General features: G+C 62.5%; 48 protein-coding genes (1 of these 48 only partly in view). 12 read left to right on the top strand and 36 right to left on the bottom strand.

Going from position 1 to position 57,671, the window contains the following annotated elements; all coding sequences use genetic code 11:
* The 8 genes in view from RBA41_RS24095 to nosZ are tightly spaced (at most 43 nt apart) and all read right to left on the bottom strand, a layout consistent with a single transcriptional unit that may run on beyond the window.
* Window positions 1-708, bottom strand: the 5' portion of a protein-coding gene (locus tag RBA41_RS24095; protein ID WP_306626772.1) for an FAD:protein FMN transferase. Its footprint begins 336 nt before the window's first position; the window shows 708 of its 1,044 coding nt (coding positions 1-708); it begins with the start codon at window positions 706-708; its stop codon lies beyond the left edge, outside the window.
* Window positions 709-751: 43 nt separating this feature from the next.
* Entirely contained in the window at window positions 752-1,189 is a 438-nt protein-coding gene (locus tag RBA41_RS24090) for a c-type cytochrome (RefSeq protein WP_306626771.1), read from the bottom strand.
* A 32-nt stretch (window positions 1,190-1,221) separates the two neighbouring features.
* Entirely contained in the window at window positions 1,222-1,731 is a 510-nt protein-coding gene (locus tag RBA41_RS24085) for a nitrous oxide reductase accessory protein NosL (protein WP_306626770.1), read from the bottom strand.
* Window positions 1,716-2,552 (bottom strand): ABC transporter permease, encoded by an 837-nt coding sequence (locus RBA41_RS24080; RefSeq protein WP_306626769.1) that lies wholly within the window; start codon window positions 2,550-2,552, stop codon window positions 1,716-1,718. Before RBA41_RS24080 ends, RBA41_RS24085 begins: the two co-directional genes overlap by 16 nt.
* Window positions 2,536-3,447, bottom strand: a complete 912-nt coding sequence (locus tag RBA41_RS24075; RefSeq protein ID WP_306626768.1) for an ABC transporter ATP-binding protein — start codon at window positions 3,445-3,447, stop codon at window positions 2,536-2,538. The genes RBA41_RS24080 and RBA41_RS24075 overlap by 17 nt, the downstream gene beginning before the upstream one ends.
* Window positions 3,437-4,696: a nitrous oxide reductase family maturation protein NosD gene (locus tag RBA41_RS24070; RefSeq protein ID WP_306626785.1), complete on the bottom strand. Its 1,260-nt coding sequence runs from the start codon at window positions 4,694-4,696 to the stop codon at window positions 3,437-3,439. Before RBA41_RS24070 ends, RBA41_RS24075 begins: the two co-directional genes overlap by 11 nt.
* Window positions 4,696-6,888, bottom strand: a complete 2,193-nt coding sequence (locus tag RBA41_RS24065; protein WP_306626767.1) for a 4Fe-4S binding protein — start codon at window positions 6,886-6,888, stop codon at window positions 4,696-4,698. The genes RBA41_RS24070 and RBA41_RS24065 overlap by 1 nt, the downstream gene beginning before the upstream one ends.
* A gap of 12 nt (window positions 6,889-6,900) precedes the next feature.
* Window positions 6,901-8,823 (bottom strand): TAT-dependent nitrous-oxide reductase, encoded by a 1,923-nt coding sequence (gene nosZ / locus RBA41_RS24060; RefSeq protein WP_306626766.1) that lies wholly within the window; start codon window positions 8,821-8,823, stop codon window positions 6,901-6,903.
* Window positions 8,824-10,042: 1,219 nt separating this feature from the next.
* On the opposite strand from nosZ, the gene RBA41_RS24055 reads away from it, so the two are divergent.
* The 3 genes from RBA41_RS24055 (at window position 10,043) to RBA41_RS24045 (ending at window position 13,213) form a co-directional block, all read left to right on the top strand.
* A complete protein-coding gene (locus RBA41_RS24055) occupies window positions 10,043-11,212 on the top strand; it encodes a PIN domain-containing protein (RefSeq protein ID WP_306626765.1) in 1,170 nt (389 codons plus the stop codon).
* A gap of 158 nt (window positions 11,213-11,370) precedes the next feature.
* Window positions 11,371-12,843 carry a caspase family protein gene (locus tag RBA41_RS24050; protein WP_306626764.1) on the top strand — a complete coding sequence of 491 codons (1,473 nt, stop codon included), beginning with the start codon at window positions 11,371-11,373 and terminating at the stop codon, window positions 12,841-12,843.
* A gap of 43 nt (window positions 12,844-12,886) precedes the next feature.
* On the top strand, window positions 12,887-13,213 hold the full coding sequence (locus tag RBA41_RS24045) for a hypothetical protein (RefSeq protein WP_306626763.1): 327 nt from the start codon (window positions 12,887-12,889) through the stop codon (window positions 13,211-13,213).
* A 281-nt stretch (window positions 13,214-13,494) separates the two neighbouring features.
* Here the strand turns inward: RBA41_RS24045 and RBA41_RS24040 are convergent, their stop codons facing one another.
* From RBA41_RS24040 to RBA41_RS23985, 12 genes are all read right to left on the bottom strand, one after another.
* Window positions 13,495-16,371 carry a glycoside hydrolase family 31 protein gene (locus tag RBA41_RS24040; RefSeq protein WP_306626762.1) on the bottom strand — a complete coding sequence of 959 codons (2,877 nt, stop codon included), beginning with the start codon at window positions 16,369-16,371 and terminating at the stop codon, window positions 13,495-13,497.
* A gap of 20 nt (window positions 16,372-16,391) precedes the next feature.
* The gene (locus tag RBA41_RS24035; protein ID WP_306626761.1) at window positions 16,392-18,029 is read right to left on the bottom strand and encodes a GH35 family beta-galactosidase; all 1,638 of its coding nucleotides are present in this window, start codon (window positions 18,027-18,029) and stop codon (window positions 16,392-16,394) included.
* Between the two features lie 11 nt (window positions 18,030-18,040).
* Window positions 18,041-21,061: a TonB-dependent receptor gene (locus RBA41_RS24030; RefSeq protein ID WP_306626760.1), complete on the bottom strand. Its 3,021-nt coding sequence runs from the start codon at window positions 21,059-21,061 to the stop codon at window positions 18,041-18,043.
* A 369-nt stretch (window positions 21,062-21,430) separates the two neighbouring features.
* A complete protein-coding gene (locus RBA41_RS24025) occupies window positions 21,431-23,770 on the bottom strand; it encodes a glycoside hydrolase family 95 protein (protein ID WP_306626759.1) in 2,340 nt (779 codons plus the stop codon).
* Between the two features lie 3 nt (window positions 23,771-23,773).
* Complete coding sequence (locus tag RBA41_RS24020; RefSeq protein ID WP_306626758.1) at window positions 23,774-25,090, bottom strand: GDSL-type esterase/lipase family protein; 1,317 nt, start codon at window positions 25,088-25,090, stop codon at window positions 23,774-23,776.
* Between the two features lie 17 nt (window positions 25,091-25,107).
* Window positions 25,108-26,250 (bottom strand): sugar ABC transporter permease, encoded by a 1,143-nt coding sequence (locus RBA41_RS24015; RefSeq protein ID WP_306626757.1) that lies wholly within the window; start codon window positions 26,248-26,250, stop codon window positions 25,108-25,110.
* 26 nt (window positions 26,251-26,276) lie between these two features.
* A complete protein-coding gene (xylG, locus tag RBA41_RS24010; protein WP_306626756.1) occupies window positions 26,277-27,812 on the bottom strand; it encodes a D-xylose ABC transporter ATP-binding protein in 1,536 nt (511 codons plus the stop codon).
* Window positions 27,813-27,943: 131 nt separating this feature from the next.
* Entirely contained in the window at window positions 27,944-28,948 is a 1,005-nt protein-coding gene (xylF, locus tag RBA41_RS24005) for a D-xylose ABC transporter substrate-binding protein (RefSeq protein ID WP_306626755.1), read from the bottom strand.
* Window positions 28,949-29,075: 127 nt separating this feature from the next.
* Window positions 29,076-30,860: an IlvD/Edd family dehydratase gene (locus tag RBA41_RS24000; RefSeq protein WP_306626754.1), complete on the bottom strand. Its 1,785-nt coding sequence runs from the start codon at window positions 30,858-30,860 to the stop codon at window positions 29,076-29,078.
* Window positions 30,857-31,750, bottom strand: a complete 894-nt coding sequence (locus RBA41_RS23995; protein ID WP_374709595.1) for an SMP-30/gluconolactonase/LRE family protein — start codon at window positions 31,748-31,750, stop codon at window positions 30,857-30,859. The genes RBA41_RS24000 and RBA41_RS23995 overlap by 4 nt, the downstream gene beginning before the upstream one ends.
* Window positions 31,747-32,532 carry a D-xylose 1-dehydrogenase gene (xylB, locus tag RBA41_RS23990; RefSeq protein ID WP_306626752.1) on the bottom strand — a complete coding sequence of 262 codons (786 nt, stop codon included), beginning with the start codon at window positions 32,530-32,532 and terminating at the stop codon, window positions 31,747-31,749. The genes RBA41_RS23995 and xylB overlap by 4 nt, the downstream gene beginning before the upstream one ends.
* Entirely contained in the window at window positions 32,529-33,713 is a 1,185-nt protein-coding gene (locus RBA41_RS23985; protein WP_306626751.1) for a fumarylacetoacetate hydrolase family protein, read from the bottom strand. The genes xylB and RBA41_RS23985 overlap by 4 nt, the downstream gene beginning before the upstream one ends.
* 305 nt (window positions 33,714-34,018) lie before the next feature.
* Between RBA41_RS23985 and RBA41_RS23980 the strand changes: the two genes are divergently transcribed.
* Window positions 34,019-36,010: a methyl-accepting chemotaxis protein gene (locus RBA41_RS23980; protein ID WP_306626750.1), complete on the top strand. Its 1,992-nt coding sequence runs from the start codon at window positions 34,019-34,021 to the stop codon at window positions 36,008-36,010.
* Between the two features lie 20 nt (window positions 36,011-36,030).
* Here RBA41_RS23980 and RBA41_RS23975 read toward each other — a convergent pair whose 3' ends face one another.
* Together RBA41_RS23975 and RBA41_RS23970 are read right to left on the bottom strand one after the other, a co-directional pair.
* Window positions 36,031-36,633 (bottom strand): PEP-CTERM sorting domain-containing protein, encoded by a 603-nt coding sequence (locus tag RBA41_RS23975; RefSeq protein WP_306626749.1) that lies wholly within the window; start codon window positions 36,631-36,633, stop codon window positions 36,031-36,033.
* A 55-nt stretch (window positions 36,634-36,688) separates the two neighbouring features.
* Window positions 36,689-38,134 carry a pectate lyase family protein gene (locus RBA41_RS23970; protein WP_306626748.1) on the bottom strand — a complete coding sequence of 482 codons (1,446 nt, stop codon included), beginning with the start codon at window positions 38,132-38,134 and terminating at the stop codon, window positions 36,689-36,691.
* A gap of 471 nt (window positions 38,135-38,605) precedes the next feature.
* On the opposite strand from RBA41_RS23970, the gene RBA41_RS23965 reads away from it, so the two are divergent.
* On the top strand, window positions 38,606-39,127 hold the full coding sequence (locus RBA41_RS23965; RefSeq protein WP_306626747.1) for a hypothetical protein: 522 nt from the start codon (window positions 38,606-38,608) through the stop codon (window positions 39,125-39,127).
* Between the two features lie 279 nt (window positions 39,128-39,406).
* Here RBA41_RS23965 and RBA41_RS23960 read toward each other — a convergent pair whose 3' ends face one another.
* The 8 genes from RBA41_RS23960 to RBA41_RS23925 all read right to left on the bottom strand — a co-directional run bounded on the left by RBA41_RS23960 (window position 39,407) and on the right by RBA41_RS23925 (window position 46,026).
* Window positions 39,407-39,679, bottom strand: a complete 273-nt coding sequence (locus tag RBA41_RS23960; protein WP_306626746.1) for a hypothetical protein — start codon at window positions 39,677-39,679, stop codon at window positions 39,407-39,409.
* Window positions 39,680-39,809: 130 nt separating this feature from the next.
* On the bottom strand, window positions 39,810-40,178 hold the full coding sequence (locus RBA41_RS23955) for a type II toxin-antitoxin system death-on-curing family toxin (protein ID WP_306626745.1): 369 nt from the start codon (window positions 40,176-40,178) through the stop codon (window positions 39,810-39,812).
* A gap of 11 nt (window positions 40,179-40,189) precedes the next feature.
* The gene (locus RBA41_RS23950) at window positions 40,190-40,360 is read right to left on the bottom strand and encodes a hypothetical protein (RefSeq protein ID WP_306626744.1); all 171 of its coding nucleotides are present in this window, start codon (window positions 40,358-40,360) and stop codon (window positions 40,190-40,192) included.
* 75 nt (window positions 40,361-40,435) lie between these two features.
* Window positions 40,436-40,690, bottom strand: coding sequence for a hypothetical protein (locus RBA41_RS23945; protein ID WP_306626743.1), 255 nt, complete (start codon window positions 40,688-40,690; stop codon window positions 40,436-40,438).
* 494 nt (window positions 40,691-41,184) lie between these two features.
* Window positions 41,185-42,234, bottom strand: coding sequence for an aldose epimerase family protein (locus RBA41_RS23940; RefSeq protein ID WP_306626742.1), 1,050 nt, complete (start codon window positions 42,232-42,234; stop codon window positions 41,185-41,187).
* Window positions 42,234-43,457 carry a XylR family transcriptional regulator gene (locus RBA41_RS23935; protein ID WP_306626741.1) on the bottom strand — a complete coding sequence of 408 codons (1,224 nt, stop codon included), beginning with the start codon at window positions 43,455-43,457 and terminating at the stop codon, window positions 42,234-42,236. The genes RBA41_RS23940 and RBA41_RS23935 overlap by 1 nt, the downstream gene beginning before the upstream one ends.
* A gap of 346 nt (window positions 43,458-43,803) precedes the next feature.
* The gene (locus tag RBA41_RS23930; protein ID WP_306626740.1) at window positions 43,804-45,024 is read right to left on the bottom strand and encodes a hypothetical protein; all 1,221 of its coding nucleotides are present in this window, start codon (window positions 45,022-45,024) and stop codon (window positions 43,804-43,806) included.
* Between the two features lie 87 nt (window positions 45,025-45,111).
* The gene (locus RBA41_RS23925; RefSeq protein WP_306626784.1) at window positions 45,112-46,026 is read right to left on the bottom strand and encodes a LysR family transcriptional regulator; all 915 of its coding nucleotides are present in this window, start codon (window positions 46,024-46,026) and stop codon (window positions 45,112-45,114) included.
* 135 nt (window positions 46,027-46,161) lie between these two features.
* Between RBA41_RS23925 and RBA41_RS23920 the strand changes: the two genes are divergently transcribed.
* Complete coding sequence (locus RBA41_RS23920) at window positions 46,162-47,376, top strand: MFS transporter (protein WP_306626739.1); 1,215 nt, start codon at window positions 46,162-46,164, stop codon at window positions 47,374-47,376.
* 186 nt (window positions 47,377-47,562) lie between these two features.
* Here RBA41_RS23920 and RBA41_RS23915 read toward each other — a convergent pair whose 3' ends face one another.
* On the bottom strand, window positions 47,563-48,552 hold the full coding sequence (locus RBA41_RS23915; protein WP_306626738.1) for an MBL fold metallo-hydrolase: 990 nt from the start codon (window positions 48,550-48,552) through the stop codon (window positions 47,563-47,565).
* 103 nt (window positions 48,553-48,655) lie between these two features.
* Between RBA41_RS23915 and RBA41_RS23910 the strand changes: the two genes are divergently transcribed.
* The 5 genes from RBA41_RS23910 (at window position 48,656) to RBA41_RS23890 (ending at window position 53,766) form a co-directional block, all read left to right on the top strand.
* Window positions 48,656-49,549, top strand: coding sequence for a LysR family transcriptional regulator (locus RBA41_RS23910; protein WP_306626737.1), 894 nt, complete (start codon window positions 48,656-48,658; stop codon window positions 49,547-49,549).
* A gap of 155 nt (window positions 49,550-49,704) precedes the next feature.
* Complete coding sequence (locus RBA41_RS23905; protein ID WP_306626736.1) at window positions 49,705-52,056, top strand: WG repeat-containing protein; 2,352 nt, start codon at window positions 49,705-49,707, stop codon at window positions 52,054-52,056.
* 76 nt (window positions 52,057-52,132) lie between these two features.
* Window positions 52,133-52,549, top strand: a complete 417-nt coding sequence (locus tag RBA41_RS23900; protein ID WP_306626735.1) for a hypothetical protein — start codon at window positions 52,133-52,135, stop codon at window positions 52,547-52,549.
* A 47-nt stretch (window positions 52,550-52,596) separates the two neighbouring features.
* Window positions 52,597-52,812: a hypothetical protein gene (locus RBA41_RS23895; protein WP_306626734.1), complete on the top strand. Its 216-nt coding sequence runs from the start codon at window positions 52,597-52,599 to the stop codon at window positions 52,810-52,812.
* 39 nt (window positions 52,813-52,851) lie between these two features.
* Window positions 52,852-53,766, top strand: a complete 915-nt coding sequence (locus RBA41_RS23890) for a hypothetical protein (RefSeq protein WP_306626733.1) — start codon at window positions 52,852-52,854, stop codon at window positions 53,764-53,766.
* Window positions 53,767-53,785: 19 nt separating this feature from the next.
* On the opposite strand, the gene RBA41_RS23885 is transcribed toward RBA41_RS23890, so the two are convergent.
* A complete protein-coding gene (locus tag RBA41_RS23885; RefSeq protein WP_306626732.1) occupies window positions 53,786-54,106 on the bottom strand; it encodes a hypothetical protein in 321 nt (106 codons plus the stop codon).
* Window positions 54,107-54,376: 270 nt separating this feature from the next.
* Between RBA41_RS23885 and RBA41_RS23880 the strand changes: the two genes are divergently transcribed.
* Complete coding sequence (locus RBA41_RS23880) at window positions 54,377-54,844, top strand: hypothetical protein (protein ID WP_306626731.1); 468 nt, start codon at window positions 54,377-54,379, stop codon at window positions 54,842-54,844.
* A gap of 10 nt (window positions 54,845-54,854) precedes the next feature.
* On the opposite strand, the gene RBA41_RS23875 is transcribed toward RBA41_RS23880, so the two are convergent.
* The 4 genes from RBA41_RS23875 to RBA41_RS23860 form a co-directional block, all read right to left on the bottom strand.
* On the bottom strand, window positions 54,855-55,391 hold the full coding sequence (locus RBA41_RS23875; RefSeq protein WP_306626730.1) for a gluconokinase: 537 nt from the start codon (window positions 55,389-55,391) through the stop codon (window positions 54,855-54,857).
* Window positions 55,392-55,859: 468 nt separating this feature from the next.
* The gene (locus RBA41_RS23870) at window positions 55,860-56,675 is read right to left on the bottom strand and encodes a M48 family metallopeptidase (protein ID WP_306626729.1); all 816 of its coding nucleotides are present in this window, start codon (window positions 56,673-56,675) and stop codon (window positions 55,860-55,862) included.
* Window positions 56,676-56,684: 9 nt separating this feature from the next.
* Complete coding sequence (locus RBA41_RS23865) at window positions 56,685-57,125, bottom strand: YbjQ family protein (RefSeq protein WP_306626728.1); 441 nt, start codon at window positions 57,123-57,125, stop codon at window positions 56,685-56,687.
* A 19-nt stretch (window positions 57,126-57,144) separates the two neighbouring features.
* On the bottom strand, window positions 57,145-57,453 hold the full coding sequence (locus tag RBA41_RS23860; protein ID WP_208640152.1) for a YbjQ family protein: 309 nt from the start codon (window positions 57,451-57,453) through the stop codon (window positions 57,145-57,147).
* Window positions 57,454-57,671 lie beyond the last annotated feature (218 nt).

The raw sequence follows: 57,671 nt of genomic DNA, 5'->3' as shown, positions 1-57,671 counted from the left end.
GTCGCGCAGGGCCACCTGCGCCACGGCGCCGGCCGCGCGCGGGTCCTGGATGCCCACCCGCCACGGGCGCTCCCCCGGCTGGCCGATGGCAAGCACATTGCCGCCCACGTTGACCAGCGCCGCCCTGACCCCGCCCTGGCGCAAAATCTGCGCCGCGCGGTCGAGCGCGTAACCTTTGGCGTAGCCGCCCAGGTCGATCATCACCGCCTTGTTGGTGCTCGAAATCGTGTTGCCCCGGTAGCGCAGGTCCGACATGCGCGGGCGCGCGTCGAGCCAGAACCGGATCTCCTGCGCCGGCGGCGCCTGGGGCGCGATGTCGCTGCTCTGGAAACCCCACAGGCGGATCAGGCGCCCGATGGCCGGGTTGAACAGGTTGCCGGAGCGCTCGGCCACCACGGTCGCCGATTGCAGCAGCGCGACCATCTCGGCATCGGCGGTGAACGGTTCGCCGCGCGCGATGGCTTCGTTGAGCGAGGTGAGCATGCTCGGCTGCCAGGAATGGTATTTGTGGTGCAGCCGGTCGAATTCGTTCAGCACGGCGCCGCTGAGCGCGTCGGCGCGTTCGGGCGAGCCGCCGTGGATGCTGATCTCGACCGCGGTGCCGAACACGTGCCCGCGGGTGCGATGGACCGTGTCGGTGCGCTGGCAGCCCGCCAGCGCCAGCAGGCACAGCGCCGCCGCGATCAGTGTTGCTTGAAATGCGCGCATGGCGTTTTCCCCTGGAGCGGGCGGCAGCGCCGCCCTTCTCTCGTCAGCGTCCCTTGCTGACCATGAAGTCGACCACCGCCTTGATTTCCTCCTCCTTGAGGGCGGCATTGCCGCCGCGCGGCGGCATCAGGTTCAAGCCATTCGTGGCGTTGGCATACAGTACGTCGATGCCCTTGGCGATGCGCGGCGTCCAGGACGGCTTGTCGCCCAGTTTCGGCGCGCCCATGACCGCCGCGCCGTGGCAGGAAACGCAGGAGGCGGTGTAGATTTTTTCGCCGGCGGCCAGCTCGGCCGCGCTCGGGGCTGGCGCCGCGGCCGCCGCAGGCGCGGGTGCCGGCGCGGGTGCCGGCGCAGGTGCCGGTTCGGGTACCGCTGCGGTCGCGCTCGGGCCGGACGCCGCGGCATCGGTGGCGGGCGCCTTCTCGCCGCAGGCCGCCAGCGCGGCAACGATCAACAGGGGTAGCAAGGTCGAGCTTTTCATGATTTTCTTTCAGTGGTGACGAAAACGGACAATCAATGGCGCATGTCGCCGGCGGCGTGGCCCGTGTCGAGCATCGCCACCGTGATCTGGCTGTAGGGCAGCACCTTGCCGCCCTCGGCTTTGGCAAACGCGGCCGCCTGCGCGGCATCCGAGAAGGCGCCGAAGGTCGGCCCCATGGAACCCAACTTCTTGCTGCCGACTACATACAGCGCATCCTTGGCGGCGATCCAGTGCCCGCTCGGCTTGTCCCAGGAAGTCTTGCCCATGTCCTGCACGAATACGCCGGCGATGCGCCGCTTGTGCTCGGGCGCGAGCATCACCGTGAACAGTTCCATGAGGTCGCAGTAATAGTCGGCCTTGCCTTCGGCATAGTGGATCTGCGCCTTGGGGCCGGGGAAATCGAGCAGCACCATGCCGTCGAGCGCACAGGCGGTGTCACTGCCCGGCTCCTGGGCGGCGACGCTCAGGGCTTGCTCGCTGCAGGCGGCCAGCAAGCCGGCGGCGGCGAGCGCCGCCAGCAGGCGGTTTATCTTGAAGGACATTGGAAACTCCAGTTGGCAAGTAAGAAGGGAATGACCACCCACGCGGCCATGATGGCCAGCAGCACCGCCGGATCGGTCAGGCCGCCGGGCATCACGGTGGCCAGGCCATACATGCTTTGCGCCTGCTCCGAGCTGAAGATATTGAGCAGCCGGAACACATCGGCGGGGTTAAGCATGAGCAGTGCCGCGAAGGTGTTGCTGCCCAGGCGGCCCTGGCTCAGCACCAGCGCTCCCATCAGCAACAGGTCGAAAATCAGCACGAAAAAGAACCACAGGCCGATCGCCACGCCGCTGGCGCGCACGCGGTCGAGCGCGAGCACCGATACCAGCATCGAGATGCTCAGGAAAGCCATGCCCATCAGGATGGCGCTGCCGACGAAGCCGGCGTAGTGGTAGCCGTCGCGCACCGTCAGCTCGGCCGCCAGCGGCAGCAGGCCGGCCCCGAAACCGAGTACGGTGGAACTGGCCAGGGCGGCGGCCAGGCCGCAATACTTGCCCAGCAAAATCTCGAAGCGGGTGATCGGCATCGACAGCATCAGTTCGAGCGAGCCGCGCTCGCGCTCGCCGACGATGGCGTCGTAGCCGAGAATGAGCGCGATCAGCGGCACCAGGTAGATCACCAGGCTGACCAGGCTGGCGATGGTGACATCGATGCTGCGAAAGCCGACCTCGCCCTGCTGCGACGCCCCAAAGTAAGCAATCGCCAGCGCGAACAGGGCGAAAATGACAGCCACGGCCACCACCCAGCGGTTGCGGATGCGGTCGCGGAATTCCTTGGCGGCGATCACGCGCACCTGGCCCCACTCAATGCGCGCTTGCATGATGGCCTCCGTAGCCAAGGAACAGGTCTTCCAGCGAGGGTTCGCGGATCGTCACGTCGAGCAGCGTCGTGGCCAGCGCGGCCAGCACCGCTGCCTTTTGCGCGGCCGCGCAGGCGATGCCGGCCCGGTCGCCATCGAGCCTGACGGTCAGGCCCGGCAGATGCGCCAGCGCCGCTGCCACGCCGGCCCCGCAGCCGGGCTGCAGCAGCACGTCGATATGCGACGGCAGCACCTGGCGCGAGCGCAACTCGGCCAGCGTGCCCAGCGCGGCGACCCGTCCGGCATCGAGGATGACGAGGCGGTCGACCCGGTCCTGGATTTCGGCCAGGATGTGCGAGGTAATCACGATGGTGGCGCCGCGCCCCTGCGCCTCGCGCAGGATGCCGTAGAAATCGGCGATGCCTTCCGGATCGAGTCCGTTGGTTGGTTCGTCGAGAAAAATCAGTGTCGGCTCACCCAACAGCACTTGCGCGAATCCGAGACGCTGGCGCATGCCTTTCGAGTAGGTATGCAGGCGCCGCGTGGCGGCATCGGCCAGTCCGACCCGGCGCAGCACGCGGCCGCATTCGGCGCGCGCCACCTGCTTGAGGTCGGCGAACAGATGCAGCACTTCCAGGCCGGAGAGATTGTCGTAGCTGACAAAACTTTCCGGCAGATAGCCGATGCGGCGCCGCACCTGGCGGAACTGCGCGCTGGAAGTGGCCACGCCGCCGACGCGTACAGCCCCGGCGCTGGCCGGCAGCAGGCCGAGCATCAGCTTGAACAGGGTGCTCTTGCCGGCGCCGTTATGCCCGATCAGGCCGAACATCTCGCCCTGTCCGATGTTGAGGGATACATTGCGGATTGCCTCGACCGGGCCGAAGGATTTGCTCACCGCATCAAGTTCAATGGACATGTTTGTCATTCCAGCGCTGCCAGTCAGGATTGTTGGGCCGCATGCGCGGATGCCGGTCGACCACGCTGGGCGCGCGCAGCACCGGAAACTGGCGCGCCACGAAGCGCAAGGTGCTCACGGACGGGCTGGTCAGCAGCAGCTTGACCAGCGGGTATTGCCAGTTGAGGCGGTCGACCAGGTCACTCGCTTCGTAGGGCACATCGCCGGCGCCGTCGCCGCCCTGGTCCCAGCCGTTGTAACCGCTCCAGTAGTTGCCGCGCGTGCGGCCCCATGCGACATCGCGCGCAGCGACGAACTTGACCGCTTCCTCGTTGCCGATGAAGTCGTTGCCGTCCACCGCATTGTTCGAGGAACCGGCCGACAGGTGCACGCCGGTGCGGTTGTTGATGACCACGTTGTTGCGCAGCACGTTGTACTCGGCGTCGTAGATGAAGAAACCGCGCCCGTTGGCCGCCACCACATTGTTTTCGATCACGGAATCCTGGATGGTGCGCAGCATGATGCCGTGATCTTCGTTACCCCAGGCCACGTTGTTGCGCACTACCAGGTTGCGTACTTCCATCAGGGCCAGGCCGCCGCGGTTCTGGTAGGACTCGTTGTTTTCCCAGGTGCTGTGGTTGGTGTTCATATAGTGGGTGCCATAGCGCAGGTGGTGGATCTTGTTGCCGCGAAACAGGGCGTGGCGCGAGAGATCGACGTAGATGCCGTCGCGCGCGTAGCTGATGTTGTTGTCGATCACGTCCACATGGGCGCTGTTGTAGACCTGGATACCGTTGCCGCGCGCCGCCGATTGCAGGTCGCGCTTGCCGGTGATGGTGTTGCCGCTCAGGATGGTGTGGTCCGATTTGTCGAGGAACACGCCGAACAGGGTGTAGCTGACCACGCAGTTGCGCAGCACGAAGCGGTGCGAACCCGGCACCACGTGCACGCCGGCGTTCTGGCGGTCGAGGTCGGTGCCGCTGTCGCTGATGATGAGGCCATCGATGGTGACATCGCTGCTTGTTACCCGGATCACGTCGCCGCTGTTCTGGGCGCTGATGGTCGGGCGCTCCTGGCCGCGCAGGGTGAGCGGCTTGTCGATCAGCAAGCGCTCGTTGTAGTGGCCGCGCGCAATCAACAGGGTATCGCCGGCCGAGGCCGCGCGCACGGCGGCGCCGATCGACTCGCCGGCGCGCACTTGCAGCACGGCCGCGCCGGCCATGCCGGCGCACAGCACCAGCATCAAACCGGCGGCGGCACTGCGGATCATCACGGCTGTTCCCCGGCGCACGAAGCCGCCTTGGCCTTGAGCGCACCGCGCACCGAATCGAGCGAGATGAAATAGCCGGCCGCATTGATGGGTGTAAGCGCATCGCCATTTTTTTCGCGCAGCTTGCGTTCCTTGACCAGCGGCGGGCAGGCATGGTCGTCGTAGTACAGGATCATGCAGTCGAGGCACAGCATGCACTCCATCTGGTCGATGCGGCCGGCGCTGTCGATCGCATGCGAGCCGCAGCCGGCGGCGCAGGCGTGGCAAGTCTGGCACTCGGCCTTGCGCTTGAGCCCGAACAGACGGAACTTGCCGGGAATCGCCAGCCCCGCGCCCAGCGGGCACAGGTACTTGCAATAGGGCCGCTCGCTCAGGAAGGACCAGCCCAGGATGGCGCCGATAAAGACCCAGAACGGCCACGTACGGTTCCATACGCCGACGATGAAGGTGGTCTTGAATGGTTCGACCTCGGCCAGCTGCTCGGCCATCTCCATGGAATAGAACGACACTCCCAGCAGAACGGCGAAGATGACGTACTTGAGCCACCTGAGCTTGTCGTGCAGCGGCTTGGGCAGCAGTTTCTGGAAGCGTTTCAGGCCCACCGCCTTGCCGATGCTCAAGGCCAGCTGCTGCAGCGAGCCGAACGGGCACAGCCAGCCGCAAAAGACGCCCCTGCCCCACACCAGCACGCTGACGATGATGAACCACCAGAACAGGAAAATGAAGGGGTCGGACAGGAACAGTTCCCACTTCCACTGGTGCAGCAGCGAATGGAACCAGGTCAGCACCTGGGTGATGCTGGGCTGGGCCTTGAGGTAAAAGCCGAGGAATACCACGCTGACCAGCCACAGCACATGGCGCGGGCGCGAAATCCATGGCTTGTGCCTGCGCTTCGAGGCGCGCACCAGCTTGTCGCGCTGGGAATACATGAACGCCGTAAAGGCCAGCACCAGCAGGAACAGAACGATCTGGACGGTTTTCGCTTTCCAGATGGCGCGCCAGGCCGCTTCCGGCTGGACGATGTGCGGGCGCCCGCCTTCCAGGTAGCGCGCCGGCAGCCAGTACGGTGCGTTGAAGTGGACAAAGGTCTTGGCGCCGCTCTGCGCATCGGCCTTGTTGGCGAGGAAAGTGAGCTGCCATGGCCAGGCGGGATTGAAGTTGGCCGAGCGCACGATGAACACGGCCGACTCGGTAAACGCCGGCGCGCCGGGCGCATGCAGGCCGTACAGGTTCAGGTAATCGGTATCGCGGAAGGTGAAGCTTTGCGGGTCCTGGCGCACCTGGACGCGGTCGTAGATGCCGCCGCGCACAAAGCCGGAACCCTTGAACGAGGCTTCGCCGTTGGCGATGATGAAAATGGCTTGCTCGTCCGGCTTGAGGTCGGCCATCAGGCGCCGGTACACCGGCTCGCCCAGCAGGCTGATGCCCACCGTGGGCACGTTCAGGTGGCCGAAATACAGGTCGATGTAGGTGGCGCCGCCGGCCAGGCCCACATCCTTGCGCTGCAGCTGGAAGCGCGCCACGCTGCCTTCGTCCAGCAGTTGCTGCCAGCTCAGGCGCTCGTTGAGCGCCGTGTAGCGTGGCGCCGGACGCACCTCGGTCTTGAAGATGCCAACCTGGCGCCCGATGTCGTAGGCGCTGCGCGAAATGACCTGGTTTTCGGCGATCACGGTGACGGTGGCGCCGCTGATGGCGTCCAGCCCGACCGTGCCGCTGGCCTCGTCGCCATGGCCGATTTCCAGCTTGGCGTCGCCGGACTTGCCGATGTACTGGTCGATAAATTTGAGCAGGGTCGATTCGTCGATCCCCGCCAGCAGAATGGGTTCGGAGTGCTTCAGTACGCGCACGCCGGTGATGATGCCGCGCGTATCCATGCCGATCAGGGTGATGATGGGCTTGCCCGAATACGCGGGAATGTCGACCACGTCGGTCGACAGGAAGACATAGCCGACCACGCGCTCGGCCTTGTCCGGCCCCACGGCAATGGCCTCGACATAGCTCGGCCGGCCCTTGCGCAGGGAAAACTTGGTAGCCTGCGGCATGACGTCGCGGCAAGGCGCCTCGGCGCACAGGTCGGGGCCATGCAGCAGTTGCTGCGACAGCTCGGCCGAGTAGACCGATGCGCGCGCCGGGCCCGTCGCCAGCAACAGCAGCAGGGCGAACAGGCGCAGGAGGACGTTCACGGCGCGCATCGGTGATGTGGCTTAGGCTTCGACCAGCAGGCGGCTGCGCATTTCCAGGTGCAGCGCGTGGCAGAAGTGGGTGCAGTAGATCCAGTAGGCACCGGCACGGTCGGCCTTGAAGGTGACCGACTTGGTTTCCTGCGGGTTGACGATAAAGTTGATGTTATGCGTAGGAATGGCGCAACCGTGCGTCAAATCTTCCACCTTGTCGTAGTTGGTCAGCGTCAGCGTGACCTCGTCGCCCACCTTGACTTTAATCACCGGCATGCTGAACGACGGCGCCTGCGACATCAAGCGCACCTGCACCTTGTTGCCCTTGCGTTCGATGCCCGCGGTTTCCGGCGTGACCGCGTTCGGGAAGTCGGCCATGTTGTGAATCTGGCGCGTCTTGACCACGTCGCGGCGCACGATGATGCCGTCGTGCGGTTCCGGATAGGCGGTATGGTCGGCCATCAGGCTCATCTTGGCGCCGCTGATGTCGATCAGCTGCTCGGTTTCGCAGTGCAGCGGGCCGACCGGCAGGAAACGGTCTTTCGAGAACTTGTTACCCGAGTTGAAATACTTGCCGTCCGCTTCCTTGGTCTCGCCCATCGATGCGTAGCCGTGGCCCGGCTGGTAATGCACGTCGATGCGGTCGAGCACGACCTTGGCCGCCTTGTCGCCCTTGAACTGGGCAATCGACGCGTCCACGTTCCATTTCACGACCTGGCTGTCGAGGAACAGCGAGGTGAAGGCATTGCCCTTGCCGTCGAACGCGGTGTGCAAAGGACCCAGGCCCAGTTCCGGCTCGGCCACCACGCAATCGCGCGGCTGCTTGACTTCGCCGCCGAACCAGCCGAGGACCTTGTTCAGTTCGATCACGGTCGCGGTCGGCGACAGCTTGCCGGCGCAAACGAAATATTTGCCGTCCGGGCTGGCGTTGACGCCGTGCGGGTTCTTACCGACCGGCACGTAGCAGGTCAGCGCGGTGGCGGGATCGGCGTTGGCGGCCTTGCGACCGTCCACCACCGGCACCTTGGAGCCGCCGATGGTGGTCGACTTGCCATCCTTGACGGCTTGCTCGATGCGGGCCACGTTGAAGAACACGCAGGCATCGCGCTCGGCCGACATCATGCCGGCCAGGTCGGCGCCGCCCTCGGTGTTGTACTGGGTGGCGGCGGCCAGCTTGCCGTCGTAGGACGACGCGACCAGCTCCATGTTGCCGTCGATGCGGCACTGCCAGCGCACTTCCATGCTGGCCGCGTCGACGCAGGTAAACAGGCAGCCCCACTTGGTCGGATCGTCCAGGTCGCGCCCGTCGTTGGGCAGCGGCATGTGGAATTCGGTGCCGCAGAACACGCGCGTGGTGTAGTTGATGGCGGCGTCGACCGGGTCGCGCTTGTCCGGGAAAATGCCGTGGAAGCCCATCACGTTCGGCAGGCTGGTAATCTTGTCGCACTCCATCGTATCCATGCGGATGCGCGCCAGGCGCGCATTGATCTTGTCGTTGACGAACAGCCAGCGGCTGTCGTACGTGCCGTCCTTGTAGCTGCCGTGCACGTGGTGGGTGTCGCCCGTGGTGTACTGCAGGCTGCCATCGGGCTTGGTGCCCATGATCGCCTTCGATTCGTTGGTGATGCCCCAGCCGACCATGCAATCGGTATTGAACACGGGGATGCGCTTGAGGGTACGGCCCGACGGCAGGCCGAGCACGCGCACTTCGCCGCCGTGGCCGGCGCTGATGAAAGCGTAATAGGCATCCAGCTGGCCTGGTTTGATGTGTTCGCCGGTGTCGGCGGCTTTGGCTGGCGCGGCCGCCTTGCCTGGCGCGGCCTCTTCCTTGCATCCTGTCAGACCGATGGTGGCGCCTGCGGTGGCCAGGCCGGCCAGGGCGCTCTTGCCGAGAAAATCGCGGCGGCTGCCGGCAATGGCGGGACTGGACGTTACTGGGCTGTTCTTCTTCATGATTTCACTCTCCGGTTCTGGGCAAGGGGGAACACTCCCCCTGGTTCAATCGCTCGTTCGCGTCGACCTTGGGGAAACGTATGCCGACTGGATAAGTGTAAGGACCGGACCCGGCATTGCCTATGCGCATGACGGTGGTGCCCGGCGGATAGAAGGCGTAGGCGGATTACGCCTTTGTGACTATGGCCTGCGGGGCATGAAAGGCGTATTGCGCAGGCAGACGTAGGGCGACACGTATGCCAGCTGAATAAGCCTCAGCTTCGTGCCTGTCCAGTACCTAAAGGCATTACACTGTCGATATGCAATCCAACCAACAATTCGCTGCCACCATTGCTCCACCAACGGGGAGAACTGAGCACTGCGAACATGCTGGTCTTACTCGACGTAAGGGAGCGTGACATCATTTCTCTACGCTGCCATCCTGCTCGATTTCATCGACAGAACGCGGCGGGATCGTGTCCGCTTATCCCCTCCTTGCCAGGAAGAGCAGGATCGCCGCAAACACGATTGACACATTCAGTTCGCGGAATTAGCCGAAACGTTCGAACTGGACGCTGATCGGTCGCAATGGGACGAAAGCGGCCTGATCGCTAGGAGCAGTTCACCGTCGAGTACAATCGACAACCACCGGCCAACAGCGGTCATTCGCTAGGCTTTCGACTGTAAAGCTACTTATCCATCAACACCTCTTCCTCGATCGATATGAATTTACCTGCAACTGCAAAAGCTTCGGAACTTTACGCTGAAGCTAAAGGGGCCTCCTGCCCGGTTTGTGGAAGCGGTGGGCTTGATCGAGCACCGCCTTCATCCTCAGAAAATGGTTCGATTATTGTTTGGGTTGGCTGCGATACTTGCCGACATGTGTGGTTGGAAAATTATCGATTGACGGGCTTCAGTGACCTTCAGCTAACAAACCGTCCAGCAGACATATCTACACTTTATCCATTGGGAAGCGCAGAGTAGAGCGCGCGCATAGAGGTCCGCTTCGCGGCGGTACCAGCCGGTCATGTGCAGTCTGCTACTTTTTCAGTTCGGCAACCTGTTATGCTGACGCGAACGGCAGAGATCGGCCAGCAGCCGCCGTTCGCTGTGCGAGCGAAAGACATTAAAGTAAGAAGCTGATGAAAACACCCCAATAAAAGAGTGGATTGAGCTCCAAGAAAGGCCGTCTGGATACCAACGGCGAAAACAGCAAAGCTTCTCGTGAAGGCATACCGCTATGTTTGTATTCTTAGACTCGAATATCTTCTATAACAACTGGTACCTTCGTGCGCCAATGTTCAACCTTTTGGCAAACTTCGTTAACAATCAACGAGGTACCCTATTGCTGTCAGAAGTGGTTCGCCTTGAGGTTGAGGCGAAGTTCAAGGCGGAAAGCGCGACCGTTGCGCGTGAGCTCGCCGCCTTATCGCGCAGGGCGCAAGACTTCCTGCACTCGACCGAGGGCAAGCAGACCAAGTTGCCCGAGTTCCCAAGTGAATATGATTTGGCTGAGTACCTGCGACAACGCTTTGACAGCGTCGTCCCAGTCCCTTTCGATCGAGTGCAACATGGCGAGCTGGTGGACAGGGCGATTAAAATCGTTCGTCCGTTCCGAGAAGGGGAGAAAGGATACCGCGATTCGTTGATCTGGTTGTCTCTGCGCGACTACCTCAAACGCTACGACGGTAATCCAACGAAGGTCTTCTTCATCAACGCAAATGTAAATGATTTCTTTGAGAAGACGTCAGATGGAATCAGGTTACATCCTCACTTAAGCCCTGACTTAGTAGAGCTTAAGGGAAGAGTTGAGCTGGTGCCGTATCCAACACTCAAGGAGTTCGTCGACAAGGAAATTGATCGTGTTGTTCATGATGTACGGCACGATGAATTTGAAGATGCCTACGGTGCTGAGATGGAATATCTGGGTGCAACCAAGGGCATCGAATATTTACAAGATATGTCGCTTCCCGAGGTGCAGGAGTTCCTGGAGGATGGCGGAGTTCCTGCGCGACTGACGCGCTTAATTCAAAAGTTCGAAGTAGAGGATTTTGAAGGTTTGGAGGACCCGTTGGTCCTGTCGCGCCAAGGCTTGAAGGACGGATCGCTCTATATTCAGTATGAGTTTAATTTCTTGACCGCGATTTACCGTGTTGTCGTTCCGACCAAAGACTACATCGAAAACGAAGATGACTTTGATTACTACTTTTTAAACGCTGATATCGTGGACCGCACAACTCGTCTGGATATTCCGAAATGCTGCGATTTCGTGGCCAGCTTTGTGTTCTCGCCAGAGCAGAAAAAGTTCACTGCGTCTTCGATTGATTATGCTGCGCTTCGTCGTGATATCAAGATTCCACGTAGACCATCTACATTTCTTCAAACGATTACACCTTCAGGTAACAGCTAATGGCTGATGAACCCTTCAGGAATCCTGACCTTCACTCGGTATCGCGCGCTCCTCTGTGGTGCGTGGTTAGACTGTTGCCGGTCCATTGCCCGCCGAATCGCCTGCCGCCTCCGGCCAATCGCGGACTTCTCGCAAGTCATTTAAATTATATGTAGACCATGATAAAAAACATAGCACTCATCTTAGGCGTTACTGATTACGTAGACACTACTGTTCATTTGCCTGCATGCAAAAAAGATGTCGAACTTTTAGAAAAAGTGTTGCGACTCGGCGGGCACTTCAACGAAATTATCGTTATACCATCCGGTGACGCACAGGGTCTGAAGGCTAAGCTCGCAGAGACCGTTCAGAGATTTCAGAATGAAGATGTGCAAGACCTTTTTTTCTATTTCACGGGACACGGGGAATTCAAAGACGATGGATTCAATTACTTATTACGTGACTACTCTAAATCTCGCAGTGCAGCGACAAGCTTGTCAAACTCCGAACTCGACGGAATGCTTAAAAGCCTACTTCCAAAGCTCACAGTCAAGGTGGTCGATGCCTGCTATTCCGGAATGGCTTACATTAAGGACGGGTCATCATTCGATGATTACATAAAGAGCAGCAATACGTTTTCCAATTGCTACTTCCTCTTCAGTTCCCAAAGCGACCAAAAATCATACGCTGACGAAAATATTAGCGACTTCACATATGAGTTTGCAAAATCGATTGCCTCATCCACTTCGGACTCAGTTAGATATAAAGACATTATTGACTCTATTTCTGATGCATTTGCAATAGACTCAAAGCAGCGCCCGCTTTTTGTTAGTCAAGCAGATTATACCGAGACATTTGGAAACTACCCCTCGACGGCCCGTGAACAAATCAGTGCGCTCATTACAATCGCCGATCAAAAAAATGAAAGCGCTAACCACCATGCTATTGTTCGTGTCGCTGACACGGTAGAAGACGAGCCGCTCTCGCTGCTTGCATTGGTCGAGGCCGATTCTCATCGCTATTTTACCCTTGAAGAAGCAAGGTCACTAGTGGTGGCACTTAAATCAGCCTTAGAAATGCCCCCTTCGGAGCTAGATGGTATTTATGAAATAATTCCCACTTGGTTCGATGATTATGATTCCTTACCTAATCCGAGGGCTTTGGGTGAATGGGTAAAATCAAATAAAGAGCAAGAATATTTTGCCGCGCCCACTATAGGAGCAGAAACCTATGAAGCCGATGTTGGAATGAGTGCTATTTTTCGATTATCTGGCCTGGAGCCAAAAACCGTTACTAAAACACGACAGGTGATAACTGGACTTGAAAGCTCTGTCGAAGGATTGCCATTCTTAGCTTATCGATTAGCTCTTAAGCCGAAACATCCCAATCTTATTCAGTACGCTGCGTGGTTCACCTTTATAATTTCAAAAACACAGATACAGATTTTCCTTTCTTTCGTTGAGTACAGCGAAGTCTCGTGGGACAAGTATAGGCCAGGACTGACAACGCAATGGGAGCGACACGGTTTTGTTTTAAAATCGGCACAACCCACGAAAGAGATAGTGAAAACTTTTTATACACAATTCATAGAGTGGACTACTGAGCGAGTAAAAGCTCGCTTAGAAAAGAACAAAGCACCTGGTCAAAGCTGAAGGCGGCCGGTCCTTTAGTACATTTCATTTGGCACCCTTAATAATGAATAAAATAGAGATGGCGCGAGATGGCAGGCAACTTGCGGACCAGTTAGAAAAACTTGCCCCAACTTGCCATCCGAAGTCGGACGAGCATGCCGGGCTACTTCGGGAAGCCGGTATTTTGCGGGCAAAAGCCAAGGATGCCGAGTACCATTGCGGAGTAATTCCAAATCTTAAAACGTCTGTTTTAATGCAATATTGTGGCCCGCTATTCCTTTCGCACCTCCCTGGGATTGTTAAGCAAGTCAGGGCTTTTCATGCGGCTTACGACGAGCGACCACCGATTAAATCCGCAGGCGATAGCCGCCTGTCGTTTCGCACGACCTAGTCGCTTTACGTCGGTCGCAACAGACAAGAACACGCTTAATTAACGATATAAACCATTTTCATCGTTAATCATCAGCGCAAAGATATTCGTAAAACACTCAACCGGACTGCACGTTGCGTGCGGGAAGCCGCGTCAGCGGGTGGACATCGCCCCGCCAGTGAAAGGCAATACGCCTACACCAGGCGTGCGCGGCGCCGGGCCAATCAGGCGTGGTTTGCCTGACTGTCGGTGCACGCGCATGTAGCCGCTCAGCGTTGGCCGGCGCACTGGGGGAGCGTGGCTTACATCGTGATCGTCAGCGCCCGCCCCTCGTAACTGACTTCCTTGTCGGCTTTGTCGAAGTCGTCCGAACTCGACATGCCGGCTTTAATGAAGCGCACCTTGAACTGGCGCTTGGCGACCATGCCCTTGTACTGGCCGGTACGCTCGCCGATGGTCACGGTTTTGGTTTTATCGTCGTAACTGAGCGGAATGCGGGTAAATTCCCCGCGGGTGTAGGCATTGGTGACGCCATCATCCTCATACAGGCTGAATTTGCCGTCGGCACCGGTGTAGATGTTGAGCGTGACCGGCGCGTCCGGTTTTTCATCGACATACTGCGTCACCGGTCCCATCGGCAGGATCGCGCCAGCCTTGACCAGCAGCGGCATGCGCGCGACCGGAGCCTGCATCGTCACCGTCTTGCCCCCCTGGTGCAGCGCGCCGGTGTAGAAGTCGTACCATGCGGCCCCTTTCGGCATGTACACCGTGCGCTCGCGCGCGCCGTACACGTGCACCGGCGCCACCATCAGGTCGCGTCCGAACAGGTACTGGTCCTTGATATCCTTGACCTGGTCATCCTTCGGAAAATCCATCACCAGCCCGCGCATCACGGTGCCGGAGTGGTAATAGATATCCGAGGCTGACGCATAAATGTACGGCATCAGGCGATAGCGCAGTTTCAGGTACCACACCATCGAGTCCTGCATCTCCGACTTGTCCGGCGCGATGTTGTAGATCTCGCGCTTGACCACTTCCCCGTGGGAGCGGAACAGCGGCGTAAAGGCGCCGAACTGGAACCAGCGCAGATTCAGTTCCTGCCACTCCTTCAGGTCTTCCGGCTTGACCGCGGCTGCGCTGGTGCTGCGGTTTTCCTGGGCCGAGCCCACGTCGCCGCCCTGGAAGCGCACTTCCTGCGCGTAGCCGCCGATATCATGGGTCCAGTTGGGAATGCCCGACATTGAAAAGTTGACGCCGGCCGAAATCTGGTCGTACAGGTTGTTCCAGCGCCCCACCGTATCGCCACTCCACACTGCCACCGCATTGCGCTGGATGCCGGCAAAGCCGGAGCGCGACAGGATCAGCTGGCGCGTATCGGGCTGGTCGCGTTTGAGGCCCTCGATCAGCGCCTGCGTGTGCGGCATGCTGTATGTGTTGTAGGTGATTTCGCCGGCGCCGTACACGGTCGGCCCGATCAGCTTCTTGAAGTCTTCGGGACGGGTATTCGACAGCACATCCGGCTCGCTGTTATCCATCCACCACGAATCGAACCCGAGGCCACCGAGCTTGGTTTTGACCTGGCGATAATAGATATCGCGCGCTTCCTGCGTGTACGGATCGTAGTGGGCGTTTTTATAGCCCGGCCCGACCCAGTCAAGGTCGCCGTTTTCGACGTTCCTGGTCCACATGTGGCCCTTGGACGCAAATTCCTTGTAGTTGTCGGTATCGGCATAGAACTTGCCCCAGATCGACAGCATCACACGCACGTTGTTCTTGTGGATTTCATCGACCATGCCTTTCGGGTCGGGGAAACGGGACTTGTCGAAATCGTGCGAGCCCCAGCCGTTTTCGGGCCAGTAGAACCAGTCCTGCACAATGTTATCGAGTGGCCAGCCGCGCTTGCGGTATTCGCGCACTGCGCCGAGGATCTGGTCCTGCGTTTCGTAGCGCTGGCGCGACTGCCAGAAGCCGTAGGCCCACTTCGGCATCATCGGCGCCTGTCCGGTCAGGTGACGGTAGCCGGCGATCACGCTGTCCATATTGTCGGCGTTGATGACGTAGTAATTGATGGCCTGGGCGATCTCGGACGAAAACGTCAGCGAGTGGCGCTCCGCCGGCGGCAGCGGATCGTTGTGGGTGATGCCGATCATGCCGCCGGTCGGCTTCCATTCCAGGTGCAGCTTGACCGGCTTGTTGGCGGCGAACTTCACCTCGAAATTGTGGTACCACGGGTTCCAGCCCTGGCGCCAGACGTCGAGCACCTGCTTGCCATCGAGCGTCAAGGTCGCGTAGTCGGATGAATACAGCTGCATCTTGTGCACCCCGGCCTTGGCCGAACTGAGGGTGGCGTCCCACACTACCTTGACGTCCTTCAGGTCTTTCAGCGGGCCGAGTTCCTTCGGCCAGTTTTCGGCCACGTCCTTGAGGTACTTGTAATCGATGTCGGTTTCGTGGCGGGTCAGTACCAGCTTATCGCCCACGTAGTAGCGCGCGGTCAGGCCGCCGGCCTTGCCGCTGGCGTCGACCAGTTTCAGGTCGCGCTTCATCGGGCCGTAGGGTTTGGGGTTGCCGAAGCGCGAGATCGAATTGTTATCCCACAGGACCCCGTAGTTTTTGTCGGAGATAACGAACGGCACCGCCACATCCATATTGTGCTGCGCCAGCAGAACGTCTTCGCCGTTCATGTTCATCTGGGCGTTCTGGTGCTGGCCCAGGCCGTAGTACGCATCTTTCAAGCCGGGATTGAAGCCCTGCTTGATCGCCAAAAACGGCTTGCCGTCGACCTTCACCGGCGTGAGACTCTCGGACGACTGGGTGAGGAATACTTCGCCCCTGGCGTTATAGAACTTCACCAGGCCGGTTTTCAGCGATACCCTGGCCGAGATCTTGCCGGCGTTAAGCGTCACCACGTCCTTGTCGGCATCGCTGACCGTGAACTGACAGGCGCACGGTTTGGCGACCGTCATCATCGAGGGCGTCAGCTCCTTGCCCGGCTGGTCGGATTTGACGACGTGGATGATGTTCGCGCTCATTACCTCAAGGCGCACTTCCTTCGCCGCACCCTGGTCGGGCTTGACGACCACGCCGCTGCCGGTTTTCTCGAAGGTGCCCGCGAGGGCGTGGCCCGATGCCATCAACGCCAGGCAGGAAGCGGTTCCCACCAGTGATTTAAGACGCATGCTGTGATCTCCCATAGTTTTTAGTAGGTGCCGATTCTGATTTTCAGGACGATTGGCTTGGCCGGCAGGTTGATGCCGTAATCGACCTGATCGCCATTCCAGTTGCGCTCCATGACCCATTTGCCGGACAGGTCAAAACTGCCCTCCTCCACCCGCGCCAGCATGGTCGGCTTGCCCTCGTTGCTGCCGGCGCCGCCCAGGCGCAGGCGTACCTGCTGGCCGACGACGATGAATTCGTTGTCGCCGATCTGGGCGATCGACACGCCGCCGCTCGGCTTCTCGGTATTCGCCGGTTCATCCTTGATTTCGGGATTCCATTCCTTTTCACCGAACCGCCACTGGCGGAACGACACCGTGGCTTTCCAGTTTTTCATGGCGATCGTTTGTTCGGTGCGCTCGTCGCTTTCGGCCACGCCGTAGGTGCGGCCCTCGAACGCCCATTTGGCCCACTGCCGCTCCATCGGCCGGAACACGGCAAAGATCGACCCGAACGGTTCGACCATCGTCTTGTCGGTCAGCTTGGAGCCGAGCGGGAAATTGCTGTAGTCGGCATAATCGATACCGAACGGCGCAAACCCCAGCGCGCCGCGCCCGAGCACCTGGTAGGTGTAGCGCGCGTAGGTGGCCGCGTTACCGAGTTCGGGCACCATCAGCGGGTTATCGGGACGCTGGAAGCGGTCGAGCGTTGCCGTGAATTTGGCCGACTGCGGCATGTAGATATCCGGCGCGGCAAAATCGATCGCCGGTGCGGCCGCCTTGTAGATGTCGATGACATCGTAGGTCGGCCCGCCGCTGGCGAAATTGCCCTTCCATGGCGCCATCGGCTCCAGCGGATCGCGCAGGGCGTTATTGACGTACATCGGCAGGTTGTACACCGCGCGCCCGGCCCTGGCGATATCGCCGATGTAGCTGGCGATGGCATAGGTATGGAAATACTGCTCGGCGTAGTCGCCATACACCTCGGACCACGTGCCCTTGGCCGCCAGCTTCACCGGCGACTTCTGGCGCTCCAGCACCGCCTGCGGCACCGCCTGCGCAAATGCCGCCTGCGCCTTCGCTCCATAATCGCGCACCAGGCCATACGTGCCGACCTCGTTCTGCACCTGCATCATGATGACCGTGCGATGCGCTTCATCGATCTTTTTGATGTGCGTCATCAGCGCGACAAAGGCCTTTTTATCGGCCTTGAGCGTCTCTTCGCCGAACGGCGACATGCAGTAATTGACCTTGCCGTCCTTGTCGACCATGCGCGGAAAGCGCCGGTTGTTGAACTTGACCCACTCCGGGCTGTATTGCGGATTGGTGTTCTTCCAGGTGGCGAACCACAGCAGCACCAGGCGCACCTTGTTCTTGCGCGCCTCGGCCACCAGCGTATCGACATAGCTGAAATCGAATTTTCCTTCGACCGGCTCGATCTGTTCCCACGCCACGGGAATTTCAAGCGTATTGGCGTGCATGTCCCTGATCGCCGGCCACACCTTTTTCAGCGCGGCCGGATAATTGCTCGAATTATGGGCCTGGGCGCCCAGCATCACGAACGGCGCGCCATCGACCATGAGCGCGTGGCGGCCATCCTTTTGCACCAGCTGCGGCAGCGGTGGGGCGGCCGCCGCGCTGGTGGCCGCCACGGCAAGCGCCGCGACGAGCAAGCGGTTCACGGGGCGCGCCATCAGAAGCTGTAGCGCATCTGCGCCGTGTAGCGTGGACCGGTGACGAACCAGGCGCGCCCCTTGGTGCCTATTGTCTGGTCCATCTCCTGCCTGAACTTCGCATCGTTGATGTTCTGCGCTTCCAGGCCGAACGACAGTTGCTCGGTGATCTTGTAGAAGATCGAGGCATCGAGCTGGCCGTACGCCGCCGCCCAGGTGGGCAAGCCATAGCTCACATTATGGTCGCCGACCGTCGGGCTGGCCGGATTGGAATCAAGGCCGTCGCCGCCCTTGGTGCCGGTCACGTTCACGCCCTGCAGGCTGCGCGAACGCCAGTTGTACGCCAGGCGTGACGACAGCGGGCCTTTGTCGTACATCAGCGCCAGGTTGTACGAACGGCGCGACTGGTTATACAGCGGCAGATTGCCGAAGGCGCGGCCGTTGGTGTCGCAGCCGTTCATGTTCAGGTTCAGGTTGGACGCGCCATTGCCGGCGCCACCGGTGCAGTATTGCTGGAACACCGACTGGTACATGGTCTTCTGGCCGTCGACGAAGGTGAAGTTGGCCTGCACGCCCAGGCCCGACAGCCATTGCGGCAGATTGTCGAAATACTGCTGGTACGCGACCTCGAAACCGCGCGCCCTGCCCTTGGCGCCGTTGATTGGTGCGGTCACCGTGAAGTCGTTCATGACGCCATTCACGTCAGGCAGCTGGAAGTTGTAGCTCTGGTCGACGATGATATCCTTGAGCTGCTTGTTAAACACCGCAAAGGTGAGCGAGCCGGCCGGTGCAAAATACCATTCGGCCGTCAGGTCGACCTGGCGCGACGTGACCGGCTTGAGGGCCGGATTGCCGGAGCCTTCGCCAGTGAGGGTCACGCTGTTCACGCGCACGACGCCGGCAGCGTCGTCGGAAGTGGTTTTCACATCCTGCGACAAGGTCGTGTAGCCCTGCAATTGCGAAAAATCCGGGCGCGACACGGCCGAGGAAGCCGCAAAACGGAATTGCAGTGTATCGCTGGCCTTCATGCGCAGGTTCAGGCTCGGCAGCACGTTGCTGTACGAGTTGCTGTAATCCTGCGCGCGCACGAATGCCGGAATGTTTGGAATGGCCGGGCCGATCGTCTGGTAGCCATCCGGGATGGTCGGGCGGGTGTAGCTGAACACCGTGTAGCCGCTCGCCTTCATGTCGGTCTTCACGTAGCGCAGGCCGATATTGCCATCGATCGGCATCGGCAGGTCGTCGAAACCGAAGCGCGCCTGCGTGTGGAAGGCCCCGGTCTTTTCGGTCTGCTCGTTCGAGCCCGCCGGATCGGTGCCGTAGGATGCAGCCTTCCATGGCGCGCACTCGGGCGTGACGCCCTTGGCGGCGGCGTTTTCGTTACACAGGATGTCGTGGTATTTGTGCAGTCCAGCGTAGCTGTCGGGGTAACCCGTGGCCAGCGACGTATTCGGCACCACCAGCGATGGCACCGCGACTTTGCCGCCGAAGAAATTGTTAAAATTGTGCACGCGCGTGTTGCCGGAAAAGCGCGGGTCGCCCAGCGACGCCAGTTGGCCGATATTCCAACCCAGTTGCCACGGTTGCGATACCGCGACCCAGTTGTAGTCAGGGTTGGTTTTTTCGGTGACCGCGTCACGCTTGGTCAGGCGCACGCCGAAGCGGATATCGCGCAGCACCTTGTGATCGACATCGTACTGGGCGTCGCCCTTCCACGCGCTTCCCTTGGCCTTGCTGCGGTCGGCGTGCTCCTGGGTGAAGGCCCAGTAATAGTTACTTGGATTGGCCAGGTAGGCCAGGTCGGCGCTGTCGAAAATCAGGTTCGGCCTGCCGCCGCCCAGGTCCAGCTGCTGCTTGGGCATCTGCACGCCGGTGGCGACGGTCGAATCGAGGTTCGCCGTCTTGGCGCGGATGCTTTGCAGGTCCGACTTGAAGGTCCAGCTGCTGCTCGGGCGCCATACCAGGTTCCACGACACGTCCGTGGTATCGGACTTGCGGTTCGCAATACGCGTATCGCCGCCGTAGTTGATGCCTTTATCGGCCGGATCGGTCAGTGTGCCGCTCACGAAAGCGCCCTTGCCATCGTAGGTCGCGCCGGGACTGACCAGGATATTGTAGGGGTTGGAGGCGGCAAATATGGCCTGCTCGTCCCAGTCCATTTTGTAACGCGACTTGAAGTACGTCAGCGACGAGTTCAGATCACGGTTCGGGCGCCATTGCAGTGCGCCGTAAGCGCCTTCTCGCTGGCGTTCGAAATTGAGCGTGCGCCAGGACGCGCCCTTCGGAATCCAGACGGTTTTGCCGGGGACGACATCGTCGCGCGGAAAATACGGTTCGACCTGCAGGGCGTCGGTGCGGGTCGCGCTTTCGGAATAGGCCAGGTCGACCAGCACGCCGATTTCGCCGATGCCGGTCTTCCAGCGGTTCGAGAACAGGCCCGAAGCCGATGGCGAGCTGCGGCCCTTTTTCAGTTCGGAGTAGGTGGTCTGCCCCGACAACGCCACCTTCATGCCTTTGTAATCGAAGGGCATGGCGGTGCGCAGGTTCACCAGGCCGCTGATGGCGCCTTCGATCTGTTCCGCCGACGGGTTCTTGTAGATGTCGACACCGGCCATCAGCTCTGGCGGCACGTCTTCGTAGTTGAGCGAGCGCCCGCCGTTGGCCGAGAACGAATCGCGTCCGTTCAATTCCGAGCGCACGTAGTTCAAGCCGCGGATCGACACGCCCGACCCTTCCACCGAAAAGTGCTCCGGATCGGCCTTGCTCATGGTGCGGTCGATCGTCACCCCTACCACGCGCTGGAGCACTTCGGTGACCGAGCGGTCGGGCAGCTTGCCGATATCGTCGGCCACGATCGAGTCGACGATTTCGTCGGAGTTCTGTTTGACTTTCTGCGCCGAGTTCAGTGCCGCACGCTGGCCGCTGACGATCACCACGGCGGCGTCGCCGGTTGCGCTTTCCTGCGCCATCGCTGCGCTACCCGACATCAGCGCGATCTGTGCGACTGCCACGGCAATCGCTGTTTTCTTATAGTTGTTCAACTTGTCTCCTCTGTTCCAATCGGATTACTGCTGCTTTTTTATGTTTATGCTGGCAGTGCTGCGCAATGTCGTTCATCGATAAAGGCAAGCCCTCCCCCACACGGTTGTCGAAAGGAGCGAAGGCGGACGGAGACAGGGCCGCGAGGGCCTGCGGTTGATCATCATGGATAGCGTCTTGGTTGGATTCTTATAAGCGTCGGCTGGGGCCGCGCTGGTGTATGTATTTATTTTCCGAGCTACGCCAACCCGCCGCAATTACGAAAATGACCAAGACGCGGAATGATATTAAGGAAACAAGGTTCCTTCGGCGCGCGGCTATACGCACCTGCCGCCATCGCGGCGCAAATGCGTCAAAGCCGGCATACCTGCTTACTTTTTCCGGACCGCGAGCGTGCTGCCCAGACGCGTGGAAGCGCCGGGTTTCAGGCTGAGCGCCACCACTTTATCGCCATAGCGAACCTTCCCGCCGCCCTGCCCCGCCACCGAGCGGATGGCCGCGCCGGTCAGCTTGCCGTTGGCCCAGGCGATATCGACCTCGAAGCCGCCACGGGCGCGCAGGCCTTTCACCGCACCGTCGGGCCACGCCGATGGCAGCGCCGGCAGCAGATGCAGCTCGCCCGTGTGCGACTGCAGCAGCATTTCGCAGATGGCCGCGGTGGCGCCCAGGTTGCCGTCGATCTGGAACGGCGGATGGGCGTCGAACATGTTGGCGTAGGTGCCGCCCGCATTGTTGGTTTCGGTGCCGGGGCCGGCCTGCCGGGCGGCGCGCGCACCCGGCTTGGCAAGCTGGCCGCGCAGCATTTTGTAAGCGTGGTCGCCATCGAGCAGGCGCGCCCAGAAGGCAGTCTTCCATGCCATCGACCAGCCGGTGCCGGCGTCGCCGCGCCCTTCGAGCGACTTGCGCGCGGCGGCGGCCAGCGCCGGGGTTCTGGCCGGCGAAATCTGCCGGCCCGGGAACAGGCCAAACAGGTGCGACACATGACGGTGCGTGTCGCCGGGGGTGTCGAGCACCGGGTCCTTTTTCTCTTCCATCCATTCGAGCAGCTGGCCCCAGCTGCCGATGCGCGGGCCCGCCAGCTGGTCGCGCATCGCCGCGATCTGGTCGCGGAAGGCCTTGTCGGTGCCGAGGACGTCCGCCGCTTCCACGGTATTGTTGAACAGGTCCCAGATGATCTGCTGGTCGTAGCTCACGCCATCTTCAATCGGCCCGTGCTCGGGCGACCAGCCGTTCGGCGCCACCAGCCGGCCATCGGGCAGGTGCTTCAGATGGTCCTGCCAGAATGCGCATACTTCCTTCATCATCGGGTAGGCCACCGTGCGCAGGAACTCACGGTCCTGGGTGAAGGCGTAGTGTTCCCAGAAGTGCTGCGCATACCAGGCGTTGCCGGTCTTGTTCCAGATGTAGGTGGTCGCGCCGAAAGGATTCGATTCCGTGCGCAGCGTCCAGCCACGTACCGGCTTGTTCTGCGCGGTCAGGAAGCTTTCCTCGCCCGCCTTGGGCGGCTGTGCCAGCGCGCCGGTGGCGGTGTCGAGAATCAGCTGCCGGTACACGGGCGCCACGCCGGTAACGAAGTCGAAGAACGGCATCGCCGATTCAGCCAGGTTGGCCGGTTCGGCCGGCCAGTAATTCATCTGGATATTGATGTTGGTGTGGTAGTCCGAATTCCACGGCGGCGTGAGGCTGTTGTTCCACAGCCCCTGCAGGTTGGCCGGCAGCGAATCGCGCGAGCCCGAAATGAGCAGGTAGCGGCCGAACTGGAAGAACTGCGCTTCCAGGCCCGGGTCCTTGCCTTCGGCGGTGTAGGCCTCGATGCGCTGGTCGGTGGGCAGTGCGCGCCGGGTGGCCGGTGCCTGGCCGAAGTCGACGCTCACACGGTCGTACAGGCGCTTGAAATCGTGCTGGTGCGCGGCGAGCAGCTGCGCCCACGGGCGTGCCGCCGCGGCGCTGACCTGGCCCGACACGCGCGGCAAAGGGTGCGCGCCCTGGAACCTTTTGCTCGCATCATTGACGTAGCTGGTGCCCGCGCCAAGCACCAGTACCAGCGCATCGCAGTCGGTGAAGACGATCCGGTTGCCTTCCACCGACAAGCCGCCGCCCTCGTTGATCACCTGCACCTGGCTGGCGTAGTCCATCACGTTCGTCGTTGGTGCGGATGGCGGCGTGGCAGGGAGCACGAAGCCGGCCAGCGACCCTGTGGCGTAAATGCGGTTGCCGGCCACGCTGATGCGCGCGTCGTGCATGTCGGTCAGCTCGATCGAGCCGCTGTACTTGCCCGGCTGGTCGGCGCTCAGGCGCGCCACGATCGCCTGCGCCGGATGGCTGGCGAACATCTCGCGCTTGAACGCCACCCCGGCGTGCCTGTACGTGACGCTGTGCAGGCTGTTGTCCAGATCGAGCTTGCGCGCGTACTGGCTGACGCCGGCGGCGTGCCCCGGCAGGTTGATGAACACGTCGCCGAACGGCTGGTAGGCGCCCAGCGTCTTGTCGTCGCCGCTCCACAAGGTGATGTCGTTGAACTGGATGCGCTCGCGCGCCACCTGCCCGAAAATCATCGCGCCGATGCGCCCATTGCCGATCGGGAGCGCCTCGCGTTCCCAGCCCTCCGGCGTGTCCAGCGCCGGCCGGTCGTAGCGCAAGGTGCGGTCGCTGGCACTGGCGCCATGCATGACGGCCGCGAACAGCAGCGCGCAGCACAGTGACATTTTCATCGACTACTCCCCCATCAGGCGCTGCAAGGCCGGGGCCATCGCCTTTGCCCACGCTTCGTAGCTTTGCTCGTTCAGGTGCAGCAGATCGGGCATGACCTCGCGCGACAAGGTACCGTCGGCATTGAGGAAGGTCTGGTTGATGTTCAGGAAAAAAATCCGCTTGCCATCGTCGAAGCCCGTCAGGATTTTATTGACCTCATCGTTGATGCGGCGCAGCTGGCTGTCCGGTTTGGCATCGCGCGGGAAGATCGCCAGCAGCAGGATTCTGGCGTTCGGCAGGCGCTCTTGCACCTCCTCGATATTGCGCCGTATCCCGGCCGCCGTGGTAACCGGATTTTCGCGCCGGTCGCCGGTGTTATTGGTACCGGCCATCAGCACCACGACGTTCGGGTCGAGGCCATCGAGCGCGCCGTGCTGCAGGCGCCACAAGACGTTCTCGGTATGGTCGCCGCCAAAGCCCAGTCCCAATGCATTGTATTTGGCGTAGTAGCGCTGCCAGACCGGCGCGCCGGTTTTCTCCCAGCCCTCGGTGATCGAGTCGCCGATGAAGACAATGCCGGTCTTTTCGCCGGCGGCATTGCGGCGCTCGACTTCCGCCTTTTTTGCCTCGTGGCGCGGTAGCCAGTTGTTGATCGACCAGGATTGATTGAGCATCTCGGGCGTCACCGACTGCGTCCTGTAATCCGGGCACACCGTATTCGGCGTACCGGTCTTGAGGAAGCGGATATGCGCGATTCCCACCCTGCCGCTACCGCTGCCTTCCAGCCCGAACGGCACGGTCACGGCGCGGAAATCGTCGCCGTCGCGCGCAAAGCAGCGCATCGACAACACCAACGGTTGCCAACCCTTGCCCGCCATGGCGCGCGCGGGTACTAGAAACGGCACCTGGCGTTCGCACTCCTTGCCGCAACTGACCTTGAAGGACACCCCGCCCTGCGCCATCTCCTCGACATTCAGCTCGAATGCCACCACGCCCTCGGGAACGTACGCACGCAGGTCGAGCGGCGCATGGCTTTCCACGCGCAGGTTGGCATACCAGGCATCCTTGAAGTGCAGCGTCATCGCGTTGTCGCCGACATCGACCCCGACCCGGCTTTCCGCGACCTTGGGTACGGCCGGTTTAGGTACGAGGACGGAAGCGCCATCGACCCGCTGCGTCGCTTCAAAATCGGCGACGAACACCTGCGATCCGGCGCGCGGGCCGGCCGCGTAAATCGTCAGTTCGTCGCTCTGCTTAGCGGGCGTGGCGCAGGCGCCGACGGCCAGCAGCGCCGGCAACACGAGCGACAGGCACAGGGGCTTGGCTATACGTTTCATCATGGCTTCCCTGTGGTTGATCAGCGGCGCGCGGAGCGCGTGACCACGTCGACCCACACCGCCAGGGTGAGAATGGCGCCCTTGACGATCATCTGCCAGTAGCTGTCGACGTCCAGCATCGACATGCCGTTATCCAGGCTGGCCATGACCAGCGCGCCGATCAGGGCGCCGTACACCGTGCCCGAGCCGCCGCGCATCGAGGTGCCGCCGATGAAGCAGGCCGCGATCACATCGAGTTCGCCCGAGGTACCGGCAGACGGCGAACCTGCCGCCAGGCGCGCGGTGTTGATCAGCCCCGCCAGTGCGCACATCAATCCCATCAGGCCGAAAATCCACAGTTTGACGGCACGCACGTTCACGCCGGACAGGCGGGTCGCTTCCATATTGCTGCCGACGGCGTAGATGCGGCGGCCGAACACGGTTTGCGTGGCCACGTAGCTGAACCCGGCGAGCAAGACCAGGAGCAGCAGCACCGGCAGCGGAATGCCTTCGTAGCTGTGCAGCGTGCGCACCACCGAATACAGCACCGCGCCAATCGCCAGCAGGCGCACGCCATCGCGCAGGGCGGTCGGCACCGGCAAGCCGTGGTGCGCCAGGCTGGCGCGCTGGCGCCAGGTCAGCACCGCGGCAAGCACGAACAGCAGCACGCCCAGGCCGATGCTCAGGTCGGGCGACAGGTAGCCCTGCCCCAGGTACACCATCTCGGGCGATACCGGCGCCACCGTCGTACCGTCGGTCACCCCGAGCACGATGCCGCGATAGGCCAGCATCCCGCCCAGTCCCACAATGAAGGACGGTATGCCCGCATACGCCACCAGGTAGCCGTTGAAGATGCCCAGCACCAGCCCGCACGCCAGCACCAGCAGCACGATCAGCGGCAGCGGCAGGTGATGGCTCACGTCGAGCACCGCCGCCACCCCGCCCAATAGCCCGAGCAGGGAGCCGACCGACAGGTCGATCTCGCCGGCGATGATGACGAACACCATGCCGCAGGCCAGGATGCCGGTAATGGCCATCTGGCGCATCAGGTTCGACAGGTTGCGCGCCGAGGTGAAGCCGCCATCGGTTTTCCAGCTGAAGAACATCCAGATGAGGGCAATCGCGGCCAGCAGGGCCAGGATTTTGTACTGCGTGAAGATTTGCTTGAATTTGATCGGGTTCATGTGTTCTATCGCGAAGGTAGAGTCGTTCAGTGCGCGGCTGGAGCGTGGTCGAGGGCGGCGGCGAGCAGGATTTCCTGCGTCAGGTTCTGGTTGACGAAGTCGCCGCGCAGCTGGCCCTCGCCCATCACCAGCACGCGGTCGGAAATGCCCAGCACCTCGGCCAGTTCGGACGACACCATGATGATCGACATGCCGGCGCTGGCCAGCTCGAACATCAGCTTGTAGATTTCATACTTGGCGCCCACGTCGACGCCACGGGTCGGCTCGTCGAGGATCAGCACCTGCGGCTTTGTCAGCAGCATTTTCGACAGCACCGCCTTTTGCTGGTTACCGCCCGACAGGCTGGTAATGGGCAGGAACGGGCTGGCGGTTTTCAGGCCCAGGCGCTTGATCTGCTCCTGCACGGTTTTCAGTTCGGCTTCGCGGTCGATGCGGGTCAGGCGCGAAAACGAATCGAGCACGGAGAGGGTGATGTTCTGGCCGACGTCGAGGTCGCGCACGATGCCGTGCTGCTTGCGGTCTTCCGGCACCAGCGCGAAGCCGGCGCGGATGGCCTTGAGCGGCGTGCCGGTATCGACCACGGCGCCATGCAGGCGCACCTCGGCCTCGCTACGGCCCGGATAGGCGCCGAACAGCGCCGATACCAGCTCGGTGCGCCCTGCCCCCACCAGGCCGGCGATGCCGAGGATTTCGCCCTTGCGCAGAGTGAACGAAACGTTGTCGACGCGTTTGCGTTCCGGCTTGTCGATGTCGTAGCAGGTGACGTTGCGCGCCTCGAAGATCACCTCGCCCAGCGCGCGCTCCTGCTTGGGATAGAGCTGGTTCATCTCGCGCCCGACCATCTGCGCGATGATGCGGTTCACATCCAGTTCGGCCATCGGCGTGGTGGCGATGTGCTTGCCGTCGCGGATGACGGCGATGGTGTCGCAGATGGCGGCCACTTCATCGAGCTTGTGGGAGATGTAGACGCAGGCGACGCCCTTGGCCTTGAGCTTGCGGATGATCTCGAGCAGGATCCTGATTTCGGCGGCAGTGAGCGACGCAGACGGCTCGTCGAGGATCAGCAGCTTGGCATCCTTGTTGAGGGCCTTGGCGATTTCGATCAGTTGCTGGTGGCCGCCGCCGTAGTTCATCACCGGCAGCACCACGTTCACATCGCTTAGATTCAGGTCCGCCAGCAGTTGCTCGGCGCGCCGGTTCATGGCGGGGTAATTCATGCGCCCGCCAAAGCCGGTGATTTCGTTACCGAGGAACAGGTTCTCGGTCACCGACAGTTCCGGCACCAGCATCAGTTCCTGATGGATGATGATGATGCCGGCCGCCTCGGTTTCGCGGATGGAAGCGGCGCGCAAGGGTTTGCCCTCGAACAGGATGTCGCCGTCCCAGGTGCCGTACGGATACACGGCCGAGAGCACCTTCATCAAGGTCGACTTGCCGGCGCCATTTTCGCCGCACAGGCCGATGCATTCGCCGGGGCGGATCTGCAGGTCGATGCCGTCGAGCGCACGGACGCCGTCGAACTGTTTGACGATGCCCTTCATTTCAAGCAAATAGTCGGACATACTGGTTCTCGTGTTTCAAAAACGTTTTCACAACACAGGCCGTGATGACCGCTAAATGACGCTCCGTCATCCCGCGCCAAGGCGGCACTCGGCAGGGACGACGGATATCAGGCATCAGCTCACAAGATGCTTTACTTGCCCGCGATCTGGGCCTGGGTGTAAAAGCCGTCGGTCACGAGCAGATTAATGTTTTCCTTGGTCAGCGCCGTCGGCTTGAGCAGGATCGTGCTCACCTTCTTGAAACCGTTGTCATACGCGCCGTTATAAGCAGGCTTCTCATTGCGCACCAGTTGCACCGCCAGCTTGGCCGCCTCGCCCGCCAGCAGCTTGAGCGGCTTGTACACCGTCATCGCCTGCGACCCGGCAATCACGCGGCGCACCGCGGCGATATCGGAATCCTGCCCCGACACCGGCACCTTGCCATCGAGCTTTTGCGAGGCCAGCGCCTGGATTGCGCCGCCCGCCGTGGCGTCGTTCGATGCCACGATCCCGTCGATCTTGTTGTTATTGGCGGTCAGCGCATTCTCGACAATGGACAGCGCTTCCGACGGGCTCCAGTCCTTGACCCACTGCTTGCCGACGATCTTGATATCGCCCTTATCCACCAGCGGCTGCAGCACGGCCATCTGGCCTTCGCGCAGCATCTTGGCGTTGTTGTCGGTCGGCGCGCCGCCCAGCAGGTAGTAATTGCCTTTCGGACGGACCTTCACCACACCGGCAGCCTGCATCTCGCCCACGGCCTTGTTGTCGAAGGAAATATAAGCATCCACGTCGGCATTGAGCACCAGCCGGTCGTAGGAAATGACCTTGATATTGGCCTTCTTGGCTTCCTTGATCGCGTTATTGAGCACGGTGGCGTTGTAAGGCACGATCACCAGCGCATCGACCCCGCGCGAAATCAGGTTTTCGATCTGCGCGATCTGCTTTTGCTCGCTGGCGTCGGCCGACTGCACGAACACCTTGGCGCCCAGCTTGTCGGCGGCAGCGACGAAATAATCGCGGTCGCGCGCCCAGCGCTCAAGGCGCAGGTCGTCGATCGAAAAGCCGATCTTCGGGTTTTTGGCATCGGCGCTGGCCTGGCCGCAGGTCAATATCATCATGGCCGATACGACCGCTACGCTCAGAATTTTTTTCATCTTGTTTGTCTCCATTATTGTTATACGACTTGGATGCTACCCGGCACGGCGCCGTGTTTTTGGCAACAGAACAACGGATTCCCCGCTATTCATTGCCATATTTACATTTATTTCATCACGGATATAATCAATGGTTGTGCCTCGGCAAGTCATGGCCAACGCCGCGGTACGGCAGCGCCATTTCCATGCAGCCACCCTGCTCCAGCTGGCCCACTGTGGCGCGGTACAGCTCCTGCCACGGCGTCTGGCTCGGCGGCGTGGGCGGGATCGGCTCCTTCCTGCGTTCGGCCAGGATGGCGTCGTCGACCAGCATGTCGCAGCGGCCCGTGTTCAGGTCGACGCGGATGATGTCGCCGCTGCGCACGTAGGCAAGCCCGCCGCCGGCCGCGCTTTCGGGCGAGGCGTTCAAGATCGAGGGGCTGTCCGAGGTGCCCGACTGGCGCCCGTCGCCCAAGGTCGGCAGGTTGAGGATGCCGCGCCGGATCAGCGCGTCCGGCGGCTGCATGTTGACCACTTCGGCCGAGCCCGGCCAGCCGATGGGACCGGCGCCGCGAATGACCAGCATGCAGCTTTCGTCGATATCGAGCGCCGGATCGTTGATGCGCGCGTGATAGTCGCCCGAGCCGTCGAACACCACGGCGCGGCACTCGAACACGTTTTCATGGCCGGGCCGGCACAGGTAGCGTGCGCGGAAGTCGGCCGAGATCACGCTCGTCTTCATGATGGCGAAGTCGAACAGGTTGCCCTTGAGGACAAAGAAGCCCGCCTTGGTTTTCAGCGGCGCGTCGTACGGGTAAATTACCTCGCGGTCGACGCTGGCCCGGTCCTGCAGGTTGAGCGCCATGGTGGTGCCGGTGACGGTCAGGCGCTCGGCGCGCAGCTTGCCGGCCTGCTGCAGCTCCCACATGATGGCCGGCACGCCGCCGGCGCGGTGAAACCGTTCGCCGAGGAACTTGCCGGCCGGCTGCATGTTGAGCAGCAGCGGCACGTCGTGGCCGAATTCCATCCACGCGCTCGATTCGATCTCGACGCCGGCGTGGCGCGCCATGGCCATGATGTGCGGCTGGGCATTGGTCGAACCGCCGATGGCGGCGTTGACCACGATGGCGTCCAGGAACGCGTCCTTCGTGAGGATGTGCGAAGGACGGACATCTTGGCGCGCCAGCTCGACGATGCGGCGGCCCGTTTCATAGGCCATCTGCCCGCGTTCGCGGTACGGCGCAGGAATGGCCGAGCAGCCGGTGAGCGACATGCCGAGCGCTTCGGCCAGCGCGTTCATGGTCGAGGCGGTACCCATGGTGTTGCAATGCCCGGCGGACGGCGCCGAGGCGGCTGCAATCTGCAGGAATTTTTCGTTGTCGATGTCGCCGGCGGCGAGGCGGCGGCGGCCGTGCCAGATGGCGGTGCCGGAACCGGCCAGTTCGCCCTCGAACCAGCCATCGAGCATGGGCCCGCCGGAGAGCACGATGGCGGGAATGTCGACCGTCGAGGCGGCCATGATCTGCGCCGGCGTGGTCTTGTCGCAGCCGGTGGTGAGCACCACCGCGTCGATCGGGTAGCCGTGCAGGATTTCGACCAGGCCCAGGTAGGCCAGGTTGCGGTCGATGGACGCGGTCGGGCGGCGGCAGTTTTCAAAAATCGGGTGCAGCGGGAACTCCATGGCAATGCCGCCGGCGTCGCGGATGCCGTCGCGCACGCGCTTGGCCAGTTCCAGGTGGATGCGGTTGCACGGGCTGATGTCGCTGCCGCTCTGGACGATGCCGATGATGGGCCGGCCGGCGCGCAGTTCGTCGGCGGTGATGCCGTAGTTCATGAAGCGCTCCAGATAGAGCGCGGTCATGTCGATGTGGTCGGGATTGTCGAACCAGTCCTGCGAGCGGTAGCGGCGTGGCGGAGTCGGGTGGGTGCTCAAACGATATCCTGTAGCAAAATGGTGTGCTGGGCCAGGCCCGGCGTGTCGGTGCGGAAGGCAAACAGACCGCCGGCCAGCGGTTCGCGCGCGCGTTCGTCCTCGCTCAAGCCCTTCCAGGCGGTGGTGACGAAGGCGGTGCGCAGGTCGGCGCCGCCGAAGGCTATTTTTGTGATGTTGGAGACGGGAAAGGCGATCGTGCCGGTCAGTTCGCCGGCCGGGTTGTAGCGGTCGATGCGGGCGCCGCGGAACATGGCGACCCAGATGCTGCCTTCGGCGTCCACGGCCATGCCGTCCGGGTGACCGGGGGCCGGCGTGGCGATGAGCAGGCGCTTGCGCGTGGCCGTGCCGTCGGGCAGGACGTCGAAAGCATGGATTTTCTTGCCCAGGGTGTCGGTGTGGTACAGGGTTTTGCCGTCCGGGCTCATCGCCGGGCCGTTGGTGATGATGTAGCCGCTGTCGACGGTGGTGAGACGGCCGCCGGGGTGCAGGCTGTAGAGGGAGCCGGTGGGGTCGGTTTCGCCGGCGTCCATCGAGCCGAACCAGAGCGAGCCGTCGGCGGCTACAAAACCGTCGTTGAAGCGGTTGCCGGGGAGGTCGGCTTCGATGTGGCGCAGCGGGGAGAACTGGCCGGTTTGTTCGTTGAAATGGTAAAGGCCGTCGTCGAGGCCGACGATGAAGGCTGCTGCGTCGTTCCCGGCCGCAGGCACGATAAACCCCGGCCTCCCCGGCGCACTCCACGACTGCCGCTGCGTTCCATCCGGCGCACAGCGATGCACCTGGCGCCCGCGGATATCCACAAAATAGACGGAATCACTGGCAGCATGCCAGATCGGGCCCTCGCCCAGCTCGGCACCTGCCGGCCACAGACAAACAGGCTGTTCCATGCTCATGCTCCGTACCATCCAGCGTCGACGAAATAGTCGCGTCCGGTGCAGCGCCCCGCGTTACCGGAGGACAAAAACAGCGCGAGCGCCGCCACATCCTGCACTTCCACCCGCTCGCGCAGGCATTGCCCGGCGAGGATCCTGACCTCTTCATCCGGCGTGTGCCACAGCTGCTCCTGGCGCGGCGTGCGCACCGCCCCGGGAATGATGCAGTTGACGCGAATCCCATCGACGCCCAGGTCGCGCGCCAGTCCCCGCGTCAAGCCTTCGATGGCGGCCTTGGCCGTCATGTACAGGCTCAGGTTCGGCAAGGCCAGGTGCCACGAAATCGACCCCATGTTCAGGATCACGCCCGCGCCCTTGACGCGCATGCCCTCGGCCGCGGCCTGGGCGCAAAAGAACTGGTGGCGCAGGTTGACCGCCATGCGCTGGTCCCAATAGGCCGGCGTAACGTCCTTGACGCCGTGGCGGTCATCGTTGGCGGCGTTGTTGATCAGGATATCGACCGCCCCGCCGCCCTGCCCGATGCGGGCAAACACGGCAGCGAGCGCGTCCAGGTCGGTCAGGTCGCAAGGCAGGAACACCGGCGGGTGGACGGCATCGGCCAGCGAGCGCGCCAGTTCCTGCGACACTTGCTCGGCAATGTCGACGAAAAACACGCGCGCGCCCTGGCGTGCAAAGGCGCTCACCATTTCCGCGCCGATGCCGCTGCCGCCGCCGGTGACCAGCACGGTTTTACCGGCCAGATCGGGGTAGATCGCGTACGTTAGCTTGCTCTGTTCGCTCATTGGGTCATTCTCGGCAGGCCGCGGCGGGCCAGGTTCTCGAACAGCGCGCGCACGCCGAAGGTCCACGGCGCCACCTGGTCGCTGCGCTGGACTTCATTGACGAGCGTGCCGAGCGAAGGCGTGGAAATACTGACGCGGTCGCCCAGGTGATGGGTAAAGCCGGCGCCGGCGGCGTCACGGTCCTTGATCGGCGAGAACATGGTTCCCAGAAACAGCATGAAGCCATCCGGATATTGATGGTGCTTGCCGCACACCTGGCCCACCAGGTCGAGCGGGTCGCGGCTGATTTCGCGCATGCGGCTCGCGCCTGCCAGGTGGAAATCGTCATCAGCGCCTTCGATCAGCATGCTGACCTCGGCATTGCGGATGGTATCGATCGTAAAGTGCTCGTCGAACAGGCGGATGAACGGGCCAATCGCGCACGAGGCGTTATTGTCCTTGGCTTTACCGAGCAGCAAGGCGCTGCGGCCTTCGATATCGCGCAGGTTGACGTCGTTGCCCAGGCTGGCGCCGCGCACTTCGCCGCGGCTGTTGACCGCCAGGACGATTTCCGGCTCGGGGTTGTTCCACTTGGAGTCGGGATGCAGGCCGACGTCGGCGCCAAAACCCACGGCCGACATCGGCTGCGACTTGGTAAATACTTCGGCGTCGGGGCCGATGCCCACTTCCATGTAGGGCGACCACAGGCCGCGCGCGGTCAGGTCCTGCTTGAGCTTGTCCGCCGCGGGCGAGCCGGGCTTGATGGCCGAGAGGTCGTCGCCGATGCACTCCTGCATGGCCGCGCGCAGTTCGCCGGCGCGGGCCGGGTCGCCCTTGGCCTGTTCCTCGATCACGCGTTCGAGCAGGCTGACGGCGAAGGTGACGCCGCACGCCTTGATCGCCTGCAGGTCGTTGGGCGCCAGCAGGCGGGTGCTGTCGGTATCGGCCTTGGCCTTGGCCTTGGCGTTGGCCAGCAGCTCGGCGAGCGTGCCGAGCGCGTCGCCGGGGGCATTGCGGGCGATTTCCGGGGCATCGGCGCGTTCGAGCAGCTCGGCCATGGTAGCGGCGTGCGCGCTGATGTCGATGATCTGGCCCTGGCGCAGCACCACGACCGAAGGACCGGCGCCCGCGCGCCAGACGCGGCCGACCAGCAAGGCCCGCTCTACATCGACCGGCAACATCGATTTTACTGAATCTGTCATGTCTCTCTTCCCGATTGGTATCCATGCCGGCCGGGGGTGTCCCTTGCCCGGCATCACGGGATAGATGGTGCCCTTTGTGTTGTGTGTTTTCAATTATGAAATCCACCAAGGGCGATCATGATTATCAGCAGGGCCGGTGAGCGCCGGTGTTGCTTATTGATCGGAATGACCGTGCGGCGTTTGACAGTCGTTTCCTGTGAGCATAATCTTCCAGAGCAACTGTGCCCGCGCGAGGGGCGATGCTCGACTCTTCCCTCGCGTTGCCGGCGACGACACCAGCAGTCAATCCACTCCAGAGGCCCGCCTTGAAAGACTATTTCCGCTCCAGCCAATCGCGCTTCATCGCACTGTTTTCCGCCATTTTTGTTGGCTTGCTGATCATTACGGTGGCGGCCATCGCGCTGTTCATCACGCCGGAGCTGAAACGCGCCGAAGGTCAACTGATCGGCCATGATGTCAACAACATTGCCATCAAGATCACCCAGCAACTCAAGCAGGTCGAGGCGCAACAGCGCGCCATCACCCAGACCGTGGCGCTGATGGACAGCGCCGCGATCGACACCCTGCTCCCGGGCCTGGTCGACCAGTACGGCGATGCGAACGTGTTCGGCGGCGGCATCTGGCCCGTACCGAAAAAGCGCGATCCGGAAAAAGAGAAATTCAGCACCTTCTACGCCCGCGACGCGGCCGGCAAGCTGCAGGTCAACACCCACTGGAATACGCCCGAGTCGCTCAAGTATTTCGAGCAAGCCTGGTGGCAAGGCGGCGCCAAGGCGCCCAAAGGCCACTGCGCCTGGGCCAAGGCTTACAAGGACGATGCCAGCGCGCAGCCGCGCACCAACTGCGCCATGGCCATTTACAAGGACAATGAACTGTTCGGCGTCTCCACTGTCGACGTCACGCTGGGCTTCTTCAACCGTCTGGTGGCGGACATGGAGGCGGCCGTGCACGGCCAGATCCTGATTCTTGAACACGACGGCAAGATCGTCAGCAACAGCAGCTATATCAAGAGCGAGATCGTGCTCAAGAACATCAGCGACCTGGCCCCCAGCTCGCCGCTGGCGGCCCAGCTGGTCAAGGTGCTGCCGCAGCTGGGCGACAAAGCCGCGCTGGAATCGGAGTACAGCAGCGACGGCACCGGCCACACCCTGTTTATCGCCACCATTGCGGGCAGTCCGTGGGTACTGGCCACCAGCCTGCCGAATCATCTGCTCAGTCAACAGAGCGACCGCATCCTGCACACGCTCGGCATGGTGCAGATTCCGGTCGCCATCGCCATGCTGGTATTGATCGTCCTGGGCATCCGCATGGTCATGCGCCGCCTCGACGTTTTGAAGGGCAATATCGACGACCTGTCGGCCGGCGACGCCGACCTGACGCGCCGCCTGCCGCCCGGCGGCGGGATGGAATTCGACGCCGTCTCGAGCAGCTTCAACGCCTTCATCGCGCGCTTGCAGAGCATGCTCCAGCAAATCGGCATGAGCACCCAGTCGATCGCGCTGGCTTCGCGCGAGATCGCGGCCGGCAACCAGGACCTGTCCTCGCGCACCGAGGCGCAGGCCAGCTCGCTCGAAGAGACGGCGGCCTCGATGGAGGAGCTCACCAGCACCGTCAAGAACAACGAGGACAACGCCAGCCAGGCCAACCGGTTGGCGCTGGAGGCGTCCACCGTGGCCGCGCAGGGCGGCAACATCGTTTCCAGCGTGGTGACCACCATGGGCTCGATCGAGCAATCGTCGCGCAAGATTGTCGACATCATCAGCGTCATCGACGGCATCGCCTTCCAGACCAATATCCTGGCGCTGAACGCGGCCGTGGAGGCGGCCCGCGCCGGCGAGCAGGGGCGCGGCTTTGCCGTGGTGGCCTCCGAAGTACGTAATCTGGCGCAGCGCTCGGCCGCGGCGGCCAAGGAAATCAACGCGCTGATCGGCGAATCGGTGGCCGGCGTCGACAAGGGCGCCGCGCTGGTGGCCGAAGCCGGCACCACGATGCAGCGGATCGTCGCCAGCACCGACAAGGTGGCCGGCATCATCGGCGCCATCATGGGCGCCAGCGCCGAGCAGAATCTGGGCATCGGCCAGGTCAACCGGGCAATCACCGAACTGGACGACACCACCCAGCAGAACGCCGCCCTGGTCGAACAGGCGGCAGCAGCGGCGCAGTCCCTGCAGCAGCAGGCAGCCAACCTGGAGCAGATCGTCGGCGGCTTCAAGCTGTATGAGGGGGGCAAACTGGCGGCGTTGCCGCCGAGCCCCCCTGCCCGGCGCCTGACGCGCGCCCCAGCCAGGCAGCCCTGAAGCACTCGGCCATACGCTCATCAAGCCCGCTTGCGCCGGCTCATCATGCCGAGCACGGCCAATCCGAGCCCGAACAGCGCCATGCTGCCGGGCTCGGGCACGGCCATGGCGCTGGCGTCCACGCGCAAGCCCTGATCGAGCCCCAGGCCGGCGGCATCATGCCACTGGCCACCTTGCTCAAGCGCGTAGCCGCCCAGTGGAGTGGCGGCCGAGCCCGGCATGCTGGCCTGGCTCTCGCTGCCATAGGTCGAAGTGAACACGACCCAGTAACTGCCCTGCTCCACCGCCCAGTTCAGGCCCGCCGCTCCGTGCCATGCCGCCTCGCCAATGCCGGTGGCGAAGCTTGCCGAGCGCAGCGCGCTGCCCGGAATGAAGCCGCCCTCGCCATCAGCGCGATTGCTGAACAGGCTGATGCCGACCTCGCCGGCATCGGTGCTGAAGTAGCCTTCGATGCTGTTGATCGTCAGGTCGGACAGCAGGGAAAACCGGCCGGCGTAGCTGTGGCCGCTGTTAAAAGCCCAGCCCGCGCCGACGGCGTTCGACGGCGTGCCCGTGTCGGCCACCAGGGCCGCTTGCGCCACCCCGGGCGCCACGCCCAGCGCGAGAAGAAAAACGAAAATCATACGCAATCGCTCAAAAAACATGGTGATCTCCAGATCGTGGATGGGTGGTTATTGATTACTTGAGCTTGCCGGCGCCGGACTGGGCAGGTACCGCGAGCAGGGTCGAGCTCGCCGTCTGCAAGGCGTACAGATACGGTGGCGTCCACAGATTGGCCGCGTCCGGGCGCGCCATGCCGCACTGGCCGTCGACCGCATTGGTGCCGGCGCGGTCGCTGGTAAAGATGTGGCCGGACGAGCGGAAGCCGATGAAGCCCTTGCCCTTGATGGCCTTGCCGCAGAACTCGGACAGCTTGAGGCCGGTAATGTTGTAGTAGCTATTTTCGACCAGCATGTTCGAGCGGTAGCGCGCATCGGTGCCGCTTTCGAACTTGACGTCGGTCTCCTTGGTCATCACATTGCCGGTGATGAGATTGTTGAACATGTGTACCTGGCCGTAGCGGTTGAGCGGCAGGCGCGCCGCCACCGAACTCCACCAGTTGCCCGAAAACGTCACGTGCAGGCGCCCCTCGTCGCTCCAGGCGCGGCCGCCGTCGCCATTGCCGACCAGCGTAGTCTTGTGGTGATTGGCGAAATAGCTGTTGGCGATGGTGACGTAGTCGCTGCCGCGCACCACGTCGAGCGCGCCGTCGTGGCGCGTTTTGTACGTGCCAGTGGCGAGCGACTCGGGCGTGTCGCCATCGCTCACGCTCAGGTGATCGAGGAAAATGTTCTGTCCGCGCGAGACGGTGATGCCGTCGGCGTAGGCATTGCCCCCGTCCTCGGGATTGACATCCCACGGCGTGTCGATCACCAGGTTGCGCACAATGATGTTGCGGGTCCAGGTCGGATACTCCTCGCCATCCTTGCCGTCCTTGATCCACTTCTTGAAATCGGCTTCCGGATCGCCGCCCGGCGCCAGCGCCAGTTCGCCGCCGATCAGCAGCGCGGTGCCCGTCATGCGCGCCGGCCGGCCCTGGGCGTCGTTGATGCCCACCAGGGTCGTGTTCGACGGCAGGTTGATCGAGCCGCCGTATTTCTGGTCGGCGTAGCTGGTGTATTCCTTGAACACCGTGTTGTTCTGGCTCCAGCGCAAGTCGATGTGGCCGACCACGCGGATGATCTTCGGTTCGTTGCCGGCTTCCTTGATGGCGGCCACCAGTTGCTGGCCGTTGAACACGGTGTAGACGCGGTCGGAGCGGGCCGCGCTGCCGCCCGTGACCACCACCTTGCCCTTGCGCGACCAGGTATGCCAGCCGGTCGCCGGCGCGCTCTGGCGCTCGAAGGTGGGCACGCCGCCGGTCGGGTCGACCTGGGCGAACTGCCACGCCGGCAGCCTGGGCGCGGCCATGTAGCTGGCGGGGTCGTGCTTGCCGTTCACCAGCACCGGCGCCGAGTAGTTGCGCATGCCGTACAGGGCCGTTTGCAGGGGGGTGCTGGCGCCAACAAAAGTGCTGGCGTCGAGAGGGGCCGCCTGCGCGGTGGATGCCAGCATGACGCTGACGGCGAGTAAGGTGGTTTTCATGGTTGTCTCCAATGAAGAAAATAAAAAATGGCGCGCGTTCTTTTGTTGAACGCTTCGTTGCGCCTCGCATGACAATCCCTGCCCGCGCGCTGGCGCCTTGCCTGCGGCAATGCCCTATCGGCGTGAACAACGTCGCGGCAAGCCGCAGCGCTTCACGGTCGATCGGGTCCAGCTGGGTGGGTAGGGAACAGCTTTCAGCATCCAACAGCGATGACTGAGACAGGTACCTCGCGTACCTGTCGCCGTTGCGAGGAAGGCGGGGAGCCGGGTTCGCGCTGGTCAGGATCGGCGCCGGCAGCCCCAAGCGGGGTCGTCACGGCAGCGACGGCTTCATACTACGCTGGATAAGATGATTAAACAATCAGCAAGTTGTATGATGTGTAGTTTTCGGGCTGCGGATCGCTGTCTGGCCCGGTGAAAAACAATGACTCCGACCATTTGACAATGCCGCAACGACGGCAAGCACGCGCCATGCCTCATCTCTCGATTCGATTCGTCTGCTACTTCACGCTCGGCTGGCTGTTCGCCATGCCGTTGAGCGGCTTTTTCGGCGCGATGTTGCCGCTTATATTGATTTTTTGGTGTGTGGGCGGGTGCCTGCATTTTGCTGCGGACATCATCGATATCGCATCGGCGATCAGACGCGCCGCGCGCCGCTCGGCATCCGAAAAATGGAACGGCCGCTATTACGCGTACTACGGCGCGCAGATCCGCTTGTGCCTGGTGGACGGCATGGTCTGGATCGTGGAGGAAGATGTCCGGGCGATCGTTTCACCCGCCGTCAGCGAGCGCGAACAACGCCTGCTGGGCGCCGATTACGCAGCCATTCCCGGCACCGGACTGCATGGCTATAGCGAGCAGGGTTTATTACGGGTGATTAAAGTGAGGCTGATGCGACGCGGTGGAGAAGCAGACATGAAGAAATTCATCGTATGGCTTCAGAACGAAGCGCTGCCGAATGTAAAACGCGTTCCGACTTCATCCGCGATATGAGTCGGCGACTTCCGATCGAGACCGACGCTGCGATGAGCAGTCTGTCGGCCATCAAAACGCTCGAATGCCTGTCAAAAAGTGTGCATGCCGGAGTTGACATGCCCAACGTTACCGACCAGTTCTATCGTACCGGTCCTTGGATCCGATCGGCTTACCGCGATACACACGTTACTGATGCTGTGGATATAGCCAATGGCACCTGCAGGCATGTTACGGACCCGGGTCGATCGATGCGGCCCCGTCATGCCATGCGCGGTGCGCCATATGATGTCTTGATGCTCAGAAACAATACCAGTGAGAGCATTCGGAAAGCTGACACGCGCGATCAGAACCCGGGAAGATTCTCCTTGCAGTGCTGGCTTCACTTTTGATCCAGCCGCTGGCTTTCGCGGCACTTGGTTTAGGATGCTCAATGAACTGAAGTTTGCCTGGATCGCCCGTGTGCGTAATCGTGAGAAGATGCTTCTGCGGGGAAGCGAGCAGTGGGTTGACTGTCAGCAGTTGTATCCCCGTGCACGCAAGCACGCGCAGGATCTCGGCATCGTTGACCATGTCAAAAGTGCCGCCGTCGAATGTCGTATGGGCTTCGTTAGCCGGCGCTGGAGATGTGTATAACCAAATGACGATAGGCAGACAAGGGCTGTTCCAGGTGCACGACAATATGTGGCCCGTCCATTTTTCCTTAGTCCACTAATCCATCGTTCTTGGCAATCGAGTAGAGAACGAGGGACAGGTCCTCTACGTCAAGTTCGCCGTTGGCAACCCAGACCATGATTTCTTCCAGAAATGGTTCGCGGGCAAGTTCGACGCCCTGCAGGGACAAGTATGTCAGCGCAGTGACTAACGCGGTCCGTTTGTTAGCATCGTTGAAAACGTGACCGCGCGCGATGGCTACCGCGTACATGGCAGCAATTTCAAAAATGTCATCGAGGCCATCATAATGAATACGATTTTCCACCCGCGCTAATGCGCCCTCAACAGGTCCTTCGCCGTGTCCACCAACTAAACCTGGCTCGGCGCTCAAAATAAGGTCGTGGATTTCGATGACCATTGCTGCGTCGATCACCGCTTGGCTAATGCCTTAATCACGTCGCTATGCGTCTTGATGACGCGCTTTGCTGCGCTAACAACGACACGCTTGCCTGCTGGACCGGACAGACTCATGGATGCAGGGGCCAGCTTCCCGGGCCGCTTTGAGAGCTGAACCACTTTACTGATTTCCGATTTGTCCATAATTCTTTCCCTTTAGCTACGCAGCGTACGACACCGCTGCCATGTGAATCAGTGCGGCACATAACGTGTACCATTTCAAGCCGTTATTCCATGCTTGTTTTTTGTTTCGAAAAGCGCCTTTTCAGCGACATCGCGGACAAACTTGTCCATGCCACGATACCCAGTGGACGATACTGGGAGTCGGTAACTTTTCAACGCACGTGGCGCGATGCCTGTATGCGCTGCGACCTCATCCCACGTCACATCAAGTGCGTTTTTGAGGGCCAGCAGCAATTCTTGTTGCGATAGTTCTTTCATAGCACCGTAAACGTACACAATGTGTACCATCATAAAACATTCATGAACGCTTGTCTGAGTTTCTTTTTATCTACCTCTAGGTATGGGTCAATGTGATCAAGCTCAGCATGTCCAAGCCACCTCGATCTGTGCAATTTCTGACACGCGCACGCCAGTATGAATGCCCAAGAGTAGGAAAAGAACATCACTCGTGGGAGCGCAGCTAGTGGCTTCTGTGACGCGGAGTAAGTCGATACTTCCCTGGCTTTAGAACTGCGGCTTGTACCATGCTGACTCTGAATAGGATTAAAAAAACGCTGCATTCAGAGTGAGTCCGGTGATGGGCTCTTTTTCAAGCTTAACAAAGGCCCAGCCTCAGTCCTCGGAAAGCCCGCTCACGGTCATGCCGGCCAGTGGTGCGCCCGGTACGCCGCGATCATGGTGGCACCTTGCGGCTATGGGCATGGACACAGCTACGCCAGGGGGAGATACCCGAAGAGCGGGCAACGGCGTTGATGGAGATGCTCCGCAACAGCCTCCGCGCCTGGCTAGGACTGCAGCGACAACCTGTACACCGTGGTCTGCCTGTACACCTGCCCCGGCCTCAAAATCACCGCCGACGCGCACTGCCCGTTCAACTGATCCGGATACGCGTGCGCTTCCAGGCAAAACCCGTCGTGCCGCGCGTACGGCCGTTCCGCCCTGCCCTGCACGCCATCGAGCCAGTTGCCGCTGTAGAACTGCAATCCCGGCTCGGTGGTCGACACCTGCAGGCGCCGCCCCGATCCCGGGTCGACCACCCGCGCCACCTCGCGCAGCGGCCCTGCCCTGCCCATCGCATGCGGCTTGATGCAGTAACAGTGATCGAAGCCGCCCGCCAGGCGAATCTGCGCATCCGGCCAGCCCAGGCGCGGCCCGATCGCGGCCGGCTGGCGGAAGTCGAACGGCGTGCCGCCCACCGCCGCCACCCCGACCGGAATGCCGCCAGGGTCGGTCTCGAGATAGAAATCGGCATCGATCTGCAGCATGTGGTCGCCCACGTCGGCGCTGCCGCCATTCAGGTTGAAATACGGATGCGCGGTCAGGTTGACCGGTGTCGGCGCGTCCGACACCGCCTCGAACTCGATCGTCAGGCGGCCTTCGTCGTCGAGACGGTAATGCACCTGCACGTCGAGCTTGCCGGGAAAGCCGCCATCGCCGTCGGGCGAGCTAAGGCGCAGCGACACGCCCTCGTTCGATGCGCTCAGTTTCCAGCGCGCCTTGTGAAAGCCATCGTCGCCGCCGTGCAGATGGTTGCCGCGGTCGTTCACTGCCGCCTGCACCGGCGCGCCGTCGAGCATGAAGCGGCCCTGCGCGATGCGGTTGGCCCAGCGTCCGATGACGGCGCCGAAATAGGCGCTGTTATCGGCATAGCCGTGCGCGTCGCGATAGCCGAGCAGCACGTCGGCCACCTTGCCATACCGGTCCGGCGCCCACCACGACACCAGCGCCGCCCCGCGCTCGCTGATGGTCAGGCGCATGTCGTTGGCGTTGCGCAGGGTGAACAGCTGGTCTGCGGCGCGCAGCGCAGGTGTGGCAAGGAATTGGTTGGTCGTCATTACGAATCTGCATGTTGAAATTGGGGATCCGGCGCCGGCTCGGCCTGGCCTTGCAGGGCCTGGTCCTGGTAGGCGCGCGGGGTGCAGCCAAGCTCGCGCTTGAACACCGAGTGCATGTACTGGCTCGACGTGAAGCCGCAGCTGAGCGCCACGTTGGCCAGGTTGCAGTCGCCGCGCCCGAGGATGGCAATCGCCGTGTCCAGGCGAAAGCGCAGGATTTCGTCGTGCACGCTGCAGCCGAGCTCCTGGCGGAAATACGATTCCAGCGACGAGCGCGAAATGCCGACGTAATCGGCCACCTGCCCGGTCTTGATGCCCTGGCAGGCGTACTGGCGGATGAAGTGGCGCGCGCGCATCACGTGCGGGTGCTTGGCCGGTTCGTGCTTGCTCGACGCCAGCACGTTGATGCCGGCCGGCGGCACCAGGATGCGCGTATCGGCCAGGCGCGCGCCGTGCAGCATCTGGTCGAGCAAATGGGCGGCGGCGCGGCCCATTTCCTGCGCGCCCTGGATCACCGAGCTGAGCGGAATACGGGTGAGCATGCGCGCCAGCGGGTCGTTGTCGATGCCGATCAGGGCCACCTGTTCGGGCACTTCGATGCCGGCGATCATGCAGGCCTGCATCAGCTGGCGCGCCCTGGCGTCGGTCACGGCAATGATGCCGCACGGTTTGGGCAGGCTGTGCAGCCAGTTGATCTGCTGCTGAACCGCTTCGTCCCACGACGGCGCGCTGGTGCCTTGGCCGCGGAAGACTTCGGCTTCCATGCGGTCGCGCCGCATCAGGCTGCGGAACGCGTTTTCGCGTTCCTGGGCCCAGCGGTTTTCCTGCGCTTCGGGCAGGCTGAACAGGGCGAAGTGGCGCAGGCCGGCTTCGATCAGGTGTTCGTAAGCCAGTTTGATCAGCTTGAAATTGTCGGTGGCCACGTAGGGCACGCCGGCCGGGTAGGCGTTGACGTTTTCGTAGGAGCCGCCCACGGCAACCACCGGAATGCGGCTGCGCGCGAGGGCGGCGGCGACCGCCGGGTCGTCGAAATCGGCGATCACGCCATCGCCCTGCCAGTCTTCGATGCCGGGCAGGCGCAGGCGGAAGTCCTCTTCCAGGAACAGGTCCCACGAGCTGCGCGTGCTCGACAGATAGGCGGCGATTCCTTCAATAACTTCACGATCGAAAATCTTGTTTGCGTTAAACAGCAATGCGATTCGATGCGATTTTGGCATCAACATGGTGGATTGTCTCCTTTGGCCCCGCTGGCGCACCTCTTTATCGGGAGCGCTTCCTTTATTTATTGTATAACTAAAACTAATTGCTTTAGTATCAATGAACTGGACGGTATGGCGGGGCTGCGGCTCATTCTGCAAGCAACGGAACGGAGTTTCAATTATGAAAATCACCAAGCGGCGTAGCGATTCTCGGTGAAGGCAGCGCGTCGCATAGCGCGCCGCATGGTTCGCGGGATGGGATGGGATGGGATGGGAAGCGCAAGCGCTTGCCGCTTGCGGGGCGGGAAACTGCGCACTTCGGGCACCCGCGCGCAGCCTCAGTCCCCATGCCGGCGCTTTGCCAGGACGCCTATGGCAGTTTGGCGCGCACGACCCCCTTGTCCACCGTCACATACAAACGGCCATCCGCATCCATCGCCAGGCCCATCGGCGCTCCCAGCCCACCGGGCAACTCGCCGGTTTTGGTCTGCGCTTGCCCGGCCACGCCCAGGACCGTCGTGACCACGCCGGCGGGCGTGATTCTGCGAACGGTCGCATTGCCGCGGTCGAGCACGAACACATTGGCGGCCTTGTCCACCACTAACTGGGTCGGCTGATTGAAGCGTGCAGCAGTACCGGTGCCGTCGGCGCTGCCCGCCTCCGTCACGGCGCCGGCAAAAATGCTGGCGCTTCCGGTCGGGGTGACCTTGATGATGGCATGGCGGGCCGTGTCGGCGATGTAGCCATTGCCCGCGCTGTCGATGGCCAGGCCGCCATCGTTACGGCCCAGCCGTCCCGCTGTCGCGCCAAGATCGGCGGGATACGTATAAGTAAATGGGCCACGCGGGTCGAACCTGCCGGGCGTCGAGTGGCCCGATTCCTGCGAATACACAACCCGCCCGCTGCCGTCGGGATTGACGGTCTGCCAGCCATTGAAGCTCACGCTGTACGAGCCAACGGTGGGGGTGCTGGACGGGGCATGGTAGCCGGTCCCGTAGGCATGAAGCGCACCGTCCGGGCCGATTGCCAGCGCGACCGGACGCTGCGCGATGGTGGTGGGCACCGGGCTGTAATTCGCATGGGTCGGCGTATCCGCCAGGCGGATCGTGCCGACCACGCCAGCGGCGCTGATCGGACGGATGACGCCAATAGAATCGGACGGGGCCGTACCCATGTCGAGCGCATACAGGGTCTGGCTGGCGGAATTGAAGACCAGTTGAACGACCTGCCCCGGAGCCACCGCAGCGCCCGCGCCGGTATAGGTGCTGGTTCGATTGATGAAGGGAGAAACCGTACCGGTTTGCGAAATCTTCACGACCTCAATGGTTGCCTCCATGATGCCCGAGGGCGGCAGTTGCCACGGCAAACCGTTGCCGACGTAAATGGTGCCCGATGCATCGACCGCGATACCGCCCGGCCTGAACTGCTTGCCCACCATGCTTTCGCCCAGGAGTCTGACAGGTAGTTCAGGCGGCGGTGGCGTGACGGGCGCGGGTGTGCTGTCGGACGAACCGTGGCAGGCACTGAGCAAGACGCCCGAAATAACCAGGCACAAGGGATGAATTCGGAAGGAACGAAGGATCGGGATCATGGCTGCCATCTGAAAGGTATTAAGAAAATCATTATTGCATGATATATATCAATAAAGCGCCTGGCCTTGCACTCGACACCGTAGCCATCACGGCCGGCCGGCTACCGCCAGATCGGGGTCGTTGTCGAACAGCGCCGTCAGCCAGCCGGCAAACGCGGCCAGCTTGGGTGCCGCCATCCGTCCCTGCGGGTACAGCAGCGACACCGGCATGGGCGTCGGCGGCGTGTCCGCCAGCACCTGCACCAGCGAGCCGTCGGCCAGGTGCTTGCGGACCTGGTAGGTGGCAGCCTGCGTCAGCCCCAGCCCCTGCAGGGCGCAGATGAGGTTGGCGCCGGCATCGTTGACCGCGATCGGGCCGCTGATGGCGATTCTTGTCACCGCGCCGCCCACCACGAAATCCCAGTCGAAGGGCCGGCCCGTGCGCGCGGAAAAATGCACCACGCTGCGATGCGCATGCAGATCTGCAATGCTCTGCGGCACGCCATGGCGCGCCAGATAGGATGGCGCGGCGCAGGTGACAAAGCGCATCTCGCCAATCTGGCGCCCGATCATCGAGGAATCCTGCAACTGCCCCACCCGAACCGCGCAATCGATGCCATCCCGAATCATGTCAACCAGGCGGTCGGTGATGCTGATGCCCAGTTCGACGTCGGGATAGGCTTCATGAAAGGCGGCAATGTGCGGCAGGATCACGTGCCGCGCCACCGCCGACGGCAGGTCGATCCGCAGCTTGCCCTTGGGCCGGGTCGAGCCGGCGCCGAAAAACGCTTGCTCGGAAGCGTCGATCGCAGCCAGGATTTCGATGCAGTGGGCGTAATATTGCGCGCCGTCGGGCGTGAGCGAGAGCTTGCGCGTGGTTCGCTGGAGCAGCTGGCGGCCGAAAAAGGCTTCCAGGTTCTTCATCGTTGCCGTCAGCGAAGCGCGCGGCAGGCGCAGACTTTCGGCCGCACGCGAAAAGCTGTTCGCCTCCACGATCCGCACGAATGTCTGCATCGCTTTCACCTTGTCCAAGCGGATTCTCCGGTCGATTGTTCACATATTGTGAAAAGTATAGGTGCATTATGAGCATATAATCACCTGACCGGTTTTGTCTACAATGTCCTCAGTTCAACGCAAGTTGATTTTTGAGGATGCAATATGAAACCGAACACCGAACACGCAGGCGCCATGTCGTCCGGCATGGTGCTGCTGCTGGCGGTCGCCGCCGGCCTGATCGTGGCCAATCTGTATTACGCGCAAACGCTGGTGGGGCCGATCAGCCGCGCCACCGGCTTGTCCGCCGGGGCCGCCGGCCTGATCGTCACCCTCACCCAGATCGGCTACACCATCGGCCTGCTGTTCATCGTGCCGCTGGGCGATGTGCTGGAAAACCGCCGCCTGGTGCTCGGCGCGCTGCTGCTGACCGCCATCGCCCTCTTCACCGCAGCCTTCAGCACCGCCGGCTGGGTGTTCCTGGCGGCGGCGCTGGCCATCGGTTTGGGTTCGGTCGCCGCGCAAGTGCTGGTGCCGTTTGCCGCCCATCTGTCGCCGGAAGCGACGCGCGGCCAGGTGGTGGGCAAGGTGGTCAGCGGCCTGCTGCTGGGCATCATGCTGGCGCGTCCGGTGGCCAGCCTGGTGGCCGATGCCAGCAACTGGCACGTGGTATTCGGCGGCGCCGCCGTGCTGATCCTGGTGCTGGCCGCCGTGCTGCGCGTCAAGCTGCCGCAGCGGGTGCCGGAGTCGACGCTGCCGTATGCGCGCCTGATCGGCTCGTTGTGGACCCTGTTCAAGACCACCCCGCTGCTGCGCCGCCGCGCCGCCTACCAGGCCGGCCTGTTCGGTGCATTCAGCCTGTTCTGGACAGTCACACCGATGATGCTGTCCGGCCCGCAGTTTCAACTGTCGCAGACGGGCATCGCGATTTTTGCGCTGGTCGGCATGGCCGGCGCCATCGCCTCGCCGATTGCCGGCTGCCTGGCCGATGCCGGGAAAACCCTGCCGGCAACCGGTGTCGCCCTGTCGCTTGGCGTGATTGCCTTTGCCCTGCCGCTGGTGATTCCGGGATCGCGCGACGTGGCGCTGGCGGTGCTGGTGGTGGCGTCCATCATTCTGGACATGGGCGTGGCGGCCAGTCTGGTGCTCGGCCAGCGCGCCATTTTCGGCATGGCGCCCGAGGTGCGCAGCCGCCTGAACGCGATTTACCTGGCGCTGTTCTTCGCCGGCGGTGCGCTCGGATCGGCGCTCGGCGGCTGGGTATTCGCGAGCTATGGCTGGCACGCCGTGTTGCTCGCCGGAATGGCTTTTCCGGCGTTGGGACTGGGCCTGTGGCTGTCGGAATTGCGGCCCGCCCCGGCAATTGAACCCAGCAAATGAACGGTGGCGCGCAGTCCGGCGCGATTTGTCTACCACAAGCCTCGCGCGCAGGCGAGCTAGCGCGATAGATGCAGATCGCGTCGCGCTGCCGTCAAGCGCTTACGCTGCAGGTGTACGCCGCCTCAGTCATGCGACGACAGGCTAGTCCGGTGGCCTCAACACCGGGCACCAGCTTCCCTCCCCTGATCATTTGGCCGCTGCCGGAACATGGTCGTTCATGTACGGCATCGGTACCCAGCGATAGCCGTCGCCATCGGCGCGCAGGCGGCCCACGCCCGGAAAGGCGATGTGGTCGCCCGCCACCCAGTATTTTTCCCTGGCCGCTTCGGCAAACGCGCGCTTGCGCTCGGCAGCCGCGGCTGTCGGGTCGACATCGAACACGATGGTGACCGCCGGGTCCGGCATCTGCACTTCGGCCACGTGCAGCAAATCGCCCCAGAACACCAGTTTCTCGCCGCCGCTTTCGAGCACGTAAAAACTGTGCCCCGGCGTGTGGCCGTAGCTCGGCACGGAGCGCAGCCCGGGAACAAGCTGCGTGGCGCCGTTGAAGGGCTTGACCTTGCCGGCATCGACATACGGTTTTACCTTCATCAGCGCCTCGTCGAAGTGCTGGCGTTTGTTGTCTGGCGCCCTGGCGCGGTTGGTGGCGCTCATCCAGTAGTCCAGCTCGCGCGCATCGACGTGCAAGGTAGCGTTGGGAAACACCATGCGCTTGCCATTCATCAGCCCACCGGTGTGATCGGTGTGGATATGCGTGATCAGGATGTCGGTGATCTGCCCCGGCTGGTAGCCGACCGCCTGCAGGGAAGCCACCAGTTTGTTGAGCGTCGGGCCGTACAGCTCGCCGCTGCCGGTATCGACCAGCACCAGCCGGCCGCCGCTCTCGATCAGGTAGGCGTTCACGGAAGCATGGACATGGGTGCCTTGAAACGTTGCCGCCAGGCGTGCTGCCACTTGCCCCGGCGCCACGTTGGTCAGCAGATCGCCCGGCGGAATCGCCAGGGTGCCATCGGACAGGGCCGTCACGTTCACATTGCCCACCTTGAAATGGTAATAGCCAGCCTGGGCCTTCGCCATGCTGCTCACTGGTGCGGTCTGGGCCAGCGCGTGCGGCGCCAGCGTGCCGAACGCAAGGAACGCGGCGGCGAGATAGCCGGTCATGGCGGTGTTGTTCATGGTGCATCCTTGAAAGTGTTAAAGAGATCGATTATATTTATTTCACTTTCATTGATACATGGGCTAAAAATACAATGTCTATCTTCACAGCGTTGATAATCGGATGATCGACAACATTCTCGATCTCAATATTTTCGCCCGGGTGGTGCACACCGGCAGCATGACCGATGCCGCAGGCGAACTCGACCTGTCGCTGGCCGTGGTCAGCAAGCGCATGGCGGCGCTGGAAGACCGGCTCGGCGTGCGCCTGCTCAACCGCACCACGCGCAAGCAATCGCTCACGCAGGAGGGGGCGCGCTTCCACCAGCGCTGCATCCGCATCCTGGCCGAGGTGCAGGATGCCGAGGCCGACATGACCGACAGCCGCACCAGCATCGCCGGCCTGCTGCGGGTGGCGGCGCCGCGCGGCTTCGGGCGCCGTTACCTGAGCGGCATCGTGGCCGCCTTCCAGCGCCAGCATCCTGCCCTGTGCATCGAACTGAGTCTCGAGGACGCCTTCGTCGATCTGGTCGACTCGGCCATCGACGTGGCCCTGCGCTTCGGCAACCTGAACGATTCGAGCATGATCGCGCGGCCCGTCGCCACCGGTTACCGCATCATGTGCGCCTCGCCCGGCTACATCGAACGGCACGGCGAGCCGCTCACGCCCGAGGACCTGGTGCGGCACGCCTGCATCGTGTACCGCGCCGACTCGACCCGGCACTGGGTGTTCGAGCGCGACGGCAAAGCGGTGACGGCCGCCATCACGCCCACCTTCTTCTGCAACGACGGCGACGCCGCCCAGGCCATTGCCCGCGAAGGCGGCGGCATCTTCTATAAAGCCTTGTGGGATGTGAGCGCGGATCTGGACGATGGCTCCCTGGTGCGCGTGCTCAAGCAGTACAGCGCGCCCAGCGAACCGCTGCAGGTGGTGTACCCGCACGCGCTGCACCTGTCGCCGCGCGTGCGCCAGTTCGCCGACTTCGCCATCGAACGGCTGCGCGCGCAACTGCCCTGAGCCCATTCTGCGCCGGCGCGGGTCCTGCCGCGAAAAGAAGGCGCCGGCGTTGCCCTGCCGATCATCTTGATGATGAATCAAGCCGCGCGGGTAAAATGCATGAATGACAAGCGCGCCGGTGCACGCTTGCACTCTTCATACACGACCCCGACACCATGCCGACGCAACCCATCCTGATCCGCAACCATCTGCGCGCAGCAGACGCGCCCTCCGAACTGCTGATGATCCATGAGGGACGGGTGATCACCCTGTCGCCCGCGCTGGTCAATGTGATCGGCGCCTTTTCCGACGACGGCCAGGGTGGCCTGATCGCCGCCGCCAGGGCAGCCAACGGCCGCTGCGGCTACATCAACGCGCGCGGCGACTGGCTGGTCGCGCCCGGACTGGACGACACCCGTGCCTTCGGCGACGGCACGCTGGCGCGCTTTTGCGAGAACGGCCAGTGGGGTTACATGCACCTGAGCGGCAAGCCGGCAATCGCCCCGCGCTGGGCCAACGTGGGCCCCTTCCGTCACGGCCTGGCCGCGGTCATGGTCGCGCAAGAGTCGTGGCGCTACATCGATGCCAGCGGGGAGTTCGCCTTCGATGGCGAATTCTTCGTTGCCAAGCCGTTCACCGCCAACGGGCTGGCGGCAGCGAGCACCGGCCCGCGCGACAAGTTCGGCTACCTGGACCGCCAGGGCGCATGGGCCATCGCACCGCAATTCGAGCGCGCGCTTCAGTTTTCCGATGAGGGCGTGGCGCCTGCGTCGACGAAAAGCGATGCGCATGGCTTGATCGACGCCACGGGCAAGTGGGTGGTGCGGCCGCGCTACTACTGGATGGAGGAATTCAATGCCGATGGCCTGGCGTTTTGCATTGAACGCGGCAAGGGCTGGTCGATGGACTACGGCTATCTGGACGCGAGCGGCAAGAACGTTTTCAAGGACGCCCGGCATCTATCCGGGCACATGGTCGACGGCGTGGTGCGGCAGGACGAGCGCATGTACATTTCGCGTGACGGCTACTTCCACGTTTCCAACAACATGGACTGGGGCACCGACTTCAACGAACACCGTTTTGCCATCGGACGCGCGTCGAACGCCTGGGAACGCGAACACGGCCAGCCCGACCTGCTGCCGGCGTGGGGCATCGTGCGCACCGACGGCCAATTCACGCCGGCGCCGGCCAACGCCATCGAACCGATGACATCGAGCGATGGCATGTTCATGGAGACCGAATCGAACACGCCGCTGGCCGTCTTCATCGGCAACGACGACGACCTGCTGATGCTCGACCGCGATGCCCGCGTGGCGTACCGCCTGCGGCGCGAGCAAGGCCAGGATGGCCAGTTCGCGGCGCTCTACGACGATCAGGCGCGCCTGCTGTGGACCGGCGCCGTCAGCGGGGCGATTGGCGTACCCGTTCCCTTCTTCGCCGCTCCGGCCGCGACCCTGTTCGACGAACTCAAGTCGCCCGAGGAATTGATCGACTTCGCCAAAGCGATGCTGCTGGAGACCGGGCAAAAGCTGCAGCGGCTGGCGCGCGATCCCGAACTCGATATCGATTCCGATGACGACGATGACGACGACGATGACGATGACGATGACGATGACGATCTTGACGCGCAGATCGCGACATATGTCCGCACCCGGCGCCGCATCGCCCGCTTCTACCTCGACGAAGGATTAAACGGCTACTACCCGTTCCTCAACGAGATGCGCCGTGCCCTTCTCGGCCGCATCCATGTGGACCTGGCGGCGCGGCTGACCGTGCAATTCGGCCCGAGCGACGACGCCCCTGACTTCGCAGGCCGGCCGGCCGACGAATGGACGGATGCCTGGCCTTTCCGCCTGAACGAACCGCTGCCCGGCGGCGATGCCGGCACGCCTGAAACGAACCGCCTGTGGCTCGGCCTGAGCTGGACCGGCGACACCGGCGACGGCGACGAATGGGGCAACCTGTGGCTGACCTGCGCACCAAGCGTCGACACGCTGGAACTGGCGATCGACGCCTGCGCCAGCCTGGCCGCACCACACGAGGACGATGGTCTCGACCTGCTGGCCCTGGTCACCGACTCCGCCGAAGGCATCCTGGCGCTTGCCGACGAACAGATCACCGCCGAACTGGCCGACGCTGCGACCAACGCCAATGCCGGCGCACTGGCCTACCTGCCCGCGCATTTCCAGACGCCCGCACGGCTCGACGCGCTGATCCGCAAGAACGTCCACTCCGCCCACGAAATCCCCGGCGTCTGCATGAGCGCGGACGGCCTGGCGCTGGCCCGCTCGCTGTACGGCGGGGACAAGCGCTGGAACAGGCATGACGCCCACCGCTCCAGGGCCCCCGAGCGCTGGGATGAGAACTGCGTGTCGGCGTACTGGGGCGCCCTGCTCGACACCGGCACCAGCGAACGCGCCCTGCGCGCAGGCGCGCCATTGTCCGACATTCCGCTGTGGCTGCGCACGCCGGAACTTGAAGCGCTGGCACGCAGTCTGGCGCCCTCGACACCGCAAGACTTACCATAGCCTCGGCCAAGCGCTCGCCAGCGCGCCAGCACCGGCGCACTGGCGCGCCCCAATCCAACTTTAACGAAAGCATGCCATGCGCGCTGCCCTCACCTGTTCCCTGTTCATCGCCGCAACCCTGACCGGCGGCGCCTCCGCGCTCGCCGCAGCGACGCCACCCGCCGCCAACGACCAGGCCAATCTTGAGCGCGATGCGCAAGGCAAGGTCGATACCGACGCCATGTTCGCCTTCATGCGGGCACGCAGCGCGACCAAGGGCGAGGCGCTGAGCGAGAAGAAGCTGCAGTGTTACGGCGTATCGCGCGCGCAGTTCCTGGCGGCGGTCGATGCCTCGCTCGTCGCCTGCTATCCGCAGATCGCCCCGGAGAACAGGCCGCGCATGCTGCCCGAGAATGCCATTTCCGCGCTCGGCCTGTGCGCCCGAAAGACACTGCTGGCAGGGTTGAAACTGGACCCCGGCACGGCCAACGCCTGCATCGCCAAGGCGGATTAACCCGGGTGCCGTCGGCGGTCGTCGACCATGTCAGGAACGCGTCCACCATGCCGCCATCGCTCGCTGCCATCAAGGTCAACCAACGGCTCGGCCTGTGCGGTAAAAAATACACCAGCGGCACCGGCATTCACTGGGTACACAGCAACTGCGGCGACGTGCCGACCACTTCGGAGCCGAACGGCTGGGTCAAGGTGATTGCGTCCTCCGGTTCGGTCAGCGCCAGCAAGACGCGCAGCCAGAACTATTGCTACCTCTGGGATTGAGCGACCAACCCTGCACTGGCGCCGTGCGGAGCATTCCGCATGGCGCTGCCATCGTCGAGTAAGCTGATGAATGCACGCCTGCCCCTGTTGATTTGTCTCGCCCTTGGCGCCGCCGGCCTTGGCATCTGGCTCGCCACAGGCCTGCTGGCCGGCCAAGCGCCAGCGCCCGTCGTGGCCCCCCGGCCTGCCGCCGCCGCCACGCTCGCAGCGCCGCGCTGGTTTTCATCCGTGCCCGAGGCGGGCGCAGCGCGTCCGGGGCCGGGCATGCTGTCGCAGAAAAAGGCCCCGGTCTATGGCCGCAACGGCCGCGTCATCGAGCTTGGCGGCTTGAGCATCGCGCAGTACATCGGCACGCGCATCGCGGCCGCGCGCAGCGGCGACGCCAGGGCCGCCTACGAGGTGTACCAGGCCGAATCGGTGTGCGCGGCCAACGAGGACCCGGTGGCCGACTACAACGATGCGGCCGAGCTGGCAGCCTTCCAGGCCGAGCGCATGGAACTGACCGCATTGTGCGCGGGCATTTCCCCGGCCCAGGTGCAGGAACGGCTGGCCTTTCTGAACCTGGCGGCGCGCTCCGGCAACAAGGCTGCGCAGATCGATGTGTACATGGAAGGCCCGTACGGGCGCAGCGTGGACCTGACGCAAAACCCCGACGACCCGATCGTCAAGCAATGGAAAGACGATGCGCTGGCCTACCTGAAACAGGCCGGCGACCAGTGCGACCATTTTGCGCTGGCCCTGCTGTCGACCGTGTACGACGCCGGCCAGATCACGGCGCGCGACTTGCGTACCTCGATGGCCTACAGTATCGCCGCCGCCATACCGCGCAAGAAGCCGGTGACGCAGGAACAATTGCGTGACCGTTTTGGCGAGGAGTTGTCGGCCGACGATTTCGCCGGCGCGCTTGCGCTCGGCGAGCAGCTTGGAAAACAGGCGTGTCCGGCACGGCGCTAGCTCGTGCTCCGGCCGTCCTCTAGCGACTGTCCTTGACTGCGATATCGACCAGCGTTTTGCCGTCGGCGCTCACCACGCAACGGGCGATCATGGTCGAGGCGATATTCATTTCGTTCTTGGCGGAGAATTTGAGCGACACCTCCAGCTGCCCGTTGGCGCCGCGCGTGACGGGACTCGGTGCATCGCCGATATAGGAAACCGACTTGCTGTTGATGGCGCGCGACTCGATCGTGTTCATGCAGGTGCGGCGGGCGGCGGCGTCGAGCGGATTTTCCGGTGCGGCAGGCTTTCCGCAGGCCGCAAGGGCAAACATCATTGGCAGCAGTGTCAGTGTTTTCATCGTGTCCCCATCAAAGTCCGAAAATGATACATGACCCGGCAAGCGGCCAGCAAGTCCTCGACCTTGGTCCGCGACCTTGGTCCACGACCTTGGTCCGCGACCTTGGTCCGCGACCTTGGTCCGCGACCTTGGTCCACGACCTTGGTCCGCGAGCTGCGTTTCCGGATTTCCCCGATACGTAAAGACAATCACCACATGTGACGAAAAAGCACGTAGAATTGCAATTTAGGTAACCCATTTCAATTCAACAACCTTGAAAGTCCATTCTGTATGAACCACGCCCTGATCCGCAGCCTGCTCGCCGTCGCCCTGACCACGGTTTTCGCGAGTGCGCAAGCGCAATTGCCCGAGGCTACGCCGCAGGAACTCGCCGACCTCGAGAGCGCGGCGCCGAATCTGGTCGCCGCCATCGAATGCAAACGGAAACTGGTTTATACGGATGCGGTAAAGACGTTTGTCAAGGATCCGAACAGCTTCGAGAACATTATCCTGCCGGCGCCCGTGAGCATTTTCGGACTCAGGACCGTGGTGATCGGTGTGACCGAAGATGACGGCAACGGCGGCGGTGGCTATGTCGCCAAGTTCAGCAACGTGTCGCTGAAAGAAGTCGCCAAAGCCGCCAGGGTCAAGGGGCCGGACTATAAGCGTAACGTCAAAGGCGGCGGCATGATCGAAGTGGGCAGCGAAGACAAGGAGACGGTCTACATCACCTGCATCCGCGGCGCGAGCGACGACTGATAGCGCGCCGTCATGCGCCGCTGATGGCGCCTTGTCCGAGAATGTGCGCGACCTGCCGGGCGGGCGCGACGCCGATGTCGAGGACCACGCCCGCTTCGTCGGCCTGCAGCGGTTCGAGGTCGCGCAACTGGCTCTCGAGCAGCGACGGCGGCATGTAGTGACCGGCGCGCGCGCGCATGCGCCCGGCGATCAGATCGCGCGACCCGTCCAGGTGGGCGAAGCGCAGCGCCGGATCGCCTTCGCGCAGCAGGTCGCGGTAGCGCCGCTTGAGCGCCGAGCAGGATACGACCAGCCCGGCGCCGCGCTCGCAAGCGTCGCGGATCTGCTCTTGCAGCGCACCCAGCCAGCCGGCACGGTCCTTATCGTCGAGAGCAATGCCGGCGGACATCTTGGCGACGTTGGCGGCCGGATGAAACTGATCACCCTCCACGAAAGGCACACCGAGTTCATGCGCCAGGGCTTGCCCGACCGTGCTCTTGCCGCAGCCGCTCACACCCATCACCACCCAGCGAATCTCGTTACCGTGCTTGCTGCCTGAATTAATCATTCTGCTGCCCAGATGAAAGTTAGCGCTAACATATAGCTCGAAGTCTAGCGAAATGGCGGAATTTGTAAAGACCTTTTGTAGAACGCCCGTGTGATGTCCACAGTTGTAAACAAATTCTGTGGATAAGTGTGTTAACAAGCGCAGTGCGACAGCGCCAAGCCATTGCTTTTAAAGGGGAAAATGCCACTGCGCGCTTTTCGGGCAGTGTGGACAGTTGCCGCGTCGATGCAAGTTGCAAACAGAATCTGTGGATAAGTTTGTTAACAAGCCAGCCCTCCCCGCCCTAAGTCCTTGTTTATGAAGGAAAGAATGCGGCTGCGCGCTTTTAAGGCAGTGTAGACAGACAATGTTGGGAATGCAACTTGCAAACAGAAACTGTGGATAAGTTTGTTAACAAGCCTGCTGCCCGCCTGCTAAGTCCTTGCTTTCAAACGCAAATCTGCCCGTGCGTGCTTTTCGGGCAGCAAATCAGCGTGCCAGCTGCAAGGGCAGCACCGGGCCAAGCTTCATCCCGTTTGCCTTGATGGCGGCGTTAAGCGTATCGATGCGGTCCTGCATGGCCGGATGCGAGGCAGCGTAGTGGGACAAACCGGCGAAGGCCTCGTCCTCCTCCTTCAGGGCGGCGAACAGCTCGGTGGCGCCGCCGGCATGGCCGTAGCGGCAGTTCAGGATGCGCAGGGCCGCGGCATCGGCGGCCGCTTCGCGCGTGCGCGAATACTTGGCCTGCCCCAGGTGATTCACGGGCGCCAGCAAGTCGCTCAGACCAGAGTCGCTTCCTGTCAGCAGCGTCGATAAGCCGAACAGCACGATGCCGCGTCCCATCGCCCGCAAATGGTCGCGCTGGGTGATGTGCGCCAGCTCGTGCGCGAGCACGAAAGCCAGTCCGTTTTCCGAGCGTACCTGCTCCAGCAAACCGCTGAAGACGATGATATTGCCGCCCGGGACGACCGCCGCGTTGGGCGTGTCCGACTTGGTCAAGGTGATGGTGGCCGGCAAGCGCAAGCCGGCGCAGGTGCGCATGCTGTCGACCAGCGCCTGCAGCTGCACCTGCTGCGCTTGCTCGGCGGGCGCCGTTGCCATCGCCCGCGCCGGCAGCAGCGCGTACAGGCGCGCTTCGCTTTCGTGGCTGAGGCGGTCGACCATGGCATCGACGGCCAGCCCGAGCAGCCAGAAAATCAGGAGCGTACCCGCCAACAGCCAGCCCGCGATGACGATGAAGTCCTTCAAGGGGTGCTCGTACGACACATTATCGTTATGGTCGGGCAGCGAGGGCTGGTATTTCATGGCGCTTTCTTACTTGGCGAAATAGATGGCGGTGCCGTAGGCCAGCACTTCCACCGAGGTCACGCTGCCCGGCATCTTGCCGGAAATCGACATCGTTTCCAGCCGCAGGTTGACGATCTCGTGCGCGTCGGGGCAGCTTTCCTTCAGGCGCAGCACCGCTTCGCGGCGGGCACGGTCGATCAGCGTTTCGTGCGACTTGACCGCGCCGCCGATGAGCGAGCGCAAGCCGGCCACGGCCTGCTTGAAGTAATCGATCGAGACGACCATGTTGCCATACACCAGCTCGCTGCGTTCGACCGGACGGGCCGGATCGAGCAGGGTCTTGAGCGAGGTCGACGGCAGATGCAGCCAGGTTTTTTCGCGGGCGTGGATGGAGCGGTAGTGCTTGGCTTCGGCGGCACGGCCACAGAAGTAACCAAGCACAATCAGGCCCAGCCATATTCCCATCATGGCAAATTCTTGCATCGTCTCAGCCCACGGTGACGGCGGTGCCGTACACATAGATTTCCGCGGCGCCCGCAGCAACGGACGAGGTCGAAAAGCGCACATTGACGATGGCATTCGCGCCCATCTGGGTGGCCTGCGCCTGCATGCGTTCGATCGCGCTGTCGCGCGATTCGTTGAGCAGCTCGGTGTAACCCTTGAGCTCGCCACCGACGATATTTTTCAGCCCAGCCATGATGTCGCGCCCCACGTGCTTGGCCCGTACCGTGCTGCCCGACACAACGCCGTGGCAAGTGATGATGGACTTGCCCGGGATGGTTTCGATGTTCGTCATTAACATAAATTTACTTTCTTGCTACTTTGGATGGAGGTCAATTATAGTTGCAAACTTGCCAATCCCAAAGCTTTTCCGCACAGTCGGCCCGGGCAAAAACACAACAGTATCGATGAGCTAACGAGCGCGTTTCCGCATCCGGGGCGGATACGACTATGCGAACCACATGCACTGCCGTTGCTGGGCTGGCGCCTGTTCTCCCCTGCGCCAGCCGCGCC

Origin of the sequence: Massilia scottii, assembly GCF_030846495.1 — a bacterium.
GTDB classification, from domain to species: Bacteria; Pseudomonadota; Gammaproteobacteria; order Burkholderiales; family Burkholderiaceae_D; genus Telluria_A; species Telluria_A violaceinigra.
Note: the sequence above shows the minus strand (reverse complement) of the source record. Positions and strands in the feature narration are given on the sequence as shown.

Coding starts and splice junctions, on each gene's coding strand:
- RBA41_RS23885 (WP_306626732.1), bottom strand. CDS start 54,106: ATGAAAACACTGACACTGCTGCCAATGATGTTTGCCCTTGCGGCCTGC.
- RBA41_RS23975 (WP_306626749.1), bottom strand. CDS start 36,633: ATGATTTTCGTTTTTCTTCTCGCGCTGGGCGTGGCGCCCGGGGTGGCG.
- RBA41_RS23940 (WP_306626742.1), bottom strand. CDS start 42,234: ATGACGACCAACCAATTCCTTGCCACACCTGCGCTGCGCGCCGCAGAC.
- RBA41_RS23945 (WP_306626743.1), bottom strand. CDS start 40,690: ATGATGGTACACATTGTGTACGTTTACGGTGCTATGAAAGAACTATCG.
- RBA41_RS24080 (WP_306626769.1), bottom strand. CDS start 2,552: ATGCAAGCGCGCATTGAGTGGGGCCAGGTGCGCGTGATCGCCGCCAAG.
- RBA41_RS23985 (WP_306626751.1), bottom strand. CDS start 33,713: ATGACAGATTCAGTAAAATCGATGTTGCCGGTCGATGTAGAGCGGGCC.
- RBA41_RS23995 (WP_374709595.1), bottom strand. CDS start 31,750: ATGAGCATGGAACAGCCTGTTTGTCTGTGGCCGGCAGGTGCCGAGCTG.
- RBA41_RS23930 (WP_306626740.1), bottom strand. CDS start 45,024: ATGATCCCGATCCTTCGTTCCTTCCGAATTCATCCCTTGTGCCTGGTT.
- RBA41_RS23910 (WP_306626737.1), top strand. CDS start 48,656: ATGATCGACAACATTCTCGATCTCAATATTTTCGCCCGGGTGGTGCAC.
- RBA41_RS23875 (WP_306626730.1), bottom strand. CDS start 55,391: ATGATTAATTCAGGCAGCAAGCACGGTAACGAGATTCGCTGGGTGGTG.
- RBA41_RS23950 (WP_306626744.1), bottom strand. CDS start 40,360: ATGGACAAATCGGAAATCAGTAAAGTGGTTCAGCTCTCAAAGCGGCCC.
- RBA41_RS23965 (WP_306626747.1), top strand. CDS start 38,606: ATGCCTCATCTCTCGATTCGATTCGTCTGCTACTTCACGCTCGGCTGG.
- RBA41_RS23865 (WP_306626728.1), bottom strand. CDS start 57,125: ATGATGGGAATATGGCTGGGCCTGATTGTGCTTGGTTACTTCTGTGGC.
- RBA41_RS23900 (WP_306626735.1), top strand. CDS start 52,133: ATGCGCGCTGCCCTCACCTGTTCCCTGTTCATCGCCGCAACCCTGACC.
- RBA41_RS24055 (WP_306626765.1), top strand. CDS start 10,043: ATGTTTGTATTCTTAGACTCGAATATCTTCTATAACAACTGGTACCTT.
- RBA41_RS24020 (WP_306626758.1), bottom strand. CDS start 25,090: ATGATGAAACGTATAGCCAAGCCCCTGTGCCTGTCGCTCGTGTTGCCG.
- RBA41_RS24045 (WP_306626763.1), top strand. CDS start 12,887: ATGAATAAAATAGAGATGGCGCGAGATGGCAGGCAACTTGCGGACCAG.
- RBA41_RS24015 (WP_306626757.1), bottom strand. CDS start 26,250: ATGAACCCGATCAAATTCAAGCAAATCTTCACGCAGTACAAAATCCTG.
- RBA41_RS24025 (WP_306626759.1), bottom strand. CDS start 23,770: ATGAAAATGTCACTGTGCTGCGCGCTGCTGTTCGCGGCCGTCATGCAT.
- RBA41_RS23860 (WP_208640152.1), bottom strand. CDS start 57,453: ATGACGAACATCGAAACCATCCCGGGCAAGTCCATCATCACTTGCCAC.
- RBA41_RS23935 (WP_306626741.1), bottom strand. CDS start 43,457: ATGTTGATGCCAAAATCGCATCGAATCGCATTGCTGTTTAACGCAAAC.
- RBA41_RS23920 (WP_306626739.1), top strand. CDS start 46,162: ATGAAACCGAACACCGAACACGCAGGCGCCATGTCGTCCGGCATGGTG.
- xylF (WP_306626755.1), bottom strand. CDS start 28,948: ATGAAAAAAATTCTGAGCGTAGCGGTCGTATCGGCCATGATGATATTG.
- RBA41_RS24075 (WP_306626768.1), bottom strand. CDS start 3,447: ATGTCCATTGAACTTGATGCGGTGAGCAAATCCTTCGGCCCGGTCGAG.
- RBA41_RS23960 (WP_306626746.1), bottom strand. CDS start 39,679: ATGGTCAACGATGCCGAGATCCTGCGCGTGCTTGCGTGCACGGGGATA.
- RBA41_RS23870 (WP_306626729.1), bottom strand. CDS start 56,675: ATGAAATACCAGCCCTCGCTGCCCGACCATAACGATAATGTGTCGTAC.
- RBA41_RS24085 (WP_306626770.1), bottom strand. CDS start 1,731: ATGTCCTTCAAGATAAACCGCCTGCTGGCGGCGCTCGCCGCCGCCGGC.
- RBA41_RS23890 (WP_306626733.1), top strand. CDS start 52,852: ATGGCGCTGCCATCGTCGAGTAAGCTGATGAATGCACGCCTGCCCCTG.
- xylB (WP_306626752.1), bottom strand. CDS start 32,532: ATGAGCGAACAGAGCAAGCTAACGTACGCGATCTACCCCGATCTGGCC.
- xylG (WP_306626756.1), bottom strand. CDS start 27,812: ATGTCCGACTATTTGCTTGAAATGAAGGGCATCGTCAAACAGTTCGAC.
- RBA41_RS23905 (WP_306626736.1), top strand. CDS start 49,705: ATGCCGACGCAACCCATCCTGATCCGCAACCATCTGCGCGCAGCAGAC.
- RBA41_RS24050 (WP_306626764.1), top strand. CDS start 11,371: ATGATAAAAAACATAGCACTCATCTTAGGCGTTACTGATTACGTAGAC.
- RBA41_RS23880 (WP_306626731.1), top strand. CDS start 54,377: ATGAACCACGCCCTGATCCGCAGCCTGCTCGCCGTCGCCCTGACCACG.
- RBA41_RS23915 (WP_306626738.1), bottom strand. CDS start 48,552: ATGAACAACACCGCCATGACCGGCTATCTCGCCGCCGCGTTCCTTGCG.
- RBA41_RS24065 (WP_306626767.1), bottom strand. CDS start 6,888: ATGCGCGCCGTGAACGTCCTCCTGCGCCTGTTCGCCCTGCTGCTGTTG.
- RBA41_RS23955 (WP_306626745.1), bottom strand. CDS start 40,178: ATGGTCATCGAAATCCACGACCTTATTTTGAGCGCCGAGCCAGGTTTA.
- RBA41_RS24070 (WP_306626785.1), bottom strand. CDS start 4,696: ATGATCCGCAGTGCCGCCGCCGGTTTGATGCTGGTGCTGTGCGCCGGC.
- RBA41_RS23895 (WP_306626734.1), top strand. CDS start 52,597: ATGCCGCCATCGCTCGCTGCCATCAAGGTCAACCAACGGCTCGGCCTG.
- RBA41_RS23970 (WP_306626748.1), bottom strand. CDS start 38,134: ATGAAAACCACCTTACTCGCCGTCAGCGTCATGCTGGCATCCACCGCG.
- RBA41_RS24090 (WP_306626771.1), bottom strand. CDS start 1,189: ATGAAAAGCTCGACCTTGCTACCCCTGTTGATCGTTGCCGCGCTGGCG.
- RBA41_RS24040 (WP_306626762.1), bottom strand. CDS start 16,371: ATGCGTCTTAAATCACTGGTGGGAACCGCTTCCTGCCTGGCGTTGATG.
- nosZ (WP_306626766.1), bottom strand. CDS start 8,823: ATGAAGAAGAACAGCCCAGTAACGTCCAGTCCCGCCATTGCCGGCAGC.